This is a genomic window from Pseudarthrobacter linnaei (genome assembly GCF_055412825.1).
The window spans coordinates 167413-223515 of sequence record NZ_JBVAYX010000005.1 but is presented as its reverse complement, the minus strand read 5'-3'; the positions used below and the strand labels follow the sequence as shown (position 1 = coordinate 223515).

The window sequence follows — 56103 nt, the reverse complement described above, 5'->3', positions numbered from 1 at the left end:
GGTGGGGGAGGGGCCCACGCTGGCCGCGCACCGGCTGCGGGACCCCGAGTCCTTCGCCCGGGTGCTGGCCATCGTCTTTGAACTGCGGCGGGCCTGGCTGTTCGGGGAGGACGCCGTCGGCCTGGAGCGGCATTCGCTGATCGGTAACGGCACCTCCACCGCGCTCATCACCCCGGACGCCAGAATCTGCTGGATGAGCCACCCGCTGCCGCACTCGGGATCCCTTTTTGCGCACCTCCTCGGCGGCGACGCGGCCGGCCACTTTTCGGTGGAACCAGTGAAGGCCTCGCAGGTCCTGGGCCAGCGCTATGTGGACAGCACCATGATCGTGGAAACCCGCTGGGCCGACGTCACCGTCACTGACTATCTGGAACCGGCGCCGGAAGGGGTGACCAGCCTGGTCCGGGTGCTTTCCGGCACGGGAACGGCGCGGATTGTCTTTGCGCCCCGCCCGGACTACGCGAATGCGCCCTTCATCATGGAGGCCCGCGGTGCGGAGCTGCACGTTGTGGGGACCGCGGACCCGATCATGCTGCTCGCCCCCGGCGTCAGATTCACCCTCACCTCGGACGGCCGCCACGGTACCGCGACGGCCGACGTCGAGCTGCGGCACGGTCCCGTGGTGCTGAACCTGCGCTGCGGCGACACGGAACTCCAGCGCGCGGAACAGCCGGAGGAGAACTCGCGCCGCGCCGCCGTCGCGCACCATTCCCGGCGCTGGGTGCAGGCGCTGCAGCTGCCCGCCGTGAAACCCTCGCTGGTCCGCCGGTCCGCCCTGGTGCTCCGCGCCCTGGTCCACGAGCCCACCGGCGCCGTGCTGGCGGCGCCGACCACCTCGCTGCCTGAGGGGATTGGCGGCACCCGGAACTGGGATTACCGGTACTGCTGGCTGCGGGACGGCTCCATGACGGTCAACGCGCTGGTGGACCTCGGCTCGACGTCGGAGGCGGAGGGGTTCCTGGCCTGGCTGGGGCGGATCCTGGCCCACGCGCCCGGACCGGAGTGGCTGCACCCGCTGTATTCCGTCACCGGGGCGCCGCTGTCCACCGAAGCCATTATCGAGAGCCTCCCCGGAAACGCGGGCTCCCGCCCCGTCCGGATCGGCAACGCCGCGGACCACCAGGTGCAGCTGGACGTGTTCGGGCCGGTCGCCGAGCTGATCGATGCCCTGAGCGCACGGCAGGGGGCGCTGGACGACGCGCACTGGGAGCTGATGGTCCAGATGGCCTCGGCTGTCCTGGCCCGCTGGCACGAGGCGGACCACGGGATTTGGGAAGCCCGGCGGGCACCCCGGCACCATGTGTACACCAAGGTGATGTGCTGGGTGGCGCTGGACCGGGCGCTGCGCACCGCCGCCCGGCACGGCCGGACGCCGCTTCCGGCGTGGGAGCCGACGGCGGCGGCCATCCGGGCGGAGGTCCTGCGCGAGGGCTGGGATGAGAGTGCAGCTTCCTACACCGTCGCTTACGACAGTCCGGATCTGGATGCCGCGGTGCTGCACGTCGGGCTCTCCGGACTCCTGGACGTCTCCGACCAGCGCTTCCTGGACACCGTCACGGCGGTGGAACGGGAACTGCGAGTGGGGCCCACCGTGTTCCGCTACCGGTACGACGACGGCCTGCCGGGCCTGGAGGGCGGCTTCCACATCTGCACCACGTGGCTGATCGAGGCCTACGTGGCGGTGGGGCGGCTCGAGGAGGCATGGGACCTGTTCGACCAGCTGGTCAACCTGTTCGGGCCCACCGGGCTGCTGCCGGAGGAGTACGACCCGGGCACCGAAACGCACCTGGGGAACCACCCGCAGGCGTACTCGCACCTGGGCTTCATCCGCTGCGCGCGGCTGCTGGACGCGCTGCCGATGACTTAGGCGCGCCCCGGGTTGAACCGGCGCCCCCCGTTATTCGCGGGCGCCCCCGTTATTCGCGGGCGACGCCGCTATTCGCAGGCGACGCCGTCGCGGTCGCCGTCCATCTGCTCGCGGTAGCCCGGCTGACCCGCCCGCAGCGGCGCGGCCCCGGCGGCACGGGCGGCGGCGCAGTTCGCGTAGTACACAGCCGTCGAGACGGGTGGGGCGGCCGGCGCGGGTGCGGCGCTGGCCGCTGGAGCAGGCGAGGCGGCGGCCGGCGGCGCCGGTTGGGGTTCGGCCGGTGCCGGTGCTTCCTGGCCGGCGGGGATGGGGGAGTCCCGGCAGTCAGTCAGCACCCGTGCCATCGCGTCGTGTTCCGCCCGGGTGACCCACAGCCCGTAGCTGGACTTGACCGAGATCTGGCGGGCTACGTAGTCGCAGCGGTAGGACTTGTTCGGCGGCAGCCAGGTGGCGGCGTCGCCGTCGCTCTTTTGCTGGTTGGTGGCGCCGTCCACCGCGAGCAGGTTCAGCGGATCGTTGGCGAAGGAGAGCCGCTGGGCCTCGGTGAGCTGCTGGGCGCCCTTCTGCCAGGCATCGCTGAGCGCCACCACATGGTCAATCTGCACGGCGGGGCTGGTGCTGGTGCCGCGGAGGAAGTTGATCAGGGTTGCCGTGTAGGGGTCGTTCAGGATACCGGAGAGGACAACGCAGTCCCGGGTGCCGGGTTTGAGGGCGAGGTCGGTCAGATCCCGGCGGAGCATGTCGTTGCGGGTGTCGCAGCCGTTGCGGTCGACGTCGGCCCAGGCCTGGCCGAAGTGGTCGCGCGAATAACCGGTCTTCGGGGCCCGTCCTTTGACCGGGATCGTGGCCAGCACGTCCAGGGCCCTGCCGGCGGCGGCCGGCTGCACGGTCGGGGCGTCCTCACTTGTGACGGGGTCCGGGGTGCCGCCCGCTGCGGTGGGCGCGGGGCTCCCGGCGGAGGCGGTGGAGCTCGCGGCGGGGGCCGGCGCTGCAGCCGGGGCCGTCCCGGGGCCGGCGCACGCCGTGGCGGAGACCAACAGCAGTCCTGCCAGCCCGGCGGCGACCCAGTCGACGGCGCCGGATCGGGCGGTTCTGGATCCCGCGGTGCCGTGTGGTTTTACCCTCTGCAATTTTCCCCCTTCGTGCTGCTGCCCACGTCTCGGCGGAGCAGCTCGAGACCGGTCCCAGCCTACCGGCGCGCACAGCAACGCGGGGTCACATCGCGCCCATGCCGGGGCCCAAAATGGGCGCGATCTGACCCCGCGTTGGTGTGACGGCTGCGGGCGCACCCGGTCGGGCGTCAGGCAAGCAGCAGCGCGACGCCGATCATGGCCGGCACGGCGACGATGGTCGTGATAAGCACGGTGTCCCTGGCCACAGTGAGGCCGGTCTGGTACCGGCTGGCGGCGACGAAGACGTTCTGCGCCGTGGGCAGGGCCGAGGTGACGACGACCGCGAAGAGCGCCTGGCCCTCCATGCCGAGCGCGAAACGGGCGAAAACATAGGCCAGCGCCGGGTGGACGATGAGCTTGAAACCGCTGGCCAGCAGGGTGTCCAGCCGCCGGCCGGCCGAGGCCTGCAGCGGCCGGGAGCCGTTGAGGCTCATGCCGAAGGCCAGCAGCATGGCCGGAATCGCGGCGCCGCCGATCAGGTGGATGGGCTGCATAAGGAGCTCCGGGACCTGCCAGCCCGTCCCCGCGACAACGAGGCCGAGGCCGGAGCCCACGATCATCGGATTCCGCAGGATCATGAGCCCGAACCCCAGCGCCGTGGTCCGGTGGCTGCTGGTGGTGGCATCGAGGGCCATCAGGAACAGCGGCGTGAAGAACGCCAGCTGGAAGATCAGCAGCGGGGCGACGTAACTGGCGTCCCCGAGGACAAACACGGCGATGGGGATGCCCAGATTGGCGGAGTTGGCCAGCGAGGCGCCCATCGAGGACGTCAGGGATTCCGGCACCGAACGTTTGAGCAGGAAACGGACAATGGTGAAAAACAGGGCCGCCGTCGCGATGGCGCCGAACGCTGTGACCAGGAGCGGCGCGGCGAAGACGTCCTGCAGTCTGGCCTTGCTGAGCGTTTCGAACAGCAGGGCGGGGCTGGCGACGAAGAACGTCAGGGCGCTCAGCACGGAGCGGGCGTTTTCGCCCAGGATGCCGCGCCGCCCGACAAACATGCCCACCAGGATGATGCACCAGACGACAAAGAAGCCGGCCAGGACCCCTAGCACGCGGCGGTCCGCACCGTGGAAGGCGGGAAAGGGGTGGCAGTCACCCTCCCAGACTAATCAGCTTTATTAGTGCCGGGCACCTGTTTACGGCGGAAGTACGTCCGCGGTTTACAGGCGTCAGTTGAGCGCGGCGTTGTTCAGCGCGTACGGCGGGCGCATGATCCCGGGGGTGTGGCCCTCCGCAGGGTCGTTGCCGATCTTGACGATCCTGTTGTCCGTGTCCACATGGACCACCCTGGGGCTGTAGGCCTTGGCCTCATCCGTGGTCATCTGGGCGTAGGTGATCAGAATAATGATGTCGTTCTCGTGCATGAGGTGCGCGGCAGCACCGTTGATCCCAATGACGCCGGAGCCCCGCTCGCCGGCGATCGTGTAGGTCTCCAGCCGGGCGCCGTTGGTGACGTCAACTATGGACACCAGTTCGCCGGGAAGGATGTCGGCCGCTTCCAGCAGATCCAGGTCCACGGTGACCGAACCGACGTAGTGGAGGTCCGCGTGCGTGACCGTGGCGCGGTGGATTTTGGACTTGAATATTGTGCGATTCATAACGGCACCAGTGTAGCGCCGGCCCGCCGCAATCGCTGTGAGCCAACCGACACCGTCGGCCACGTTACGGGCCGGCGGGCGGGATGGACGCGGCAGTCTCGGCGAGGATCTCCCGGGCGGCGAGGATGGCCGGGCGCGAGGCGCTGGAGCGCCGCACCGAGGTGAAGATGGTCCGGTGCGGATCACCGGGCAGGGTGATCAGTTGCGACGTCGTCCCCCGCCCGGTCCAGACCAGGTCCGGCATGAGGGCCACGGCGTTGCCGGATTCGATCAGCCGGATCTGGGCCTGCAGGTCGGCCGTCTCGTAGCGGACGTCGGGTTCGAACCCGGCGCTGCGGCAGGCCTGCTCGGCCCAGTGCCGTGACGCCGCCCCGCGCGGCTCCATTACCCAGGCCATCCCGGCGGTCTCCGGAAGCGCCGTTACCGCCGGGTGGCCGGGGGAACGCGGCGGAACGGCGAGGCGGATCGCGTCGCTGGTAAGCCGGAGCCGGTCGAGTTCGGCATACCGGGGCGCCGCGTGTCCGGGGTACTGCTCGGCAATGACCAGATCGAAGTCCCGGGCCCACGTCTCGTGAAGTGCCGTTTCGGGTTCACGCTGGGTCATTTCAATCCGCACTTCCGGATACCGGGACGACATCCGGGTGAGGGCGTCCGGCATCAGGGCGAGCGCCGCGGACTGGAAGACAGCGATACGGACCGTGCCCGTCACGGTGGTCAGCGACGCGGCCAGGTCAGCCTCGGCCTGTTCCAGTGTTTCCAGCAGCTGCGCCGTGTGTGCCACCAGGACCTCGGCCTGCGGGGTGAGCTGGACCCGGCGTCCGGTCTTGCGAAGCAGCTCGACGCCGGCTTCCTTTTCCAGGAGGGCCAGCTGCTGTGAGACCGAGGAGGGGCTGTACTGGAGCGCCTCCGCGACTTCGGCCAGGGTGCCCCGGATCTTCAGTTCGCGCAGCAGGCGCAACCGCCGGACATCCAGCATCGCTATTCCTTTGTGAATTCTAATGGTTATTGATTAGGAGAATTCACTTTATCTAATGCAATCCGGCTTGCATACTGTTGTCGTTGAGTAATTCCCATCACAGGGTGGATTGATGGGCACCACACCTAAGCAGGAGACCCTGATGAGTACAAAAGACATGAGCAAGTCGATCATGCGGCGCAAGCCCATCGACGACATCGAGGAAGAAAGCCTACACAGCGGATTGATGAAGAGCCTCGGGCTCTGGCAACTGACCGCCATCGGCGTCGGCGGCATCATCGGCGTCGGCATCTTCTCCCTGGCAGGCCTCGTGGCCCACGGCAGCGAGACGGAGCCCGGCGTTGGCCCGGCGGTGCTGTTCTCCTTCCTGATCGCGGGCCTCGCCTCCGCGGCGGCGGCATTGTCCTACGCGGAGTTCGCGGGCATGATCCCGCGGGCCGGTTCGGCCTACACCTATGGCTACGTCGCGCTCGGCGAAATCATCGGCTGGTTCATTGGCTGGGACCTGCTGCTGGAATACATCGCGATCGTGGCCGTGGTGGCCATCGGCATTTCCGGCTACTTCGATGCCTTCCTGACCGGCATCGGTATCAACATGCCCGTCTGGATGACTGCGACGCCGGATGAAGGCACCGGTGGCATCGTCAACATCCCGGCGATCGTCGTCTGCCTGATCGTGACCTGGATCCTCTCCCGCGGCACCAAGACCTTCGGACGCTTCGAACTCTTTGCCGTCGCCATCAAGGTCATTCTGATCCTCTTCATCATCGGCCTCGGCATCTTCTACATCGACACCGGCAACTACAACCCGTTTATGCCCAGCGGCTTCGGCCCGGTCGTGGCGGGTGCGGCCACGGTGTTCTTCGCCGTGTTCGGGTACGACGCGATGAGCACCGCCGCGGAAGAGGCGAAGGACGGCAAGAAGCACATGCCCAAGGCGATCATCATGTCCCTGATCATCGCAATGCTCCTCTACGTCGCCGCCACCCTGGTGCTCACCGGCATGCAGAACTACCAGGAAATTGACCCCAAGGCCGGCTTCGCCTCCGCGTTCAACAGCGTGGGCTTGCCGGTCATTGCCACGATCATCTCGGTCTTTGCCGTGCTCTCCATTCTGACCGTCATGCTCACCTTCCTGCTCGGTGTCACCCGCGTCTGGTTCTCGATGAGCCGCGACGGGCTGCTCCCCGGCTGGTTCGCCAAGACGGACCGCCACGGCACGCCGCAGCGCGTCACCTGGATCGCGGGGATCGGCTCGGCCCTGCTGGCCGGCGTCTTCCCGATCAAGGCCGTCGCCGACCTCACCAACATCGGCATCCTGGCCGCGTTCGTCGTCGTCTGCTTCTCGGTCATCGTGTTCCGCTACACGAAGCCCGATGCCCCTCGCACCTTCCGGCTGCCGTGGATGCCGGTGGTTCCGGCCTTCGGCGTGCTGGCATCGGCGTTCCTGATGTTCCAGCTGCACTGGGAGACCTGGGCCCGCTTCGGCGTCTGGCTGATCATTGGCCTGGTCATCTACTTCGGCTATGGCCGCAAGCACTCGCTGATGAATCCGGACAGCCCGCGGCACGAAGAACTCGTGGAGATGCACCGCCCCCTCGCCTGACCGATCAACCCGAGTTGCGCTATCACTTTTGGCTCCCATTCACGCCTTTTGGGAGCCAAAAGTGATAGCGCATTCGTGTGTTCGGGGGCGGTCGACCCCGCCTCGGGAACCTTCGACTTTTCTGACCAGTATTGCTCGGAAAACATCGCTTTATCTTATGAAAATCCGGTCGCATACTGAATCTAGAACGGTCCCTTCATTGAGAAAGAACGAGCGCCAGCCATGACCAACATTTCAACGGAGTCCGGTGTGAACGCCAGCAGCGCTGCCGGGCACGCACCCGTCTCGGAAGGCTCCCCGGTCCTTGAGGCCGCGGCCCTCGCGGAGGCGACCATCGGGCTGGTACGCCACTGGCTCACCGAGGCGGCGAAGGTCCCGGTGGACGCCTCCGCCGAGCAGCTCGCGGGCGTCCTGAAGGATCCCAACGGCCTGGACTTCACCGTCGGGTTCGTCGACGGCGTCGTCCGCCCCGAGGACCTGGCAGTCGCCGCCCGCAACCTCGCCGTGCTGGCCCCCAAGGTTCCCGCCTTCCTGCCCTGGTACATGCGCGGCGCCGTGCGCGTCGGCGGCACCCTGGCTCCGGTGCTGCCGCAGGTGGTCATCCCGATCGCCCGCCGGGTGCTCCGCGAAATGGTCGGCCACCTCATCGTCGATGCCACGGACGCCAAGCTGGGCCCGGCCATCGCCAGGATCCGCAAGGACGGCATCAAGCTCAACGTCAACCTCCTGGGCGAGGCCGTGCTCGGCGAGCACGAGGCCGGGCGCCGCCTCGAGGGAACGCACAAGCTGCTTTCCCGCCCCGACGTCGACTACGTCTCCATCAAGGTCTCCTCCACGGTGGCCCCGCACTCGGCCTGGGCCTTCGACGAGGCCGTCGAGCACGTCGTCGCGAAGCTCACCCCGCTCTTCGCCCGCGCCGCCGCCTTTGCCGTCGGCGGAGGGAAAGCCAAATTCATCAACCTGGACATGGAGGAGTACAAAGACCTGGACATGACCATCGCGGTCTTCACCCGGATCCTGGACAAGCCCGAGTTCAAGGACCTCGAGGCCGGCATTGTGCTGCAGGCCTACCTCCCGGACGCGCTCGCCGCCATGATCCGCCTGCAGGACTGGGCCTCGGCCCGCCGCGCGGCCGGCGGCGCCGCGATCAAGGTCCGCGTGGTGAAGGGCGCCAACCTGCCGATGGAGCAGGTCGAGGCGTCCCTGCACGACTGGCCGCTCGCCACCTGGGGCACCAAGCAGGACTCAGACACCAACTACAAGCGCGTCATCCACTACGCGCTGCATCCGGACCGGGTCGGCAACATCCGGATCGGCGTCGCCGGCCACAACCTCTTCGACATCGCGTTCGCCTGGCTGCTGGCCAAGCAGCGCGGCGTGGAATCGGGAATCGAGTTCGAGATGCTGCTCGGCATGGCCCAGGGCCAGGCTGAAGCCGTCAAGCAAGACGTCGGCTCGCTGCTGCTCTACACCCCGGTGGTCCACCCGGCCGAATTCGACGTCGCGATTGCCTACCTGATCCGCCGGCTCGAGGAAGGCGCCAGCCAGGACAACTTCATGTCCGCGGTCTTTGAACTCAGCGAGAACGAATCCCTCTTCGAACGCGAGAAGCAGCGCTTCCTGGCCTCCCTCGCCAGGCTCGACGACGAGGTCCCGCCGCCCAACCGCCGGCAGAACCGCAGCCTTCCGGCCGGGCCGCTGCCGCACGACTCCTTCGAGAACACCGCGGACACCGACCCCTCGCTGCCCGCCAACCGCGACTGGGGCCGTGCCATCCTGGAGCGGGTCCCGTCCTCGACTCTCGGCAACGCCGCCGTCACTGCGGCCACCATCGACGACGGGCAGACCCTCAACACCGTGATCGACACCGCAGTGGAAAAGGGCAAGACCTGGGGCGCCCTCTCCGGGAACGAGCGTGCGGCGATCCTGCACCGCGCCGGCGATGTCCTGGAAGCCCGCCGCGCCGACCTGCTGGAGGTCATGGCCAGCGAAACCGGCAAGACCATCGACCAGGGCGACCCGGAAGTCAGCGAGGCCGTCGACTTCGCGCACTACTACGCCGAAGCGGCCCGCAAGCTCGACGACGTCGACGGCGCCACCTTCGTCCCGGCAAAGCTCACCGTGGTGACCCCGCCATGGAACTTCCCGGTCGCCATCCCGGCCGGCTCCACCCTGGCCGCCCTCGCCGCCGGCTCCGCCGTCGTGATCAAGCCCGCCAAGCAGGCCCGCCGCAGCGGTGCGGTGATGATCGAGGCGCTCTGGGAGGCCGGCGTCCCGCGGGACGTCCTGACCATGGTCCAGCTGGGCGAGCGCGAGCTTGGCCGGCAGCTGATCTCCCACCCCGCAGTGGACCGGGTGATCCTCACCGGCGGCTACGAGACCGCCGAACTGTTCCGGTCCTTCCGCCAGGACCTTCCGCTGCTGGCCGAGACCAGCGGCAAGAACGCCATCATCGTCACCCCGAGCGCCGACCTGGACCTCGCCGCCAAGGACGTCGCGTACTCCGCCTTCGGCCACGCCGGGCAGAAGTGCTCCGCCGCCTCGCTGGTGATCCTGGTGGGATCAGTGGCCAAATCCAAGCGGTTCCACAACCAGCTGATCGACGCCGTCACGTCCCTGAAGGTCGGCTACCCGGAGGATCCGTCCAGCCAGATGGGCCCGATCATCGAACCCGCCGGCGGCAAGCTCCTCACCGCCCTCACCACGCTCGGCGAAGGCGAAAGCTGGGCCGTCGAGCCCAAGCAGCTGGACGGGACGGGCAGGCTGTGGAGCCCGGGCGTACGCTCCGGGGTGCGCCGCGGCTCCTACTTCCACCTCACAGAATTCTTCGGCCCCGTCCTGGGGGTGATGACCGCCGCAACCCTGGAGGACGCCATCGCCATCCAGAACCAGATCGAGTACGGCCTCACCTCCGGCCTACATTCGCTGGACCCGGCCGAACTGGACCTCTGGCTCGAGAAGGTCCAGGCAGGCAACCTCTACGTCAACCGCGGCATCACCGGCGCCATCGTGCAGCGCCAGCCCTTCGGCGGCTGGAAGAAATCCGCCGTCGGCGCCGGCACCAAGGCCGGCGGGCCCAACTACCTCGTCGGGCTCGGCGAATGGGTCAGCAGGCCCAGCGCCGCGGCCGGCAAGGCGGCCGAGCATGCCGGCGTCCGCCGGCTCGAGCAGGCAGCCCGGGGCTTCCTGGCCGGCGGCGAGCTGGAGCCGCTGCAGCGTTCCCTGGCCTCTGACGCCCTCGCCTGGGCCGAGGAATTCGGCACGGCCAAGGACGTCTCCGGGCTCAGCGCCGAGCGGAACATCTTCCGCTACCGTGCCCTGCCGGTCACGGTGCGGCTCTCCGAAGGCGAACCGCTTGCCGACATGGTCCGGACCGTCGCGGCCGGCGTCCTGGCCGGCTCCGCGCTGGCGGTGTCCACCGCCGTCGAACCCCCCGCCCAACTGCGCACCGTGCTCTCCGGCCTCGGCATCGACGTGACCGTGGAGAACGACGCCGGCTGGCTGGCCTCCGCGGGCAGGCTCGCCGGCGCGGCCCGGCTCTCCACCTCGCGGATCCGGCTCCTCGGCGGGGACCCCAAGGCCCTGGCCGGGGCGACCGGCGGACGTCCCGACCTGGCGGTCTACTTCCACCCGGTCACCGAAGCCGGACGCGTTGAACTGCTGCCCTTCCTGCACGAGCAGGCCGTGAGCATCACCGCGCACCGCTTCGGCACCCCGAACCACATCTCGGATGCACTGATCTAGGGTCCGCCTCCCGGGAGATGACACAAACGAGCCGGGCGGCCACCCTCCAATAGTGGCCACCCGGCTCGTGGTTTATGTGGCTCCGCTAGGAGCCTGCCGGCTGACTCAGCCGAAGTACCAACCGGGTGGAACCCACGAGGCCGGCACGGCGTGGGCGGAGAAGTCGTCGCAGCCGGAGCAGAAGTACGTGACTTCGCCCAGTTTGTTGATGGAACCGTCCCGGCGGTGAGTGGCCGGAACAAAGGTCTCCAGGTAGATGAACTCGTCGGTGCCACAGCGTTCGCAGTACGGACTGCCGACGTACTCGGCTTCCACCAGGGTCGTAGGGTGCGGGTCCAGACGTCCGCGGCTGGGGTGGTGCGCGGCGGAACCGCGGTGCACCACCTGGGAAAGCGGGCCCACACGCTGGAGGTTGCGGGCTGATCCGGGAGTGTGGGGGCGGTTTACGGCTGGCGTCATTGTCGGCCTATCCCGAACGCTTCCGGGGGTCGCCGTACGGCAGACCAGGGGACAGCGTTCGTGTGTCGAATCGTTGTCATTGGCCTCTGCTTGACCTTCAACACACTCAGGATAAGCCACGAACTCGAGTGGATCAATGGTATGCGTAAGTACTCAATCCGAGTAGGTACATCAGCGAGTACGCAGGTGCCCTCGCAGGGCGCTCAGGCGGGGCGCTTCAGGGTCCGGCCCGCGATGGTCTGGGTCAGGGCCTCGATCACCTCAGTGTTGGCCAATGGATTGCGGATCAGGGTGAAATCGACGTCGCCCACCGGCGGCAGGTCGAAGCGCCGGGTGATGATCTTCAGGTCGTCCGGCACCAGTGAGGACGGCATGACCGCCACCCCGATCCCGGCGCGGACCGCGGCCAGCACTCCGCTGATCTGCCGTGTGGTGCACGTGATCCGCCAGGTCCGGCCGGCGCCTTCGAGCGCGTCGATGGCCAGCTTCCGGCTCAGGCTGGGAGCAGGGTAGGCAATCAGCGGCACGGACTCCGCCGGGTCCAGCGAGGTCTGCTCCAGGCCCACCCAGGCGAAGGAGTCCTGCTGCACCACCGTGCCGTCCTTTGCCCCGGCCACCCATTTGACGAAGACAAGATCCAGCTGGCCGGCGTTGAGCCGTTTGTAGAGCTGGTCGCTTTGGCCCACCGTCAGCTCCAGGTTGATCTGCGGGTAGACCTGCCGGAACTCCCGCAGGATCCGCGGCAGTCCGGTGATCGCGAGGTCGTCCGCGGTGCCGAAACGCAGCCGGCCGCGCATGGCCGAGCCGGAGAAGTAGCGGGCGGCGGCGTCGTGCGCGGACAGGATATTGCGGGCAAACCCGGCCATGGCGTCCCCGTTGTCGGTCAGGCGCACGTCCCGGGTGTCCCGTGCCACCAGGACCCGCTTCGCGGCGGCCTCGAGCTTGCGCACGTGCTGGCTGACCGTCGGCTGCGCCAGGCCCAGGCGTTCCGCGGCCTTGGTGAAACTCAGAGTTTCCGCGACGGCCAGGAAGGACCGCAGCTGGGCGGGTTCGAACATCCGGTCTCCTGAACTGCGGCGTTCTCGCGCCGCATTGCGTTTCGTAATGCGAGTTATGCGGTGAATAAGCTTCCACAATCTGTTGCGGCCAGCTTAGCGTTAAGGCATTCCCGCTCACCCGCTCCTTTGAGGACTTTCTGTGGCACCCCCTCCGCCGTTAGAGGCCAACGTGACTGCACTGCCGGACACCAACACCGCGCCCATCGCCGTCGTCAGCCAGCGGCTTCCCTGGCGCCACACCTTCATCTCATTGAAAGTCCGCAATTTCCGCATCTTCGCGATCGGCCACTTCATCGCCGTGATCGCCATCTGGATGCAGCGGATTGCGCAGGACTGGCTGGTGCTCCAGCTCTCCGGTTCCGTCACCGCCGTCGGGATCACCGTGGCGCTGCAGTTCCTGCCCTCGCTCTTTCTGGGCCCGTGGGCGGGCATGATGGCGGACCGTTTCGCGAAGCGAAAGATCCTGATGCTGTGCCAGTCGGTGGCAGCGGTGCTGGCGGCCATCCTCGCGGTGCTGGCGCTGAGCCAGCGGATCGAGGTCTGGCACGTGTACGTGATCGCGCTTGCCCTGGGCCTGGTCACAGTGCTGGACCAGCCTGCGCGGCAGGTCTTCGTCAATGAACTCGTCGGCCCGGCCTACCTGCGGAACGCCATCAGCGTCAATTCCACGACGTTCCAGCTCGGCGGCCTGATCGGGCCGGCGCTCGCCGGGCTGCTGCTGACCGCGGTGGGGGCCGGCTGGGCGTTCGCCGCGAACGCCGTCGCCTGCTGCTTCACCGTCGCGATGCTGCTCACGCTGCGGAAGGACCAGCTGCACATCAGCGCGCCGGTGCCCAAGCGCAAGGGCATGCTGCGGGAGGGGCTGGACTATGCGCTGAGCAAACCCACCATCTACTGGCCGTGGCTGATGGCAGGCTTTATCGCCGTGTTCGCGATGAGCCTTCCGGTGCTGCTGGCGGCCTTCGCGGACCACGTCTACGACGTCGGCGCCGGCGGCTACGGCCTGCTGAACGCGCTGGTGGCCCTCGGGGCGCTGGCCGGGGCCATCACGTCCGCCCGCAGGAGGGAACTCCGGCTGCGCTCGGTGATCCTGGGGGCAGGAATGTACGGGCTGATGCTGTGCCTCGCCTCGCTGGCGCCCTCGATGGTGTGGTTCGGGGCGGCGATGGTGCTGGCCGGGTTCTGGTGCCTGATGTTCCTGACCGCCGCCAACCAGCTGGTCCAGATCAGCTCCAATATGGCCATCCGCGGGCGCGTCATGAGCCTGTACATCATGGTGCTGATCGGCGGGCAGGCCATTGGCGGGCCGATGCTCGGCTGGCTGGCCGAGCATGTGGATCCGCACACGGCCATCCTGGTCTCCGGCGGGGTGCCGGCACTGGCCGCGGCGACGGTCGCCGTCGTTCTGGCGCGCCGCGACCAGCTGATGCTCAAGGTGGACCTGAAGGACCGGCGGCGGCTCGTGAGGATTGTCCGCGCAGCCGCCACACGCTAGCTTTCCACACAGTTTTCGGACAGCCGCTGCGTGGATCCAGGCAGCGGCTGTCCTCTTCTGTAGCGGAAACCGGGAGAGCGGTGCTAGTCCGCCAGCGGCAGGTGCGGGTACTCCGGATTCCGCTGCTGGAACTGCAGGACGTCCGGATTGAGGATCACGCCGTCGCGGATTTCGATCGCACGGCGGATGGTCTCGTTCCCGGCCCAGGCCCCGGGGCCGGCGATCACGGTCTCCAGGAACGGCAGCAGCGCCTCGCTGATTTCCCAGCTGGAGGAATTCCAGAGATAGGACGGGCTGTGGTCCACCGCGTAGTAGTCGATATGGTCCCCGACCTTGAACCTCGGCTCGGCGAACGTGGTGGTTTTCGCCCAGCTGAAGCCCATGCCCTCGTCGCAGGACACGTCCACGATCAGGCTTCCTGGCCGGAACGCGTCCAGGTCCTCCGTCCGCAGGTACGTCAGCGGCGCGTTCGGGTCCTGCAGGGTGCAGTTGACCACGATGTCGCTCTCGGCCAGGAACGGCGCAAGCGGCACGCGGCCCCTCCCGGTGATGACCTGGCTGAGGAACGGCGCCTGGTGGTCGTGATCGAACTGGGCGATCCGCACCGAATGGATGGGGGAGCCCACCGCGGCAACCCCGCGGTTGGTCAGCACCTGGACGTCGTGGACGCCGTGGGCATTGAGGGCCGTGACCGCGCCGCGGGCCGTGGCCCCGAAGCCGATGACGACGGCGCTCAGCCGCCGGCCGTAATCCCCGGTGGTACCGGTCAGGGACAGGGCGTGCAGCACGGAGCAGTAGCCGGCCAGCTCGTTGTTCTTGTGGAACACGTGCAGGCCGAAGCCGCCGTCGCTGGCCCAGTGGTTCATCGCCTCGAAGGCGATCAGGGTGAGCTTCTTGTCGATCGCCAGCTGCGTGATGGCCCGGTCCTGGACACAGTGCGGCCAGCCCCAGAGGACCTGCCCGTCCCGCAGTTCGGCGAGGTCCTCGGGCTGCGGCTTGGGCAGGAGGACGACGTCGGCCTCGGCCAGCAGCTGCGCGCGCGGTACGATGCGCCCCACGAGCGGTGCCAGGTGCTCGTCCGAAACGCCGAAGCGCTCGCCGTAGCCCTCTTCCAGAATCAGCTGCTCCCGGAGCTGCGGGGCGATGCGGTCCAAGTGGAGGGGGTGGATCGGAAGGCGCCGCTCGTCGGGTTTCCGCGTGGTGGCAAGGACTCCGAGGGTGAGGTGGCTCATGGCGCCGCTCACTTCTTTTTGGGGCTCGCCGGCTTGGAGCTGGTGGCCTTGTCCAGCGAGCTGGGCGGCGCTGCAGCGGCCCTCTTGTCAGCCCGCTTTTCCTTGATGGATTTGCCGGACTTCTTGGATGCTTCTTGACGGGGGGATTTGTCAGCCATGATCGCTCCTGTAGCGGAACCGGAAAGGTTCCTGACTTCGAACGATACAGGTTGCGACCTAACAGTCCGGGAGGTCCGCCGGGCTGGGTTCCGGCCATGGCCGTGCGGGGAATTGGAGCGGCTGACGGGAATCGAACCCGCGTATCAAGCTTGGGAAGCTAGCGCTCTACCATTGAGCTACAGCCGCAGTGGGACCGTCCGAAAGGCCGGACCTGGTCCCGGGGAACAACGAGATTCACCTTACCCCAGCCGGAAGCCTTCGCAGAACACCCGCGCCAGTTTCTGATCCTCGCGTGCCATGTGGCGCGCGCCGCCGAGACCGAACACGACGGCGGGCCCGATGGTGGAGCACGGCGGATACGGTACGCCGACTGTCCGCGGAGCGTCCTGGCCGTGGCGGCACGCAGACCTCTATAGCCTAGATCCATGACTGTTTTGCTGAGGGAAGACCGACGGTGGTAGAACACCCCGCGCCGCCGCCGGGCGACGGGCCTGACTCCGATCCCGCTGCCGGAAGCGCCGTCCCCAAGCCGACCCCACGGCACCAGCAGCTGATCGTAACGATTTACGGCCTGTACGGTCGCACCAGCGGGGGCGCCCTGCCGGTCTCGGTGCTGATCTCCATGCTCGATGACCTTGGCGTCGAGTCCTCCGGGGTGCGCTCTTCCGTGTCCAGGCTCAAGCGCCGCGGAGTGCTGGACAGCGTCAAACAGGGCGGAGTTGCCGCCTACCGCCTGGCCCCCAATCTCGAGGATGTCTTCCAGGAAGGTGACCGCCGCATCTTCTCACCCCGGCGGGCGACGGCGGCCGACCGCTGGTTACTCATCGCCTTTTCCGTCCCGGAATCGCAGCGCCACCTTCGCCACCAGCTGCGCAGCATGCTGACCAGGATGGGCTTCGGGTCTGTTACCCCGGGCCTCTGGATTGCCCCGGGCAATACCTATGAGGACATCAGCCATCAGCTTGAGCGGACGGGGCTGACCGAGTACGTGGAGTTCTTTAGGGCCGAGCACCTGACTGCCGGCGATGTCAAGGACAAGGTTTCCCGGTGGTGGGACCTTCCGGCCCTTGAATCGCTCTACGCGGAATTCATCGACCGCTTCGCGCCGGTGCTGGCGCGCTGGGACTCCGCGGGCGAGGCTGCGGCCGGGCCCGATGCCGACCGCGTGGCCTTCGCGGATTACGTCCAGCTTCTCACCCAGTGGCGCCGGCTGCCGTATCTGGATCCGGGCCTGCCGGCGGAGTTCCTGCCGTCCGGCTGGCACGGGCTCACCGCGGAGCGGATCTTCGCGGAACTGCACCGCCTCCTGAACGGCCCGGCCCGCCGGCACGCCGAGCGGCTCCTGGCGGCGGCGGGCCGTTCAGGTACGTAGGCTGCGCCGCACCGGGCGGTGGCCCTGGTCCTATCCCTGGCCTGATACGACGGCGATGGCCTGGATCTCGATCAGCGCCTCTGCCTGCCACAGCCGCGTGACGCCGACGCCGGCCATCGCGGGGTAGTCGGTGCCCGCCATCTCGCGCCAGATCCGCCCGATTTCGCGGCCGTTCCGCTGGTAGTCCTCGACGTCGGTGAGGTAAATGTTGACGTTGACCAGGTCAGAGGGCATGCCCCCCGCTTCAGCGAGGGTGGTGAGGACGTTGGAGAAGCACTGGCGGAACTGCTCCACGATGCCGCCGGGAACGATGTTGCCGTTGATGTCCATGGCCGTCTGGCCGCCAAGGTATACGGTGCTGCCGGCCAGGACGCCGTGGGCGAAGCCCGAAGGTTTGGCCAGCGCTGCGGGGTTAATGACCTTGTGGTTCATGGTGGCTCCTCAGTGAGTCGGCGGTGGTGGGTAATTGCGAAGGTACATGCGGGCGGGCCGGCGCTGGCCGGCGGGCGGATCCGGAACAGCTGCCGGTCTACCCAAACCGGTGAATTCGTGTTAACTTGAGCATATGTGACGACCGTAAAAATGTCGACATACCCACCTGGGAGTGCCGCAGCGGACACGTCGCCGGAGCCGGCAAAGGGGCCGGCTCCGCCGTCGAACCGGAAGTGAAGAATCATGCGCCTTGCGACCGTCCGTACAGCAGCCAGCGACGCCGCGGGTGGCCCCGCCACCCGCGCCGCCGTGCAGTCGGGAGACCGTTTTGTGCTCCTGGCTGCGCGGGATCTCAGTGAACTGCTGGCAAGCGCCGGCTGGCAGGAACAGGCGGTGGCCGCCGTTGCCGCCGCGGGAGCGGCGGGCAGCACCCCGGGAGGCTCCATCGCGGTTGGCGACGCCCGATTCGCCACCGCGCTGCCGCGCCCGTCCAAGGTCATTTGCTGCGGACTGAACTACACGGACCACATTGCGGAAATGGGCCGGGAGCTGCCGGAATACCCCACCCTGTTCGCCAAGTTCGCGGACACCCTGATCGGCGATGGCGAGGTCATCGACGCCGCCGGGCACGGCGCCAAGCTGGACTGGGAAGCGGAACTGGCGGTCGTCGTCGGGGCCCCGCTCAAAAATGCCTCGCCGGAGGAGGCCTCCGCCGCGATCGCAGGCTACACCGTGGCGAACGACATCTCCATGCGTGACTGGCAGAGCCGCACCCTGCAATGGTTCCAGGGGAAGGCCTTCGACCGCACGACCCCGCTCGGCCCGGTGCTCGTGACTCCGGATGAGTGCGACCCCGAGGCCGGTGTCCGGGTCCGCTGCCTGGTCAACGGCGAAGAGGTCCAGAACGGCAACACCAAAACGCTCGTTTTCACGGCGGCCGCCCTGCTGTCCTATATTTCCACCTTCACCCGGCTGAACCCGGGCGATGTCGTCCTCACCGGTACCCCCGGCGGGGTCGGCATGGGCGCCACCCCGCCGCGATACCTGCACGACGGCGATGTGGTCACCACCGAGATCGAGGGCATCGGCACGCTCACGAACACTGTCCGTCTCTAAGCCACAACCCCGCCATATTCGCCCGCCATACAGAGAGGCATCACCATGACAAAACAGATCAGCCAGCAGGTGACCGAACAGATCGTCCCCGTCGTCACCCGCAAAGGTGCAGAGCACCGCGATACCGGCCAGTCCGGCGGAGCCGTCCGGATCTCCGGCGTCAGCACGCAGCACACCCCTGCTACAAAAATCTGGTACGGCCAGGTCAGCAACGAACCCGGCTACCGCTCCTTCCCGCACCACCACGGCGAGGCCGAGACCGGAGGCTACGTGCTGCGCGGCCACGGCCGGATCTACTTCGGTGAGGACTACAAGGAATTCATTGACATGACCGAGGGGGACTGGGTCTTCGTTCCGCCATACATGCCGCACGTTGAGGCGAACATGAGCATCACCGGGGAACTCGTCTGGCTGACGGCGCGCACTCCGGAGAACATCGTGGTGAACCTCGACGACGTCGACGACTCCACGCTCGAAGGGTACCGCCGGGCATGAGCCCTACCTCCGAGATCCTCCTCTCAGCCTTGGAGCTGACGCCCGCCGAGCCGGAATTCCTCGACGAGGCCTACACCGCCACGACGCAGTACGTGCCCTGGCCCAAAGCCTATGGGGGCGACATGGTGGCCCAGGCTGCGGCCGCCGCAATGCGCTCGGTGGGGGATGACCGCTCGCTGCACTCGATGCACAGCTACTTCATGCGGCCGGCGGACATCGGCGCCGAGGTCCGTTACGAGGTGGAGCGGCTTCGCGACGGGCGGGGTTACTCCACCCGCCAGGTCCGCGCCTACCAAGGCGGCAAGACCGTCTACGTGGCCATGGCTTCCTTCCATGCGGAGGAAAGCGGCCAGGAATTCGCCCGTGCCATGCCAGCCGGAATCCCGGAGCCGGAGACGCTGCCGTCCTCCGCCGACGTGCTCGACGGCGTCGAGGGCGACGCTGCGGCCTACTGGTCCGGCGGCCGGAGCTTCGACATGCGGCACGTTCCGGGCTCCGTGTACCTCAGCGTGGAGGGGGAGCCGGTGCCCCACCAGGCCGTCTGGGTGAAGGCTTTCGACCGGCTGCCGGACGACGCAGACCTGCAACGGGCAGCGCTGGCCTACGTCTGCGACTACACCATCCTCGAACCAGTGCTCCGCGTGCACGGCTACGCCTGGGGTGACCCGGGCCTGGTCACAGCCAGCCTGGACCACGCCATGTGGTTCCACCGCGAGGGGCGGGTGGACGACTGGCTGCTCTACGTGCAGGAAGCAGTCTCGGCGCAGGCCAGCCGCGGCCTCGCCCAGGGGCACTTTTACGACCGGCAGGGCAGGCTCCTCGCCACGGTGGTCCAGGAAGGCATGATCCGGAAGTCGACTGCTCCGTAACTGCCCTTTTGGGCTGCCAAAACGGCCGTTTCGGAGCAATCCATGGCCCAACACCTCCTATCAATGACGATACGAAAGGCTTGCAATGGAACTGACGCCCTCGGCGCACCAGGACACCTTTGCGCGTGACAACCTGCCCCCGGCATCGCAGTGGCCGGAACTGGAGTTCACGCTCCCGGAACTGCAGTACCCGCAGCGGCTCAACGCGGCCACCGCATTGATTGATGACGCCGTTCGCAGCTTTGGTGCCGACCGCCCGGCCCTGCTCACCCCGGACGGCATTCTCTGGAGCTACGGGGAGCTGCAGCGCCGCGCCAACCAGGTGGCCCAAGTCCTCGTGGAGGACTGCGGGATAGTCCCCGGGAACCGCGTGATGCTGCGGTCGCCGAACAACCCGTGGCTGGTCGCGGCCTGGCTCGGGGTGCTCAAAGCCGGCGCCGTGGTCGTCACGATCATGCCGGCTTTGCGTGCCAATGAGATCCGGACACTGCTGGAGCTGACCCGGCCGGCCGCCGCCCTGTGCGACCGCCGCTTCCTGGACGATCTGGCCGAAGCAGCCGGAGACGACATCCCGGTGCTGGCCATGGGCGGCAGCACCGGCACGGACCTCGCCGCCCGCTGCGCTGCCAAGAGCGGCGAGTTCACCGGTGTCCCGACGGCGGCGGACGATGTCGCGCTGCTCGGCCCGACCTCGGGCACCACCGGGACACCGAAGATCACCATGCACTTCCACCGCGACATCCTCGCCAACGCGGACACCTTCGCCAGGCACATCCTGGCGCCGACGCCGGAGGATATCTTCGCGGGGTCCCCGCCGCTGGCCTTCACCTTCGGCCTGGGCGGCCTGGTGGTCTTCCCGCTGCGCTTCGGCGCCGCAGCGCTGCTGACTGAACGCACCACCCCGCTAGAGCTGGCGCAGGCCGTGCATGCGGCGAAAGCCACCATTCTGTTCACTGCTCCGACGGCGTACAAGGCCATCCTCAAGGAGGGCGCCGAGGGGCTGCTCGCCAGCCTCCGGACCGCCGTTTCGGCCGGGGAGCACCTACCGGCCGAAACCTGGCGCACCGTCCATGAACGCACCGGCCTGAAGCTGGTCAACGGCATCGGCGCCACCGAAATGCTGCACGTCTTCATCTCCGCGGCAGGGGACGACATCCGCGCCGGCGCCACCGGCACCGCCATCCCCGGATACCGGGCCACGATCCTTGATGAAGTGGGCCGGGAACTCGGACCGAACGCCGTCGGGCGCCTCGCCGTGATCGGCCCCACAGGGTGCCGCTACCTGAACGATTCCCGCCAGCTGGACTACGTCGTCGACGGCTGGAACGTCACCGGGGACACCTTCAGCCGGGACGAGGACGGCTATTTCTATTACCAGGCACGCTCCGACAACATGATCGTGTCCTCCGGCTACAACATCGGCGCACCCGAGGTTGAAGCCGCCATTGACCAGCACCCGGACGTGGTGGAAAACGCCGTCGTCGGCAGGCCGGACCCCGACCGTGGCGCCGTGGTCTGCGCCTTCATCGTGCTGCGTGGGGGCGTCGAGGCCGATGACGCGAAACGCAAGGAGATCCAGGACTTCGTGAAGCGCACCATCGCCCCGTACAAGTACCCGCGACAGGTCACCTTCGTCGACGGCCTGCCCCGCAACCCGAGCGGCAAGCTCCAGCATTTCCGGCTGCGCGAGCAGCTGGCCGCTGACACCGCTACCCCCGAACACCAGAACGCTTGAGAGGCAGTACATGAAAATCGCAATCATAGGCGGCGGTCCGGGCGGACTCTACTTCGCCGCCCTCATGAAGCAGCTGGATCCGAACCACGAGGTCACCGTCTGGGAAAGGAACGCCGCGACCGACACCTTCGGTTTCGGCGTCGTCTTCAGCGACGAAACCCTCGGCGGCATCGGCAACGCTGACACAGTGATCGCCGAGTACATGTCCGAGCGCTTCGCCCGCTGGACCGACATTGACATCCACTTCAAGGATCAGCGGCACACCGTCGGCGGCCAGGGCTTTGCGGCCATGAGCCGCAAGGAGCTGCTCGAGCTGCTGCAGCGCCGCTGCGCCGAACTCGGCGTAGACCTCCACTTCAGCACCCTGGCGCCGGACGTCGAGGAACTCAGCCGCGACTACGACCTCGTCCTCGCCGCGGACGGCCTGAACTCCGCCGTCCGCTCGCGATTCGCCGAGGTTTTCCAGCCCAGCCTCGACGTCCGCAAGTCCAAATACATGTGGCTCGGCACCGACCTCGTCTTCGAGGCGTTCAAGTTCTTTGTCAAGGACACCGAGCACGGCGTCATGCAGATCCACGGCTACCCCTATTCGGACGAGGGAAGCACCTTCATCGTGGAAATGCACGAGGACGTCTGGCGCAGCGCCGGTTTCGACGCCACCGAACACCAGTCCTTCCGGCCCGGCGAAAGCGACGAGGCGGCCGTGGACACAATCCGCGACCTCTTCGCCGCGGAGCTTGAGGGGCACGAGGTCCTGGTCAATAACTCCAGGTGGATCAACTTCACCACGGTCCGCAACGAGTCCTGGCGGCACGGCAACATCGTGCTCCTCGGCGACGCCGCCCACACCGCGCACTTCTCCATCGGCTCCGGTACCAAGCTGGCCATGGAGGACTCCCTCGCCCTGGCTGCCTGCCTGCACGAACACGACGAGCTCGGGGCCGCGCTGGGAGCCTACGAAACCGAGCGCCGCCCGGTCGTTGAATCCACCCAGCGCGCCGCCCAGGCTTCGCTGGAATGGTTCGAGAACATCGGCATGTACAGGGACCAGAACCCGGTCCAGTTCTGCTTCAACCTGCTCACCCGCAGCCGCCGCATCACCTACGACAACCTCAAGCTGCGGGATCCCGAGTTTGCCGCCCGCGTGGACGGGGAATTTGCGCGCACACAGGGTATCCAGGGCAGTGCCCCTGCCATGTTCCAGCCCTACCGGATCGGCGGACTGGAACTGAAGAACCGGATTGTCGTCTCACCAATGGACATGTACTCGGCCACCGACGGTGTGCCGGGCAACTTCCACTTGGTCCACCTTGGCAGCAAGGCCCTTGGCGGCGCCGGCCTGGTCATGACGGAGATGGTCTGCGTCTCCGAGACCGGCCGCATCACCCCTGGCTGCAGCGGCCTCTACAACGAGGCCCAGCAGGAGAGCTGGCGCGAGATTGTCGACTTCGTGCACCACCGTTCGACGGCGGCTATCGGTGTCCAGCTGGGCCATTCGGGCCGCAAGGGCTCCACCAAGCTCATGTGGGATGGCATCGACGAACCGCTGCCCGAGGGTGGCTGGGAGCCGGTTGGGCCCTCGGCGATTCCCTACGGGCCCGACAGTCCGGCGCCGCGCGAACTCAGCCGCGCTGAAATGGGCCAGGTCCGGGACGAGTTCGCCGCCGCCACTGTCCGGGCAGCCGCTTCGGGCTTCGACCTGCTGGAGCTGCACTGCGCACATGGCTACCTGCTCTCCTCGTTCCTGTCGCCGCTGGCCAACCGGCGCGGCGACGACTACGGCGGGTCGCTGGAAAACCGGCTGCGTTACCCTCTGGAGGTGTTCGACGCGGTCCGCGCCGCCTGGCCAGCCAACAAGCCGCTGACCGTGCGGCTCTCCGCGACGGACTGGGCCCCCGGCGGCAACGACGAGCACGACGCCGTCGCGATCGCCCGGGCCTTCGCGGAGCACGGCGCCGACGGGGTGGACGTCTCCTCCGGCCAGGTGGTCAAGGAGGAGAAGCCGGCCTACGGCCGCAGCTACCAGACCCCGTTCGCGGACCGCATCCGGCAGGAAGTAGCGCACAAGGCAGGCGTGGCGGTGATCGCGGTGGGCGCGGTGTCCTCCTACGACGACGTCAACTCGATCCTGCTTGCAGGCCGCGCGGACCTGTGTGCCCTCGGCCGCACGCACCTGTTTGATCCGCAGTGGACCCTGCATGCGGCGATCGAGCAGGACTACCGCGGTCCCGGCGCCGACTGGCCGCAGCAGTTCCAGGCCGGCAGCCGGAAGCCGCCGGCGGCCCGCACCGACGCGGTCCGGCCCCGGCTGGCGCTCGTGCGGGAGCCGGAGATCGCCGGACTGCCGACGCACCTGCGCTGGACGCCGGCGAAGGTTCCGGCGTCGGTCTAGCGCCGGTTGGAGGGCCGCTGCCCGGTGCCTCGATGGCGCGGTTCCGGGCAGCGGCAGGGGCGGTACGGTCAGTCCAGGCCGGAGACGCCGCGGGCGGTGACTTTGGCCGTCAGCTCCGCCGGCCACGGGGTGGCGGCCGTGGCGCCCTGGGCGACGTGGGCCGTCACGAAGGACCCGTGGGCGGCGATGGCTCGGGCCTCGCCGCGGAATTCCTCGCCCCACACTTCAAAGCTGAACGTCATGGACGTGCGGCCGATTTTCTCGACCACTACGGTGGTGGTGACCTGCTGGCCGAAGTACAACTTCGCACGGTAGTTAAGTTCGTGGCGCACCCGTGGAGCAGAAGGGAAATACTCCGGCAGGTCAAGGTCCCGGAACAACTTGGCCTCGCAGGCCTCGACGCAGCGGAGCACCGCAGAATTGTGCTGATGCCCCGCGGCATCCGTATCCACCCATTCGATGGTCCGTTCCAGAGTTGCCGTCGTGGCGGTGTTGGGGAGGGAATGAAGGTGGTTCATGGAGGCCGCCTGGAAGTTCGAAGAGCAGTCAGCAACAGCGCAGTACCCAGCCGCTGCAGTACTCAATGGAAGGTAAGTCCATGGTAGTAGCTTCACACGTTTCCCCCGGCGCCCCGGAAGTGGCCCGCAGGCCGGTCGACGCGGCCCGGGAGGCCCCCGGCGACCCGGTGCAGCAACCGTCCGCGACCGTCGCGCAGCTCGTGGGCCGGACCCTGGCGGAGCTCGGCGTCGGGCACGTCTTCGGCGTCGTTGGCAGCGGCAACTTCGAGGTGACCAATGCCCTGCGCCGGGCCGGGGTGCCCTACACCGCTGCCCGGCACGAGGGCGGCGCGGCCACCATGGCCGACGCCTTTTCCCGGATGTCCGGCCTGGTGGGCGTTGTGAGCACCCACCAGGGTTGCGGGCTCAGCAACGCCGTCACCGGGATCGGGGAAGCCGCCAAGAGCCGCACCCCGCTGATCGTGCTGACGGCCGACACCCAGGGCTCCGCGGTCCGGTCCAACTTCAAGATCGACCAGGATGCCCTCGCCCGCAGCGTCGGAGCAGTGAGCGAACGGATCCATTCCCCGGCCACCGCTGTGGCCGACACCATCCGGGCCTTCCGCACCGCCCGGAACGAACGCCGCACCGTCGTGCTCAACCTGCCTCTCGATGTCCAGTCGGCCCCGGCCCCGGCTGCCACACAGACAGCGGCGGCCCGCCGCGCCGCTGTCGCGGACCCCCAGCCGGTTCGTCCGGCCGCCGCCAGCGTCCGTCGCCTGGCGCACCTGATCAATGCCGCGGAGCGCCCGGTCTTCGTGGCGGGCCGCGGGGCCAGGAACGCTCGCGGGGAACTGCTTAGCCTTGCCGCGCATGCCGGGGCGCTCGTGGCGACGTCCGCGGTGGCGAATGGTCTGTTCCATGACGAGGAATTCGCCCTCGGGATCTCCGGCGGATTCTCCTCACCGCTCAGTGCCGAGCTGATCCAGGGCGCTGACCTGATCATCGGCTGGGGCTGCGCCCTCAATATGTGGACCATGCGGCACGGGCACTTGATCTCGGCCGGCACCGCAGTGGTCCAGGTCGATGCCGAGGACGCCGCACTCGGCGCCAACCGGCCCATTGACCTCGGAGTGGTGGGGGATTCGGCTCTGACCGCGGCGGATGCCCTCGCGGAATTGCGGACGCTCCAGCCGGCCCCGGCGCAGAGGTACCGCACCGCGCAGACGGCGGCGGCCATCGCCGGAAGCTCGCGCTGGAACACCGTCGAAACGCCGGACCTCTCCGGCGGCGGGCGGATCGATCCGCGGGTACTGAGCCGGGAACTGGACACCATCCTGCCCTCAGACCGGATTGTCTCGATCGACTCGGGCAACTTCATGGGCTATCCCAGTGCCTATCTGAAGGTCCCGGATGAGTTCGGCTTCTGCTTCACCCAGGCCTTCCAGTCGATCGGTCTGGGTCTCTACACCGCGATCGGGGCCGCACTTGCCCGGCCGGACCGGCTGCCGGTCCTCGGAGCCGGGGACGGCGGCTTCCTGATGGGCATCAGCGAACTAGAGACCGCCGTCCGGCTGGAGCTGCCGCTGGTCTGCATCATCTATAACGACGCTGGCTACGGGGCGGAGGTGCACCACTTCGGCGCGGGCGACGAGTCCGGGGGTGGTCCACCCGTTGATCTCGGGACCGTCACCTTCCCGGACACCGACATCGCCGCGATCGCCCGGGGCTTCGGTGCGGACGCAGTTACGGTCCGGAGCGTGGCGGATCTTGAGGCCGTCCGCGCGTGGCTGCAAGAGCGTCCTGCCCGGCCGTTGGTCATTGATGCAAAGATAGCGTCCGACGGCGGTGCCTGGTGGCTCGCCGAAGCTTTCAAAGGCCACTGACACATCTACTCACTGCTGACTATCGTTACAGAAACGTCATATATTGTTTTGTTTACTGTCGGAATCTAGGCGTGACACAGTGAGCACAGCATGTGAGCTATTACATAAATCACAACGAAATCCCAACGAGAGGTACACCCATGACGCAGTCAATGTCGACTGAGTTGCACAACGAGGCCACGCCTCGCTGGAAGGGCCACGCGGTCCTGATCCTGTGCTTCGTGGCCATCGTCTTTGATGGCTATGACCTGGTGGTCTACGGGTCCACTGTTCCCACGATCCTGAAGTTCCAGGAGTGGGGCGTCACCCCCGCCCAGGCCGGGCTGATCGGCAGCCTCGCCCTGGTCGGCATGCTTGTCGGCACCCTCTCGGTCGGCATCCTGACCGACAAGCTGGGCCGCCGACGCATCATGCTGGGCTGCATTGCGTGGTTCTCCACCTTCATGCTGCTCACGGCATTCTCGCCGTCCGCAGAGGTCTTCGGCTTCCTGCGCTTCCTCACCGGCCTCGGCTTGGGCGGCATCGTGCCCACCTGCATTGCGCTGACGGTCGAATATGCCCGCAAGGAGCGGCGCCAGATCGCCAATGCCGTGATGTTCAGCGGCTACTCCGTGGGCGGGGTCGGTGCATCCCTCCTGGCCATTAACCTGCTCCAGCACATCGACTTCCGCTGGATGTACGCGTTTGGCGCACTGCCCCTCGTCACCCTTCTCCCGATTGCCTGGAAGCTCCTGCCTGAATCGGTGGCCTACCTGGCCCGCAAGCAGCGCATCGAAGAGGCCAAAGCCACCGCAGCCCGCTACGGCCTCATTTACTCGGACATCGTCACGGCGGAGGATGTCAAAACCGGCGCCGACGCGCCCAAGTCGGCCATGAAAACCTTGTTCACCCGCAAGTGGGTCCGCTCCACGGTCTTGTTCGCAATGGCGAACTTCTGCGGGCTGCTGTTGGTATACGGACTGAACACGTGGCTGCCGCAGATCATGCGGCAGGCCGGGTTCCAGCTTGGCGACGCCCTGACGTTCCTGCTGGTGCTCAACGCCGGTGCGATCGTTGGCTCCATCAGCGCCTCTGTCCTGGCGGACAAGATCGGCATCCGCAAGGTGGTGACGGCGTCGTTCCTTCTGGCGTTTGTGGCCATTCTTATGCTGAGCCTGCAGCTCCCGCTCGCTATGCTGCTCGTCATCGTCGCCTTCGCCGGGCTCGGCTCGGTGGGAACGCAGATCCTGGTTGGCGGCTACTGCGCCACCCATTACCCGCAGTCCCTGAGCGCCACCGCCCTGAGCTGGTCGCTCGGCATTGGACGCATCGGTGCCATCTGCGGTCCGCTGATCGGCGGGCTGATCGCCGGAATGGCCTTCGGCTGGCAGCTCAACTTCTACATGTTCGCGGCCTTCGCCGTAGTCGGCGCCATTGTGGTGTTCTCGGTGCCGAAGGTGACGGAGAAATAGGATCCGGGAGGTCGTCACAGAGCAGGACACGAGTTCCATAACTCTTCACTCAAGGCCCGTCCCCGCAGCCGCGCGGGGCGGGCCTTGCTGTTTATCCATAGGAAGACAGCTGCAGTCATCAAAACGGGATGCCATGAGCGTGTGTGACTTCCTGCCGGACGCCCGCAATCTGCCGGCCTGGCGGATGCGCCGTCCGCGCAGTTTTCGAGATCACAAAGGCGCGGCCCGGGCCCGGAATCCGGTACAGGGCCGGCTGTAACACTCGCCCCGCGCACTTTTGTCCCCGGCGAGTGCGGTAATTTTGAGACTGTGCTGATCTCCGACCGCGACATTCGTGCCGAAATTGACTCCCAACGGATCGTTCTGGAGCCGTTTGACCCTGCCATGGTGCAGCCGTCGTCGGTTGACGTCCGGATCGACAGGTTCTTCCGGCTGTTCGACAACCACAAGTACGCCCACATCGACCCGGCGGAGGACCAGCCCGAGCTGACCCGCCTGGTGGAGGTTGAGGCCGGCGAGCCCTTCATCCTGCACCCCGGGGAATTCGTCCTGGGCTCCACCTACGAAACGGTGACGCTCCCCGACGACATCGCCGCCCGGCTTGAGGGCAAATCCTCGCTGGGCCGGCTGGGCCTGCTGACGCACTCCACCGCAGGATTCATCGATCCGGGCTTCTCCGGACACGTGACGCTCGAACTGTCGAATATGGCGACGCTGCCCATCAAGCTGTGGCCGGGCATGAAAATCGGCCAGTTGTGCTTCTTCCAGCTCACTTCCGCCGCCGAGCACCCCTACGGCTCCGGCGAGTACGGCAACCGCTACCAGGGCCAGCGCGGCCCGACGGCGAGCCGCAGCCACTTGAACTTCCACCGCACGGACATCTGACCCGCGGGTTACCCGGCTATTCCTGCGCGGCGAATCGCTAGACGCCGTCGGCAGTCCGCACCGCGGGCGGTTTCGCCGGCCGGCGCAGCATCGCCACCACCGGCTCCACGAACCTGGCGGCCAGCGGGCCCGTCACGGCCATGATCAGCACGTACGCGGTGGCCAGTGCCGCGAGCTCCTGGGGCACCACGCCGGAGGCGACGGCCAGGCCGGCAATGACAATCGAGAACTCCCCACGGGCGATCAGCGCGGCGCCGGCACGGAAACGCCCCGCACGCCCGATCCCGGCCCTCTTGGCGGCCCAGATGCCCGTGATCATCTTGGTGAGGGCAGTGACGAAGGCCAGCAGCAGCGCCCAGCCGAGCACGGGAGGGATCGTGGAGGGGTCTGTATTGAGGCCGAAAACCACGAAGAAGATGGCCGCGAAAAGGTCCCGCAACGGCTCCAGGATCCTGGTGGCGCTGTGCGCGGTGGCACCCGAAATGGCGATTCCGAGCATAAAGGCCCCCACCGCCGCGGACACCTGCAAGGCCGAGGCCAGTCCGGCCACCAGCAGCGCGGCCCCAAGCAGGTTGAGCAGGAACACCTCGGAGTTTTCGCTGTGCACGGCCTTGGACACATGGTGACCGTGCCGCAGGGCCACCAGCAGCACGACCGTGACAACGGCGAGCGAAATCCCGACGGTCTGCAGCCCCACAACGAAGCTGACGCCGGCCAGGGTCGCGGTCAGGACCGGCAGGTAGACCGCCATGGCCAGGTCCTCGAACACGAGGATCGAGAGCACCACCGGAGTCTCGCGGTTGCCGATCCGGCCCAGGTCCGTGATCACCTTGGCCGCGATCCCCGAGGACGAGATGTAGGTGACCCCGCCCATCACCATCGCTCCCACGACTCCCCAGCCCAGCAGGACCGCGAGCAGGGCGCCCGGCAGGAAGTTCAGGACGAGGTCCAGGACGCCGGCCTGCCAGGAGCGGCGCAGCCCGGTCACCAACTCGGCCGCCGTATATTCCAATCCGAGCATAAGCAGGAGGAGGATGACCCCGATCTCGCTCGAGAGATGCGCGAACTCCTGCATTCCTTCGAGTTTGACAATGCCGCCGGCACCGAAGAACAGCCCTCCGAGCAGGTACAGCGGGATAGGGGACATGCCGATCCGCCCCGCCAGCCTCCCCAGCAGGCCGAGGCAGAACACGACGGCCCCGAGCTCGATCAGGGTCAGTGCCAGCGGATCCATACCGTCAGCCGTTGCGCAGGATGCCGGCCGCCGTGTCGAGGCCTTCTTGCGTTCCTACTGCAACGAGGAGATCGCCAGCGTGCAGGACGACGTCGGGTCCCGGCGAGGGGAGCACCTCGCCTTCGCGCATGATGGCCACAATCGAGGCGCCGCTCCTGGTGCGGATACGGGCCTTGCCCATCGGCTGGTTGTGGAAGGGAGAACCGGGGCCGATGGAGAACTGCCGGGTGACGATCCCCGGGATCTCGCGGTGGGCTTCGGAAAGCTGCATGGCCAGCCGCTGGCCGCCCAGCAGGTTACCCAGGGCGGCGGCTTCATCGGCGGTCAGCGGGATGGACGCCTGGCAGGTGTCCGGATCGTCCCACGTGGAGACGATCAGTTCGGTTTGGCCTTCGCGGTATTCCACGACGCCGATCCGCCGCCCGGAGGCGGTCATGAAATCCTTGCGCCGGCCCAGTCCCGGCAGGTCCGTTTCATCCACGTTCATTCCTCCAGCCTAGTGGGCCGGACGGCTTTCCGGGCAGCATCAGGCCGCGGGGACCACCGCGATGTCGGTCTCGTCCGGCGCCTTGACCGGCAGCAGGAGCATCAGCCCGGCCAGGAGCACCACCATGATGCCGAGGATGCCCCAGCGCTGCGCCTCGCCGGGCTCCACCAGCGGGGCAGCGACAGCGATGCAGAGCGTGAAGAGTGCGGGGGCCAGGAAGCTGACCGCCCGGCCGGTGGTGGCGTACAGGCCAAACAGCTCGCCGGATTCGCCGTGCGGGGCAAGCCGGGCCAGGTAGGCCCGCGAGGAGGACTGCGCCGGCCCCACGAAGAGGCACAGGAACAGGCCGAGTTCCAGAATGTGGTGGTGCCGGCCCAGTCCATGCCCAAGAAGGAATGGTTCCCGTTGCCGAGGACCAGGATCATCGAGCCGGCGATCAGCAGACCCACCAGCGACCCGACGATGACCGCCTTCGGCCCGATCCGGTCGTCGAGGAAGCCGCCCAGGATGGCACCCGCGGCGGCCACGACGTTCCCGAAGATCGCGAAGAAGATGACGTCCTTGAGCTCGAAGCCGAAGGTGCCGGCCGCGATGATGCCCCCGAAGGTGAAAACCGCGGCCAGCCCGTCCCGGAACACGGCACTGGCGAGCAGGAAGTAGATGGTGTGCGGGCTGGTCCGGTAGATCGCTTTGATCCGCCGCACCAGCAGGCCATAGGAGGCCAGGAACCCGGGGCCCGCGCCCCGTCGGGTCCTGGGCAGCTCCGGCACCGCAAACAGCACGGGCAGTGCGAAGATGAAGAACCACAAGGCCGAGAACACCGCGACCAGGCGGATGTTCAGACCGTCCTCCGTCGAGGCGCCAAACCACTCGAAGCTGGGCTGGACGAAGAGCTGGAGCACTATCAGCAGCGCCGCGATCCCGCCGAGGTACCCCATGCCCCAGCCGAAGCCGCTGACTTTGCCGATGTTCTTCGGCGTGGAGATTTGGGCGAGCATGGCGTTGTAGTTCACGCCGGCAAATTCGAAGAACACATTCGCCAGCGCAATCAGCGCCACTCCGGGCAGCAGGAACTCCGGACGCGGGAAGACGAAGAAGCACAGGGCGGTAAGGAGCGCGACGGCGGCCGTGTTGACCCCCAGCCACAGCTTCCGGCGCCCGCCGGTGTCCGAGCGCTGCCCGGTGACAGGTGCCAGCAGCGCGATGGCGGCACCGGCGATGGCCAGTGCGCCGCCCAGGACCGCGGAGGCCTGATCCTCCCCGCCGAAGGCATTCGAGGTCAGGTACACGGTGAAGACGAACGTGGTCATGACCGCGTTGAAGGCGGCCGAGCCCCAGTCCCAGGCTGCCCACGCGAGGATGCGGCCTTTGTCGGAGACCTGGCTTCCGGATTCCAGTTCCGAGGCGGGACGCATGGCCTCGGGGGCAGCGGTGGAGTTCATAGCGTGAATGTTATCCGCAGTGCGCCCGAGCCCGGCGAACCGTGTGAAAAGAATTTGTGCACGCTTGGTAAACTGTCCGGACTGAACCTAACGAGTGCCCGCCTGCCCCAACTTTGACCATCGACTTCCTGACGTTGCGGAGATACCAGTGATCACAGTCCTTGCCGTGCACTTTGCGGTGGCTGCTGTGGCGCCATTTCTCTTCCGGAAGTTCGGCCGGAATTCGTTCTACGCCCTCGCAGCGGTGCCCGCGGGCTCGTTCGCCTGGCTGGTCCTGCAGCACGGCGCCGTCTATCCCGGCGCCGCGGGAGACCAGAGCCGCGCCGCGGGCGGCAGCGCCGGCACCGGCCTGTCCGAGGTCCTGCCCTGGATCCCCGAACTGAAACTTGAGCTTGCCTTCCGGATGGACGCCCTGGCCTGGGTCATGTCCCTGCTTGTCCTCGGTGTGGGGGCGCTGGTGCTGGTTTACTGCGCCCGGTACTTCAAGGACAAGGACGACTACCTCGGCGGATTCGGCGCCCAGCTGCTGGCCTTCGCCGGGGTGATGTTCGGCCTTGTGACGGCAGATGACCTGCTCTTGATGTTCATCTTCTGGGAACTCACCACGGTCCTGTCCTACCTGCTGATCGGCTACGCCCGGACCAGGCTCTCAGCGCGGCGCTCGGCCCTGCAGGCCCTCATCGTGACCACCGCCGGCGGCCTGGCCATGCTGGTGGGCCTGATCATCCTCGGCTTCAACGCCGGGACCTACCGGATCTCGACCATCCTTGCGATGGCTCCCGCCCTCATCACCGGGCCCGCCGCGGGAGCCGTGGGCGCCGCCGTCGTGCTCATCCTGGTCGGTGCGATCACCAAATCGGCGCTCGTCCCGTTCCACTTCTGGCTCCCCGGCGCCATGGCGGCACCCACCCCGGTGAGCGCCTACCTGCACGCCGCGGCCATGGTGAAGGCCGGCATCTATCTCGTCGCACGGCTGGCGCCGGGATTCGCGGAGACCGCGTTCTGGCTGCCGGGGGTGCTCGGCCTCGGCCTCGCCACGATGCTGGTTGGCGGCTACCGGGCGCTGCGGCAGACGGATATCAAGCTCATCCTGGCCTACGGCACGGTCAGCCAGCTCGGCTTCCTGACCATGGTGGTGGGGCTCGGCAAACCCGACGCGGCGCTGGCGGGTCTTGCCCTGCTCCTCGCCCACGGGCTGTTCAAGGCGACCCTCTTCCTTGTCGTGGGCATCATCGACCACCAGGCCGGAACGCGTGATATCCGCAAGCTCTCGGGCGTCTACCGTTCCTCCCGCGCCCTCGCCGTCGTGGCCGCCATTGGCGCCGCATCGATGGCGGGCATCCCGCCGCTGGCCGGCTTCGTCGCGAAGGAATCGGTCTTCGAAGCCTTCGTCCACTACAGCACCGACCCCGCCGCCGGCCCGTGGGGACAGGGGACCCTGATCGGCCTCGTCCTGGGCTCCATCCTGACCTTCGCCTACAGTGCGCGGTTCATGTGGGGCGCCTTCGCTCTCAAGTCCGGCGTCGAGACCACCCCGTTCAAACCGATCAAGCCGGCTTTCCTGGCCGCCCCCGCCATCCTGAGCGTCCTGACCATCGGCTACGGACTCTGGCCGGCCCCGGTGGACGGCTGGATCCAACCCTACGCGGCACTTTTTGTGCCCGACGGCGAGGACCCGGCGGCCGCCGCCGGGCACCTTGCGCTGTGGCACGGGCTGACCCCGGCCCTGGGCCTGACCGCCATCACCTTCGCCCTCGGCCTGGCCATGTTCTATGGCCGCAACGCGGTCTCCCGGCTCCAGGGGCTGGTCCCCGGCTGGATCGACGGCGACCGTACGTACCAGCTGACCATCGGTGCGCTCGACGACGCCGCGGTCTGGATCACCGGGCGGACCCAGCGCGGCTCGCTGTACTTCTATCTGTCCGTCATCCTCACCGTGGCGTTCGTCCTGCCGCTGGCCGCGCTGGTGCTGGCCAACAAGCCGCTGCCGCAGGACCTCTACTTCATCGACCCCAACTCCCCGCTGCAGATCGTTGTGGGTGCCGGAATTGTGATCGGGGCGCTGGCCGCGGTGCGCGCCAACAAGCGCTTCCTGGCCGTGCTGATGGTGTCCGTGACCGGCTACGGCATTGCCCTGATGTTCGCGCTGCAGGGCGCCCCGGACCTCGCGCTGACCCAGATGCTGGTGGAATCCATCATCCTGGTGGCCTTCGTCCTGGCCATGCGCAGCCTTCCGGCCGAACTGCGCGACCGGACCGGCGGGAAGTATCGGGTGGTGCGGGTGATCATCGGCGCCGCCTTCGGCATCACCATGGTGTTCGTCGCCATCTTCGCCCTGGGCGCCCGGGTGGCCGCGCCCGTGTCGCTCGAGTTTCCGAAGCTGGCGTACGAGGGCGGCGGCGGACTGAACATTGTGAACGTGACCCTGGTGGACATCCGGGCCTGGGATACCTTCGGGGAGATCTCGGTGCTGGCGCTGGCGGCCACCGGCGTGGCCAGCCTGATCTTCGTCCGGGGCCGCGGCGAGGGGATCCGGGCATCCTCCACCGTGGCCGAGGGCACCGTCGGGCGCCGAAGCCCCGGCGCCGGCCGAGGAAGCACCCGCGACGATGCCACGCTGGCCATGAGCCGCCGGTTCGCGGCCTCCAGCCGGGACGCCTGGCTCGTCGCCGGCCGGACGATGGCGCCGGAACGCCGGTCGATCATCTTCGAAGTCGTCACGCGTCTGGTCTTCCACTCCATCATCGTCTTCTCCATCTACCTGCTCTTCGCAGGCCACAACTCGCCGGGCGGCGGCTTCGCCGGCGGCCTCACCGCCGGGCTGGCGCTCACCGTCAGGTACCTCGCCGGCGGCCGCTTCGAGCTGCGCGAGGCCACCCCGATCAGCGCCGGCACCCTGCTGGGCATCGGGCTCGCCACCGCGGCGGCATCGGGTCTGGCGCCGCTGCTGCTCGGCGGCCAAGTGTTCCAGAGCGCCATCATCGAGTTCTGGCTGCCGGTCTTCGGTGACGTCAAGTTCGTCACCTCCACGATCTTCGACATCGGCGTGTACATAGTCGTGGTCGGCCTGGCCCTGGATGTGCTGCGCAGCCTCGGCGCCGAAATCGACGAGCACTTCGAGGAACCCCCGCCCGCACCGTCCGACGAGGACCAGGAGACCGGCGGGATACCGGCCGACACCACAGCCATGGGGAACGCATGAGCGTCAACCTGACCCTGCTGACGGTCATGGGAGCCCTCTACGCGTGCGGCATCTACCTGATCCTGGAACGCAGCCTGACCCGGGTCCTGCTGGGCCTGATGCTGCTCGCGAACGCCACCAACCTGCTGATCCTCGCCACCGGCGGCTACGCCGGCCTGGCGCCGATGTACAGCAAGGACACCGCCGCCGGGGAGTACAACGATCCGCTGCCGCAGGCCCTGATCCTCACCTCGATTGTGATTTCCTTCGCCGTCACGGCGTTCATGCTCGGCATCATCTACCGGACCTGGGTGCTGGCCCGCGAGGATGAGATCCAGGACGACGCCGAGGACCGCCGGGTCGCGAAGACCCCCAGCTTCGACCTCGAGGACGACTCCGTGATCCCGGTGGAGACCTCCGAGTTCCCCCTGACCATGCTCGGCTCCGACGGCCAGTCGGTGTCCGACGTTCGCGACGGGGCCGGGGCCACGGTCAAAGTCGCCGGCCGCAAGCTGGACGCCGGCGAAGCCGCTTCGGAGGAACAGCCCGGATCCCTGAATGCCACCCCACCCAAGGAAGGAGGCGGACAGTGAACATCGCCAGTTTCGCCCCGCTTGCCGTCCTCCTTCCCATCCTCGGCGCCGCACTGACCTTCCTGCTGATCAGGCACTCGCGCGCTCAGCGGACCGTGAGCATCGCGCTGCTGTCCCTGACGCTGCTGCTTGAGTGCTGGCTGCTGGCCTCCGTCTGGAACGGCGGAACGGCGGCGGTCAACATCGGCGGCTGGCTCCCGCCGTGGGGCATCGTGATGGTGGTGGACCAGTTCTCCTCGCTGATGCTGGTGGTCTCCTCCTCCGTGAGCCTCGCCGTGCTGATTTACGCCACCGGGCAGGGCATGGCCGACGGCGACCGGGACGCGCCGGTGTCGATCTTCCATCCCACCTACCTGATCCTGGTGGCCGGGGTGTCCAACGCCTTCCTCTCCGGGGACCTGTTCAACCTGTACGTGGGGTTCGAGATCCTGCTGACCGCCAGCTACGTGCTGATGACCCTGGGCGGGACGGGGCCGCGGATCAGGGCCGGCGTGACCTACGTGGTGGTCTCCGTGGTGTCCTCGGTACTCTTCCTGATCGCGATCGCGATGATCTACGGCGCCACCGGCACCATCAACATGGCCGACCTCGCCGTCAAGCTCGCGGACCTGGACCAGGGCACGCAGAACCTGCTGCACGTGATGCTACTGGTGGCGTTCGGCATCAAGGCGGCCATTTTCCCGCTGTCCTTCTGGCTCCCGGACTCCTACCCGACGGCGCCGGCCCCGGTCACGGCGGTGTTCGCCGGGCTGCTCACCAAGGTGGGCGTCTACGCCATCGTCCGCACCGAAACACTGCTGTTCCCGGGCGACACCTTTAATGCCCCGCTGATGGTCGCCGCCCTGCTGACCATGATCGTGGGGATCCTGGGCGCCCTGGCCCAAAGCGATATCAAACGACTCCTGTCCTTCACCTTGGTCAGCCACATCGGCTACATGGTGTTTGGACTCGCGATGTCCTCGGTGGCCGGGCTGGGCGCCGCCGTCTTCTACGTTGCGCACCACATCACCATCCAGACCAGCCTGTTCCTGGTCACCGGCCTGATTGAACGCCGGGGCGGCAGTTCCTCGATGGACCGCGTCGCCGGGCTCGCGAAGCTGTCCCCGATGCTGGCGGTGCTGTTCTTCGTCCCGGCCATGAACCTGGCCGGCATCCCGCCGTTCTCCGGTTTTCTGGGCAAGCTCGGCCTGCTGCAGGCCGGGGTGCAGCTGGGAACCCCGCTGGCCTACGCACTGGTGATCGGCGGGGTGCTGACCAGCCTGCTGACCCTGCTAGCCATCGCCCGTGTCTGGAACCGCGCCTTCTGGCGCAAGCCCGAGGACGCCGAACACCCCGATCCGGTGCTGCTGGCGGCCCCCGAGGATGCGGCCACGGGGGACCGGGCCGGCAAAACCAACGTCACCCTGCTGCCGCGGACCATGGTGGGTTCCACCCTGGGCCTGGTCATCTTCGGCGTCGGGCTGACCATTTTCGCGGGTCCGCTGTTCAAAGTGGCGGACCAGTCCGCCGTAGACATGCTGGACCGGACCCCGTACATCCAGGCGGTCCTCGGCGAGGACGCGCCGGTCCCCGCGATCGCCCGGCCCGAGCCGCGGGTGGTGTCCAAATGAGCCGCAAACGGATCTCGTTGCGGCAGGAACTCCCACTGCTGGTGTGGCTCGTGATTGTCTGGGGTGCCCTCTGGCGGGACTTCAGCCCCGGGAACCTGCTCTTCGGTGCCCTTATCGCCGTCCTGGTGGCCCGGCTGTTTTACCTGCCGCCGGTGGAACTCGGCGGACGCTTCAACGTGCTCCGGGCGGTTCCGTTCGCCCTGATGTTCCTGGCCAAAGTGGTGGCAGCGAGCTTCCAGGTCCTGTACCTGGCCGTGGCGAAGGGACCCAGGGTGATCAGTGCCGTCGTCGCGGTCCCGCTCCGGAGCCATTCCGACCTGCTGGTCACCGCGACCGGCCACGTCACCGCGCTGATCCCCGGCTCGCTGGTCGTGGAGGTGGACCGCTCCACGTCCACGCTCTACATCCACGGGATCAACGTCCGCAGCGCCGCCGACGCCGCGCAGCTGCGCCAGGACGTTCGAGACACGGAAGCGGGACTCATCAGGATCATGGGCACCAAAGCCGAACTCTCCGCCCTCAACCAGGAGGTGGCGGCATGATGCAGCTGGTCCTGACCGTCACCGCCGTGGTGCTCTCCCTGGCTGCCGGAGGCGCGATTATCCGCATCGCCCGGGGCCCCTCGCTGCTGGACCGGGTGCTGGCCGCGGACGTGCTGCTCGCCATCGTGGGCGCCGCCTTGTGCGTCGACATGGCCGCGAACCGGCACCTCAACAACCTCATGCTGTTAGTGGCGGTGTCCCTGATCGGGTTCGTCGGCTCCGTCACGGTGGCCCGCTTCGTTGCCGACCGTCGGGAGAAGATCCGTGCATCCTGAGACATTTTCCGGCGATACCGTGATCGACGCCGTCTCGGCGGTCTTAATGGTGGTCGGCGCCCTGATGTCCCTCGCCGCGGCGGTGGGCCTGCTCCGGTTCCCGGACCTCATGACCCGGATGCATGCAGCCACCAAGCCGCAGGTGCTGGGGCTGTTCCTGCTGCTCTTCGCGCTGGGCCTGCAAATGCGCACCTGGTGGGTCTGGCCGGTGCTGGTGGTGGCGTGGATCTTCCAGCTGCTCACCGTGCCGGTGTCCGCGCACATGGTCGGCCGGGCCGGTTACCGGACGAAGCACCTGCACCCGGAGCTGCTCAGCTCGGACGACCTGGAGGCCGTGGTGCAGCAGGCGGCCGGAAAACGTGGTTTCGACGACGACGGCGGCGACGCTACCGCCGCCGGGCCGTAAGGTCGAGCGATGCGCACTAAACCAGGTCTTGTTAAACCAGGTCCCGGGACTTGGCGAAGCGGGTGATCGCACGCTGGGTGCCGCGGTTGGCGAGGACCTGGATGGTGGCGCTGACCGAGGCTGAGATCAGCGCGAAAGTCAGGGCCGAGCGCAGCGTGGTGGGCACATCGTGGTCGTGGTCCTTGGGCGGCTTGTTGCCCGTGGATTTCTCCCAGACGGTGTCAACGAGCTTGGTGCCGACGTAGCCGGCGAGCAGGCTGATGCCGGTGCCGAGCAGTTTGATGAAGATGTTCATTCTTCGGACTCCTTGTGGGGGAGGGAACAGGGCTTCCCCTAGCCTAGCGTTCCCGGCCAGGGGGTTCAGCCAAGGGACGCGGGACCGCCGCCGCGGGCCGGGACACAGCCCCTGCCTGCTGGGCGGCCCGGGACCAACGGCCCTGTCCGGCGGGCCCCGCCCGGTCCTACCTTCGAGCATGGACCAGCCGAAAACCCGGCCATGGAGCCATCCCCCGCCGCAGCCCGCCACATCGGCTGACGGCCAGACCTGGCGGCGGCTCTATTTCTGGACCGGCATCTCCTCGGTTCTCTTCGTGGCGCTGCTGATTCTGGCCCTGGTTCTGGACTTCGCCGCCCCGCCGCCGGTCCACGGAGGCGCCGAGACGCTCGAGTTCATCGCGCGGAACAAGGGGATCTACCTCGCCGAACAGCTGCTGTGGATCGTGCCGAACATCCTGCCGGTGCTGGTGTTCGTCGCCCTCTTCGTGGCGCTCGCCCCGCTCGACAAGAGCCTGGCCCTGCTGGCTACCGTGGCCGGCGGCCTGGCATGGGCATTGCTCCTCGCCGTCCCGGTCACCAGCAGGGGCTCGTTGGTGCTCATATACCTCAGCGACCGGTACACCGCGGCCGGCGATGACGCAGCCCGGCTCCGCTACGCGACCGCCGCCGAGGCCATCGTCGCAGAGAACAACACCCCCGCCATCGTCGGGGTCCTGTCCGCGTTCGGTATCCTGCTGATCTCCTGCGTCATGCTGCAGGGGGTGCTGCCGAGGACCCTCGCGTGGCTCGGGATAGCCACGGGCGGCCTGGGCGTCGTCTCGGAGGCGCTGCGGCACGCCGTCCCGGAATTCTACTGGGGCTATGGGGTGCTGCTGTGGATCTGGTTCGTGGCCGTGGGACTTGCGCTGATCCGGCTGGCGGCGCGGACGCCCCGGAGCAGCGGCAACCGCGACAGGCTAGGCTGACGCCCCGGAGTGGCCGAGGATTTCCGACAGGGCCTCAACCACCAGCTCATGGTCGGCCTTCTGCGGCAGCCCCGAGACCGTGACCGTGGCGACCATCCCGGTTCCGCGCAGGTAGATGGGGAAAGCGCCGCCGTGCGCGGCGAACTCCTGCTGGTCGAACCAGGCGTGATCCTCGATTCGTCCGCCGGCCGCCCGGGCCCGGAGCCCGACCAGCAGTGACGGGACTTCGTACCGCACGGCCGTTCGCTGTTTGGCCCTGATCCATCGTTCGTTGTCCGGGGTGGCACCCTCCAGCGCCGCGTGGAAAAGCACCTGCTCACCTTTGGTGATGTCGATGGCGATCGGGTGGGAGCGTTGCCGGCCCAGTTCCACCAGGAGGAGCCCAAGGTCCAGGGCATCGTCCTTGCTGAACGACCGGAACTGCAGCTCGTCCATTTCGGCCAGGATGCGGCCGATGAGTGTCCCCAGGGACCCGTGCGGCTGCGGTTCCGGGGAGTCCGGATCGTAGTCGGGGGAAGATACTGGTGAGGTGGTCAAAGAATTCAGCTTCCGTTGGTCCGCCGTGGGTGGCCGGCCCGCTGGCAGGTAGGCTGCGGCGTCCGGTTTTCCCGTGCCTTGCCGACTCTACCAAGCCGGCCGTTCCGGGTCACCGGTGCGAGCACCGGCGGATTGTGACGGCCGGCTCCGAAAAACGGCGCGCCACAGGTGTAAACTGGGCCACGCCCACAAGGGCGAAATTTAGATACGACAGGGGAGCGCCGCCGTCGGGCATCACCGGAGAAATCCGGGGACACCACAGGTGGGCGCTGAGAGTGCGGACAGCCGCAGACCCTCGAACCTGATCCGGTTAGTACCGGCGCAAGGGAGTCGAGTTCTCAGAGTGCGCGGGGCGGTGGCGGAGGCTGCTTCCCCGGGTCACTCTCCCCTCCTGTTCCTCAGGAGGAAAATATGACTGACACATCAGCCAAGCATGAATCTGCCGGGCACGAACCCGCCGGGCACGCAACTGCCACCACTCCCGCCAGACGGAGCCACAACTGGCGTGTGGTGGACATTGTGGTGGCCGCGTTGGTCGCGGTGGCCGGCGGCGTGATTTTCTGGGCCTGGTCCCAGGGCGCCAACCTTGTTTCCGCCCCGGTCAACGCGTTCTACCCGCCGCTTACCGGACTCTACGCCGGCGGCTGGATGATCCCCGCGGTACTGGGCATGCTCATCATCCGCAAGCCGGGCGCCGCGCTGTTCTGCGAAGGCGTGGCCGCCACCGGCGAGCTGATCATGGGTTCGCAGTACGGCACCACAGTGCTCTTCTCCGGCCTGTTGCAGGGCCTGGGCGCCGAATTGGTCTTCGCCGCCTTCATGTACAAGAAGTTCAACCTGCCGGTGTCCCTGTTGGCCGGTGCCGGGGCGGGCCTGTTCTGCGGCCTGAATGATTCGTTCATGCCCTGGGGCTGGAACATCGCCTACTCCGGCGGCGACAAGCTCGCGTACATCATTTTCACCGCCATCTCCGGCGCTCTGATCGCCGGCGCACTGTCCTGGCTCGCGACCCGCGGCCTGGCCAGGACCGGTGTGCTGAGTTCCTTTGCCTCCCGCAGGGCCGCCACGGAGCCGGTCTTCTCCTGACGTCCGCACTCTGACCATGAGATCCTCCGATACGGTCCGCCCGGCCACGGTCGCCGCCCGCGGCTGGGGCTGGCGGCACGCCGGCCGGTCCCGGCCGGCGGTCAGCAGCCTGGACCTGGACATCCGGCCCGGGGAGCGCGTGCTGCTGCTGGGACCCTCGGGTGCCGGCAAGTCCACGCTGCTCCACGCCCTGGCCGGGGTACTTGGCGACAGCTCCACCGGCGGTGCCGACCCAGCATCCGGCGCCGCGGCGGACGCCGAGGACGCGGACGAGTCCGGCAGCCTGCTGATCGACGGCGCCCCGCCGCGGTCCCGGCGCGGCCGGGCCGGGCTGATGCAGCAGGACCCGGAGACCCAGGTGGTGCTCTCGCGCCTCGGCGACGACGTCGCCTTCGGCGCGGAGAACCTCTCCGTGCCACCGGATGACATCTGGTCCCGGGTGGCGGAAGCGCTCGACGACGTCGGGCTGGGCCGGCTGCCGCTGGACCACCCGACGTCGTCGCTCTCCGGCGGGCAGAAACAGCGCCTGGCGCTCGCCGGCATCCTGGCGATGCGCCCCGGGCTGATCCTGCTCGATGAACCCACCGCCAACCTCGATCCCGCCGGCGTCCTGGAAGTCCGCGACGCCGTCGGCCGGTGCCTGGATAAAACCGGAGCCACCCTGGTGGTGGTGGAGCACCGGGTCTCGGTCTGGAAGGACCTTGTGGACCGGATCGTGGTGCTGCAGCCCGGCTCGGCCACGGACTCCGCTGTGCTGATCGACGGGCCGCCGGACCAGATCCTGGCGCAGGCACGGGACATGCTCACCGCGGCGGGAGTCTGGGTGCCGGGCTACGTGCCCCCGACCCGTGCGCGCGGCGGCACACGGGACACCGGCGCCTCCGGGGCATCCGCGGGGACGGCCCCCGGTGCCAGCACCGCGGGCCGGTTGCTGCTGGCCGCGGAGGACCTGGCCGTTTCGCGCGAACGCCCGCGGCGCGCCGGTCTCCGCGGCGGCTTCCGGTCCGTCCCGCCGCAACCCGTGCAGTCCGGCATCACGGCCCAGGTCCGGGCCGGGGAGGCCCTGACCATCACCGGGCCCAACGGCTCAGGGAAGTCCACCTTCGCCCTCACGCTCGCCGGGTTGCTCGCGCCGGTGTCCGGCAGGGTCTCCGCCACCGTGGAACTCAGCGCCGGCGCCGGGATCGACCCGTACCGGTGGAAGGCCCAGCAGCTGATCGCCCGGATCGGCACCGTGTTCCAGGAACCCGAGCACCAGTTCGTCACAGGCCGGGTGCTCGACGAGCTGATGGTCGGGCCCCGGCACCTGGGCCGCGGCGGGGAGCGTGTGGACGAACTGCTGGAGCGGCTGCGGCTCACGGAGCTGGTGGACGCCAATCCCTACACACTCTCCGGTGGTGAAAAGCGGCGCCTGTCGGTGGCCACCGTCCTTGCCGCCCATCCCCAGGTACTCGTTCTGGACGAGCCCACCTTCGGCCAGGACGCCAACACCTGGGCCGAGCTGGCCTCCTTCCTCTCCGAACTGCTCGACGATGGCACCGCCGTCGTGTCCGTGACGCACGATGCCGAATTCAGCGCGGTCCTGGGCGGCACCGGGCTGAGCCTCCGGGCCCCGGAACACCGGGCCCCGGGCCCCCGGAAACCGGGCCCCCGGAAACCGGGAGACCCAGAACCGGGCCCCCGGCAAACGCGGAAGGTCGCCGCGCCATGAGGCAGGAACTGACGTTGCGCGGGAACCATGCCCTGCTGACCCGCGCGAACCCGCTGGCGAAGTTCGCAGCCGTAATGCTCATCACGATGGTGCTGGCGCTGTCGATCGACTGGGTGTCCGCTTCGGTTGCCCTTGCGTTCGAGCTGGCGCTCCTGCCGCTGGCCGGCCTGACCCTCGGCCTGCTCTGGCAGCGGGGCTGGCCGCTGATCCTGGCCGCCGCACTGGGCGGCTGGAGCACCACGATCCTGGCCCCCGACAGCGGGAGCATCCTGCTCGACGCCAGGATCTGGTCCATCAGCGAAGGGTCCCTCGAACTCGGGGTGGGGTTCATGATCCGCGGTCTGGCCATCGCGCTGCCGGCGGTGCTGCTGATGAGCTGCACGGACCCCACGGACCTGGCGGACGCCCTCGCGCAGAAGGCGAAGCTGCCGCACCGTTTCGTCCTCGGGACCCTGGCCGCGATGCGGCTCGTTGGGCTCATGGCCGAAGAATGGCAGACCATCGGGATGGCACGCCGCGCCCGCGGCGTAGGCTCCCACGGGAATCCGCGGCAGCGGCTCCGCGCCGCCCTGGGGCAGGGCTTCGGGCTGCTGGTGCAGGCCGTCCGGCGCGCCTCCCGGCTCGCGGTCACCATGGAAGCCCGGGGCTTCGGCGGCGCACACCGGACCTGGGCCCGGAAATCGACCTACAGCGGCGTGGACGCCTGGGTGCTGCTGGGCGGGGTCCTGATCGCCGGCGCCGCCGTCGCTGCCTCGCTGGCGGCGGGAACCTGGAACATGGTCTTCCTCGCCCGGCAGTAGCAGCGGATATCGCACGGCGCGGGTATGCCTGTGAGATTAGCGGCATTCCGGCCGGAATTACGTTGACTAATAACTCATCCGTGATATTTTCTGGGGATGACTCAAGAGACTGCTGAAGAAGTTGGTGCCCTGCTCCGCGACGCCCGCGGCCAGAAAGGCTGGACCCAGGGGCAGCTCGCCGCCGAGCTGGGGACCAGCCAGAGCGCGATTGCCCGCATGGAACAGGGCAAGCAGAACCTGAGCCTGAAAATGATCCAGCGGCTCGAGTCCATCTTCGGCCGGAGCATCGTCAAGGTGGGCAGGCCGGCCATGACGCACCTCCGGGTCGAGGGTGGCCGCACCTTGTCCGGCTCCGTCGACGTCAACAGCAGCAAGAACGCCGGCGTCGCCCTGCTCTGCGCCAGCCTGATCAACCGCGGCACCACGACCCTGCGGCGGCTCGCCCGGATCGAAGAGGTCAACCGGATCGTCGAGGTGCTGACCAGCATCGGCGTCGAATGCACCTGGCTCAACGCCAACGACCTGCAGATCCGCCGCCCCGCCGTGCTGGATCTCGCTTCGATGGACGTCGAGGCGGCCCGCCGGACCCGCAGCGTCATCATGCTGCTGGGGCCGCTCCTGGACGAATCCAGTGAGTACCGGCTGCCCTACGCCGGCGGCTGCGACCTCGGTACCCGCACCGTGCAGCCGCACATGCAGGCGCTGCGCCAGTTCGGCCTCAGCGTCGACGCCAAGGCCGGCTTCTACGCCGTGCAGGCGCCGCCGTCGGACGGGCTTGACCGCTCCTTTGTACTCAGCGAACGCGGCGACACCGTCACCGAAAACGCCATCATGGCCGCCGCGCACCGCAGCGGCACCACTGTCATCCGCAACGCCAGCCCCAATTACATGGTGCAGGATCTTTGCTTCTACCTGCAGATGCTCGGCGTCGGGATCGAGGGCGTGGGGACCACGACGCTGAAGATCACCGGCCGCCCCGCCGTTCACGCCGACATCGAATACTTCCCCTCCGAGGACCCGATCGAGGCGATGAGCCTGATCACCGCCGGTATCGTCACGAACTCGGAAGTGACCATCCGGCGCGTCCCGATCGAGTTCATGGAAATCGAACTCGCGACGCTGGAACAGATGGGCCAGCGGCTGGAGGTCTCCGGCGAGTACCTGGCCCGGAACGGGCGCACCCGGCTGGTGGACGTCACCACCCGGACCTCGGAACTGCGCGCCCCCGAGGACAAGATCCACCCCATGCCCTTCCCCGGGCTGAACATCGACAACCTGCCCTTCTTCGCGGTCATCGCCGCGAATGCCCAGGGCCAGACGATGATCCACGACTGGGTCTATGACAACCGGGCGATCTACCTGACCGAGCTGAACAAACTCGGCGCCCAGGTGCAGCTGCTGGATCCGCACCGGATCTATGTCAAGGGACCCACCAAATGGCGTGCGGCCGAGGTGGGCTGCCCGCCGGCACTCCGCCCCGCTGCCTGCCTGCTGCTGGCGATGCTCGCGGCCCGCGGCGTTTCGGAACTGCGCAACATCTACGTGATCGAGCGCGGCTACGAGGACCTGGCCGAGCGGCTCAACACCATCGGCGCGAAGATCGAGTACTTCCAGGAGTGAATCCTCCGGACAAATCCAGGCAACGCGGGGTCACTCCGCGCCCATCCTGAGGCCCTGCATGGGCGCGGTGTGACCCCGCGTTGGGTAGAGCGTTTCGGCGGATCCTGTCGCACAATAGAACCATGCGCACCTTCGGCGTGGAGGAAGAACTGCTGATAGTGGACCCCGAAACGGGTTTGCTGCTCGCCCTCGCCGAGGTCATGCTGCCCAGCCTGGTCCCGCCGAAGCAGGACGCGGGCGCGGTTGACCCGGCACGGCTGCATGACGCCGGCGTGGGCACCGATTTCAGCCACGAACTCAAACTGGAACAGATCGAAACCCAGACGCGGCCGTGCCTGGACCACACCGAACTGCTCCGGCAGCTCAATCAGGGCCGGGCACTCGCGGACCGCGCCGCCCGGGTGCACGGCGGCCGCGTCGCCGCGCTCGCCACCTCCCCGCACCGCGCCGCCACCCACCTGACGCCGAATCAGCGCTATCTGACCATGCAGGAACGCTTCGGACTCACGGTCCGGAACCAGCTGACCTGCGGCCTGCACGTCCATACCTTCGTGGAGTCTCCGGAGGAAGGCGTGGCGGTGATGGACCGGATCCGCGACAAGCTCGCCGTGCTGATCGCGCTCAGCGCGAACTCGCCCTACTGGAACGGCGCGGAGACCGGGTTCGAAAGCTACCGCACGCAGGCCTGGAACCGGTGGCCGGGCTCCGGCCCCACGATGATCTTCGGCAGCCTGCCGGTCTACCGGCGGGTGGTGACGCGGCTGATCGAAAGCGGCGTCCTGATGGACGAAGGGATGATCTACTTCGACGCGCGGCTGTGCCGGCAGCATCCCACCGTGGAGATCCGGGTCGCCGATGTCTGCCTGCGCGCCGAGGACGCGGCGCTGATCGCCGTGCTTGTGCGCGCGCTCGTCGAGTCGGCGTCCCGGGAATGGAACGACGGCGTCGATCCCGCCCCGGTGCCGACGCTGCTGCTGCGGATGGCTGCGTGGCAGGCCAGCAACTGCGGACTCGGCGGGCAGTTGCTGGACTTCGGAACCTTCACCCCGGCCCCCGCCGCGGAGGTGGTCCACGCGCTGGTGGACTTTGTGGCCCCCGTGCTGGAGGAGCAGGGTGAGCTGGACCTGGTGCGGGCGGGCGTCGGCCGAATCCTGGCGGAGGGCACAGGGTCGCAGCTGCAGCGGGAGCCGTTTCCCGCAGGCGGGCTGGCCGCCGTCGTCGAACGGGCCGTCGACGTGACCATGCAGGGAACCATAACCGGGGACCCGGCGGCCCAGGGCTCATCCCTGGGCAGGGTCCGCCGCGGCCGACCCTGACCGCGGACCGTAACAGCCCTAAACCTGCTTGAGCCCCTGGCCGAGGTCGCGGGTCAGGTCCTCGAGGTCCTCGAGGCCCACGGAGAGGCGCACCACCCCGTCACTAAGCCCGATCGCCGCCCGGCCTCCGGGCCCCATGGCGCGGTGCGTTGTGGTGGCGGGGTGGGTGATGAGCGACTTCGAATCGCCCAGGTTGTTCGAGATATCGATGATCCGCAGCGCGTCGAGCAGCGCGAACGCAGCCTCTCTCGCTGAACGCCCGGCGGACGGGGAGAGCTCGAAGGTCAGCACGGTGCCGCCGGCCTTCATTTGCCGGGCGGCCAGTTCGTACTGCGGGTGGGACGGCAGCAGCGGGTACCTGACCCAGCTGACCGCGGGCTGCTCCTCCAGCCATTCGGCAAGCTGCAGCGCGGAGGCGGAGGAATGGTTCACGCGCAGGGCCATGGTCTCCAGCCCCTTGGTCAGCACCCAGGCGTTGAACGCGGAGAGCGCCGGGCCGGTGTGGCGCATGAGCTGCTTGACGGGACCCTCGATGAACTCCTTGGTGCCCAGGATCGCGCCGCCGAGCACCCGGCCCTGGCCGTCGATGTGTTTGGTCCCCGAATACACGACCACGTCCGCGCCGAGCTCCCCGCAGCGCTGCAGCAGGGGGGTGGCAAAGACATTGTCGACGACGACCGTCGCCCCGGCGGCGTGCGCCAGGTCGCTCACGGCGGCGATATCCACAATTTCCTGCATTGGGTTCGACGGCGACTCGAAGAAGACGGCCGTGGTCGGTTCGGACAGCGCGGACCGCCACTGCTCCAGGTCCGGGCCGTCCACAAAGACCGTCTCGACGCCCCAGCGGGGAAGAATTTCGTTGAGGATCACGAAGCAGGATCCGAACAGCGAACGGGCCGCGACCACCCGGTCGCCGGCGGCCAGCAGGGCGCCGAGGGCGGTGAAGACCGCGGACATGCCCGAGGCGGTGGCGAAGCATGCCTCGGTGCCCTCGAGCAGCCGGAGCCGTTCCTGGAAGGTGGCCACCGAGGGGTTGCCGTAGCGGGAGTAGACGAAGCGCTCGTCCTCGCCGGTGAAGGCGCGCTCCGCGGCGGCCGCGGATTCGTACACGAAGCCGGAGTTCAGGAAGACCGGTTCGGACGTTTCCTGGAAGGCGGTGCGGTCGAGTCCGCCGCGGACGGCCTGGGTGTCGGCGCTCCAGCCGGCGGCGTCAGGGTTGAAGGTCACTTAGTGCTTTCCGAGGTGGTGGGCAGGCCGCGGTTCTTCCAGCCGTTGACGGTGCGTTCGCCGTGGCGGTCCGGCTCGCCCTCGAAGCCCTCAAGGACGTTGTAGGACATGAACCCGGCCTCCGTCGCCGCCGTCGCCGCGGCCACGGACCGGGCGCCCGAACGGCACAGGAAGACCAGTTCGGTGCTGCCGCCGGGCGCCTGTTGTTTCAGCTGCAGCGTTAGCTGTTCTATGAAGCGCGCATTGGGGATGCCGCCGGCCAGGTTCCACTGGATGAAGAGCGGGTCATTGCGCTTGATGCCCGCGGCCGCGGTGTCCGGGATGCCGATGTGAGCCCATTCGCCCTCGGTACGGACGTCCACCAGAATGGCGCCGTCCTCCAGCTTGGCCCAGGCCTCCTGCGGGCTGAGGTCCCCGGCGTAGCTCACGCGTGGCCCCCGCCGTCGAACTCGAGATCATCCACGGCATTGGCGACGGCGGCGTCGGCGCTGGCGACCGCGGCCGGCAGCACCACGGCCTGCGCCACGATGACGCGGCCGCCGTTGGACGTGGCGGCCGGGCCGCCGTGCAGCACATAGCCCTCGGCGAGGGCGGCCGAGACGCGCTCGCAGAAGGCGCGGTCATCGGGGCCCGTGAACAGGCGGTATGCCAGTTTCTCCCCGGCGGCACCGTGGACTGCGGGGGCGGGTGCTGTTGCGGGGACAGCGGGGGCGGAAGCGTCAGGCACGACGGATCTCCTTCTTTCACGCTTGCAGCTCGAATGGGTCGATTGCCGAGTATTCACCTGAGGCACCCCGCCGCGAAAGGGAGGGTTGCCGACCGGCCAGTCAGGGCTTGGCGCCGGTTCTCATTACTCACCAAAAACGTAACACCTGCAACGCCGGCAGCACCGCCGCGGCCGTCATGTTAAGTAACGGTCCTTCAAGCAACGCGGGGTCAGCTACGGCCCATCCCGGCGCCCCGGATGGGCGCTAGCTGACCCCGCGTTGTTTCGGTAACGGGCTACTCGATCGTGGCGTACAGCGCGTTGAGCTCCGCCGTGAGCTGCCGGCGCAGCTCCGGCGTGCCGATTTCCTTGCCGTCGATGTGGTTGACGGGCGCCAGCAGCCGGATGCTGGAGATTAGCCACACGGCATCGGCGTCGTACAGGTCGCGGGGCTCCAGCGGGCCGTAGCCCAGCTCCCAGCCCGCGGCCTTGGCCGCGGTGAACAAGGCGCCCTGCGAGGTGCCGGGCAGGATCCCGCTGTCGAGCTGGGGCGTGATGAGCCGCCGGACGGTGCGGACCCCGCCGGCGCCGTCGTCGGTGGTCTCCAGGTGGGCGAGCAGCACGGTCGACGTCGGACCCTCCAGGACCTGGCCGTCCGCGGAGGTGAAGATGACGTCGTCCGCGCCCTGGGCGCGGGCGTAGCGAAGCGCGGCCATGTTGACGGCGTAGGACAGGGTCTTGGCGCCCAGGAGCAGCCACGGGGCCCGTTCCCCGATGTCGCTGTCGTAGCCGCGGTCCAGCAGAATGACGTCGATCCCGGTGTCGCGCTGGCGCCTCCCGGCGGGCCCGGGGGCGGAGGCCTGGACCCAGCAGGTGGGCCCGGGCGCACCTTCGACGCCGCGGGTTACGAGGAGCTTGACCACGAGTTCGTCGTCCCCGACACTTGCGGCGGCCGGCACGTGCCGGCGCCGGTATTCGCTGGTCGCCGTCGTGATGGCCCGGCGCCAGGCGTCCTCGGCCGGGATGTCCAGCTCCAGCAGCCGGGCGGACCCGGCCAGCCGGTCCAGGTGCGCCTGGAGCTTGCGGGGCTGCCCGCCCACGGCCAGCAGCGACTCGAAAACACCGTCGCCGCGGGTGGCGCCCTGGTCCGTCGCCATCAGCTGCGGCCTCGTGGCGTCGGCCAGCCGACCGCCGTCGAACGCGGGATCCAGGAACACCAGCACCGGGACGGGGGCGGGGACGGCAGCAGGAGAAGTCATGGCTTCAGCTTAGTGCGGCGGGCTGCGGGATAGGATTTGACGGTTGCCCGTTCCGGAACTGTTCCGCGGGTCTGGAGCTTGAGGGGTTCGTCTGTGTTGTGGCCATTTTCCCTGGCGGAATCCCTGCCCTCCTGGGTGATCCTGATCCTCACCGTCGTTGACCTCGCCATCCGGGTGCTGGCACTCGGCATCATCCCCGGAAACCGGCGCCCCACCACGGCCATGGCCTGGCTGCTGATCATCTTCTTCGTCCCGGCCGTGGGCCTGGTCCTCTTCCTGCTCTTCGGCAATTTCCGGCTCTCCCGCAAGCGCCGGGCACAGCAGGACGCCGTGAGCACCCGGGTACGCGCCGGCGCCTCCGACCTGGCGATGCTGGAAAGCCGCTACGAGGGCCCGGAATGGGTCTCCTCCGCGGCGGAACTGAACAAGACTCTGGGCTCGCTGCCGATGGTGGACGGCAACCGGGTGGAGCTCCTGCCCGGCTACCCGACCTCGATCAAGGCGATGGCGGCCGCCGTCCGGGAGGCCAAGGAATTCGTCAACGCGGAGTTCTACATTTTGAGCTCGGACCATGTCACGGACGAGCTGTTGACCGCAATGGAGGAGGCCGCCGACCGCGGCGTAAAAGTCCGCCTCCTGTTCGACCACCTGGGGACCCTGCGCATCAAGGGCTACAGCCGTTTGATCGCCCGGCTCAAGGCCAGCAAGATCCGCTGGCGGCCCATGCTGCCGCTGAACCCGCTGCAGGGGCAATGGCGCCGGCCGGACCTGCGCAACCACCGCAAGATCATGGTGGTCGACGGTGAGATCGCGTTCACCGGGTCGCAGAACCTGATCGAGCCCTCCTACAACAACCCGCGGCACCGCAAGATGGGCCGCGAATGGGTCGAGCTGATGGCGTCCCTGCGCGGGCCGATCGTCACCACCCTCAACGTCGTCTTCGCCACCGACTGGCTCAGTGAAACCGACGAATCCCTCGAGGACCAGCTCGCGCACCGGCCCGAACTGCACGCCGGGCACGTCACGGCCCAGGTGGTGCCCAGCGGCCCCGGCTTCATCACCGAAAACAACCTGCGGCTCTTCAACACGCTGATCTACTCCGCGCAGCGCAAGATCTCGATCTGCAGCCCCTACTTCGTCCCCGATGATTCGCTGCTGTATGCGGTGACGACGGCGGCGCAGCGCGGCGTCGACGTCGAGCTCTTCGTCTCGGAAAAGGGCGACCAGTTCCTGGTCCACCATGCCCAGCAGTCCTACTACGAGGCGCTGCTGGAGGCCGGGGTGCGGATCTACCTCTATAAGGCCCCGTTCGTGCTCCATGCCAAGCACTTCACGATCGACAACGAGGTGGCCGTGCTGGGTTCCAGCAACATGGACATGCGTTCCTTCTCGCTGAACCTCGAGGTCTCGGTGATGCTCCTGGGGGAGGACATCGTGCAGCGGATCAGCGTCGTGGAGGACACATACCGGGACATTTCGCGCGAACTGACGCTCGAGGACTGGATGAAGCGGCCGATGGGGGTCAAATACGTGGACAACGTCGCCCGGCTAACGGCGACGCTGCAGTAGCCGGCACCCGCCGCAGCCCAGGCGCCCGCCGCAGCCCGGGTGCGCGCCGCAGCGGCGCGGTTGTCAGCCGGGCGGGAACTCCGCGCCGAGCGCCGAAAGGACCCCGAAGGCCTTGGTCCGGATCTCCTCGTACTCCTCCTGAGGCGAGGAATCCGCCGTAATCGCGCCGCCGACGCCCAGGCTGAGTCCGGTGCCGCCTCCGGGCAGCTTCCTCAGGAGGAGGGTGCGGATCGCGACCGCCAGGTCGGTCGCGCCGTTGAGCGAGAAATAGCCGATAGCTCCGGAGTACACGCCCCGGGGGGCGCCCTCGAGCCGGTCCAGGATGGCCATGGTGCTGACCTTGGGGGCGCCGGTCATGGAGCCGGCCGGGAAGCAGGCCGCGACGGCTTCGGCCCGCGGCATCCCGGGCCGAAGCCGGGCATTGATGGTGCTCACCATCTGGTGGACCGTGGCGTAGCTTTCGATCGCGCAGAGCCGGCTGACCGACACCGAGCCGGGCACGGCGAAGTGGCTGAGATCGTTGCGCAGCAGGTCCACAATCATGATGTTCTCGGCGCGGTCCTTCGGGGAGGACTCCAGCTCATGCCGCAACAGTGCGTCCCGGGCGGGGTCAGGGTCCCGGGGCCGGGTACCCTTGATCGGCTCGGCGCGCATGCCGCCCTCGGCCGTGATGCGCAGGAAACGCTCCGGTGAGGTGCTCGCCACGGTGAGGTCCCCGAACCGCAGGTAGCTCGCGAACGGCGCGGGATTCCTCCGGCGCAGCGCCAGATAGGCCCGCCACGGGTCCAGCGCGGAGGCGGGGAGCTCCACGGCCAGCGCGGTGGTCAGGCAGACCTCGTAGGTGTTGCCCTCGGCGATCTCGTGCTGGGCCTCGCTGATTTTGGATTTGTAGGAGACTTCCGAGTCCCGCGCGGCGAAGTCCGGGGCGGGGGCGGACGGTTCGACGGCGGCGCTGCCGCCGGCTCCGGTGCTGACGGCTCCCGCCGCCGGCCCTGAGCATGTCCCGGTGGCGGTGCGGGCCGTCTGCAGCCAGCCGCCGGCGTCCGCGGTGTCCAGGGCCAGCAGCCAGACCGTGCCGTCCACATGGTCCAGCACCACCGCGCGGCCGGCGAACAGCAGGCAGGCGTCGGGGGTCTCGGCCGTGACGTTGCTTCCGCCGGTCTCGCGTTTAAGCTCGTAGCCGAGGTAGCCCAGCCAGCCCAGCGTGAATTCGCAGGGGTAGTCCGCCGGGGCGCGGAGGTCAGGGCGGCCCCAGGCCCCGTCGAGCCAGCGGAAGAACGGCCCCTCGGTCCAGACGCTGGCGTTGCCGACCCTGACGCGGGTGGTGCCAGAACTGTGCCGGACCGACTGGCCGAACGGGCCGCCGTCGTCGGCCAGGATACTGAAGCGGCTCCGTTCCTCCCCGGCGCTGCTGTCCGGCGCGAGGGAGGAATCGAGCCAGACGGCATTGGCTGAGTGGCCGAACAGGGATTCGAACAGCCGGGCCGGGTCCGGGGCGGCGTCGATCCGTTCGGCGCGGAGCTGGAGGCCGCGGCGGGCGCCAAGCTCGGGGAGAAGCGCCGGGGCGACCGCCGGCAGGTATTGGAGCGCCTGCAGCACTTCCTCGGGAGCGGCACCGTCGGCGAGGTTGAGCACCCGGACATGCGCGCGGCCGGGAACGTCGTCCTCGGCCAGCCACGCCAGCTCCTGTGCGGCCCATTCATCCCAGTAGGGTTCGTAGCTTTCGCCGTCGCGGGCAAGGGCCCTGCTGCGCCGGTCGTGTTCGGGCGAATCGGCCCAGACCACCGCGGCGAGGAAGGGGCGGGCGGCCTCCGCGGCGGCGCCTACCCCTTCCACCAGGACGATGTCGGCCGGCTGGGTCGTGCGCGTGGCGCCGTCGTAGTGCGCATTCCAGTCCCAGCTGACCCATTCGGCCGGCTCGCCGCGGTGCAGCGGGGTCAGGACGGTCGAGACGTAGCGTTCAATGCCGGCTGCGAGGCCGTTCCAGCCGGGGTAGATGTCCTCAAGATGGAAGAGGGAAACCTTGTGGTGTTCGCGGAGCCGTGCCGCCAGTTCGATCGCCAGGGTGGTCTTGCCTGCGCCGGAGCGTCCGTCGATGGCGATGATGACGGGTGCAGGACTCATGAAATAGAGCGTACCGGCTGCCCTGCGGTGCCGGGGTGCTGCCCGTCGGGTCGCTGCCGCCGGCCGAGCTCGGCCCGGATGTGCTCCACAATCCCGGGAAGCGCCGCGTGGATGAGGGTCCAGGTCAGGTCGAAGTCTGCGTGGCCGCCGTACCAGGGGTCCTCGATGCCCTGGTCCAGGGGGTCCTTGCCCGCGACGGACGGGTCAAAGCTGCGCAGCATCCGGATCTTGGACAGCGATTCGCGGTCCGGTGCCGCCTGCTGCAGCCAGCCGAAATGGTCCACATCCAGGGCCAGGATGAGGTCGCGGGTCCGGAACCATTCCGCCCGCCATTCGCGCGCCACATGGCGGTCCGAGGGGATGCTGTGGGCGGTGAGCTTGCGGGCGGCCCGCGGGTCGATCGGGCGGCCCGCCTCATAGGCCGTGGTTCCTGCCGAATCCACGGCGGCGCCGGCCAGGCCCCCGGCGGCGATGGCCTCCGCCAGCATCAGCTCGGCCATCGGCGACCGGCAGATGTTTCCGGTGCAGACCGCGATGATCCGGTACTGGCTCGACGTTGAGGTCATAGTGCAAGCATGAATCATGCGGGTCCTCTTGGCCAGTTTCCGGGCCGCGGACATTACAAGTCTTGTCACACTTGTATTTCGGACTGTCACGATGGGTGCGGGCGGGGTTTTTTGCGGTTGGCACCCTTGCGCCTAACGAGCGGACTGCTGGCCGTGGACGGTCAGTGGATGAGGGCCAGCAGGACGCCGACGGCCATGAACAGCACGCCGAACGTCCGGTTGAGGATCCGCTGCCCGCGGGCATCTAGCGTGAAGCGCTGGAAGGACTTGGCGGCGGCGGCGAAGAAGAACCACATGACGAGGATGTCGATGACGATCACGGTGGCGGACAGGACCAGGTACTGCGGCAGCAGCGGCTCCTCCGGGCGGATGAACTGCGGCATGAAGGCCAGGAAGAACACGATCGCCTTGGGGTTCAGCAGGTTGACCCACAGGCCACGGCGGAACATGGAGAAGGCCGGCTCGTTGCGCAGCGAGGCAGCCTTCTCCTGGTCCAGATCGGGTGTGTGCCGAAACTGCTGGATGCCCAGGTAGACAAGGTAGGCGGCGCCGGCATAGCGGATCACATTGAACGCGACCGGCGAGCTGGCCACCAGCACGCCGACACCGAGGGCCACGATCACGATGTGCACCACCAGCGCGGCCTGCTGTCCAAGAATGCCCCAAAGGGAACGCCGGAAGCCGGAGTTCAGGGAATTGCTCATGGTGTTGATGGCGCCAGCACCGGGCGTGAAGCTGATCAGGATGCCGGCGCCCGCCAGGGCCAGCCACAGGGAGGGTTGCACTGATTCAGTGTACGGCCGCGGCTGCGGCTCTTTGGGCCGTCGCTATTCAACGCTGTCAGGCGCTGGCCGGTCGAGCGAGGGGTCGCACCGGGCGCAGCAGCACCGGTCCACGTTCGAATGGGACCAATGCAACATGGTTCTTGGAAGGTCGTCGTGGCTCGGATACTGGTCAAAGTACGAGCGCGCGCGGGTGAACCAATAACCCGTGACCCCAGCCCGCCCGGACCGCTTCACGCCCGGGCGATCACCTCGCCGTTGGGGATAAGGAACCAGCCGTCATCTGTGGAACCCCAGCGGTGCCAGCCGGCGGAAATCCGGGCCAGGCCTGCGGCGTTGGCGAAGCCGTACTCGAGCGCCTGGTCCGCGAAGGCCGAATGCAGCACGCGTTCACCCCACACCCGTGCCTGCCAGCGGCGCTCCTGGCCGGTGGCGTAGAGCCAGTTGCTGCTGGAGGGGGCAACGTCGATGAAGCCGGCGGACTGGGCCCACGAGACCAGTCGCCGGCCGGCGTCGGGCTCGGCCCCGTTGCGGCGGGCGATCCGCTGGTAGAGCTCCATCCATTCATCCAGTTCGGGGACGGCAGGGAACCAGCTCATGCCGTGGAAATCGGCGTCGCGCACCGCCACGATGCCGCCCGGCTTGGCGACGCGCCGCATTTCCCGGAGCGCGGCGACGGGGTCCGTGAGGTGCTGCAGCACCTGGTGGGCGTGCACGACGTCGAACGTTTCGTCCTCGAAGTCGAGATCATAGATGTTGCCGGCGACAAACTCGGCGTTCTGCACGCCGCGCTCGGCCGCGAGGGCAGCCGCCTGGCCGATCACCTCGGGCGAGCGGTCCAGTCCGGTGACCTTCCCCGGGGAGACGAGCCCGGCGAAATCGCACGTGATGCTGCCTGGCCCGCAGCCGACGTCGAGCACCGACACCCCGGGGGTGAGGTGCGGGATCACAAACGCCGCGGAGTTCTTCGCCGTCCGCGAGGCGTGGGCGCGGACCACCGATTCGTGGTGGCCGTGGGTGTACACATCCTCAGGCTGCTGCGCACTCATAAGGAAACGCTACCGCTTCGCGCTGGCAAATCCGCGAAAGCGGGCAGCGGGCAGCGGGGAAGGCGGCAGGACTTCGCGTGTGTCCGTCAGCTTCGCCGCTTCTGGCCGGCGCGGACGTCCGGAAACGCCAACTACTGCGGGGCAATTGGCGACGGCGCCTGGGGCGGCGGCGCCGGCTCCTGCGCCGCCTCCTGCCCGGCCCTGACCGTGGCATCGATCATCGCGACCATGAACCGGGTGG

Annotated in this window: 49 protein-coding genes, 1 tRNA gene, 1 pseudogene and 2 riboswitches (2 of these 53 cut by a window edge); of the genes and pseudogenes, 26 read left to right on the top strand and 25 right to left on the bottom strand. The window is 68.1% G+C overall.

The genetic code is table 11. The annotated features are described in order from the left end of the window. A protein-coding gene (locus ACZYZ3_RS07510; protein ID WP_463963198.1) for a trehalase-like domain-containing protein crosses the window boundary here: on the top strand, nt 1-1867 show its 3' portion. The gene continues 761 nt to the left of window position 1, outside the view; the window shows 1867 of its 2628 coding nt (coding positions 762-2628); its start codon lies beyond the left edge, outside the window; the stop codon is at nt 1865-1867. 68 nt (nt 1868-1935) lie between these two features. Here the strand turns inward: ACZYZ3_RS07510 and ACZYZ3_RS07505 are convergent, their stop codons facing one another. The 4 genes from ACZYZ3_RS07505 to ACZYZ3_RS07490 form a co-directional block, all read right to left on the bottom strand. After that, a complete protein-coding gene (locus ACZYZ3_RS07505) occupies nt 1936-2997 on the bottom strand; it encodes a GmrSD restriction endonuclease domain-containing protein (protein WP_463963197.1) in 1062 nt (353 codons plus the stop codon). Nucleotides 2998-3167: 170 nt separating this feature from the next. Continuing rightward, the gene (locus ACZYZ3_RS07500; RefSeq protein WP_463963196.1) at nt 3168-4094 is read right to left on the bottom strand and encodes an AEC family transporter; all 927 of its coding nucleotides are present in this window, start codon (nt 4092-4094) and stop codon (nt 3168-3170) included. A gap of 117 nt (nt 4095-4211) precedes the next feature. Further along, a complete protein-coding gene (gene panD, locus ACZYZ3_RS07495; protein ID WP_463963195.1) occupies nt 4212-4640 on the bottom strand; it encodes an aspartate 1-decarboxylase in 429 nt (142 codons plus the stop codon). Between the two features lie 64 nt (nt 4641-4704). Continuing rightward, entirely contained in the window at nt 4705-5616 is a 912-nt protein-coding gene (locus tag ACZYZ3_RS07490) for a LysR substrate-binding domain-containing protein (protein WP_463963194.1), read from the bottom strand. 142 nt (nt 5617-5758) lie between these two features. Here ACZYZ3_RS07490 and ACZYZ3_RS07485 point away from each other — a divergent pair, with 142 nt between their 5' ends. Both ACZYZ3_RS07485 and ACZYZ3_RS07480 read left to right on the top strand, forming a co-directional pair. Further along, the gene (locus tag ACZYZ3_RS07485) at nt 5759-7222 is read left to right on the top strand and encodes an amino acid permease (RefSeq protein ID WP_463963193.1); all 1464 of its coding nucleotides are present in this window, start codon (nt 5759-5761) and stop codon (nt 7220-7222) included. Between the two features lie 222 nt (nt 7223-7444). Further along, entirely contained in the window at nt 7445-10966 is a 3522-nt protein-coding gene (locus ACZYZ3_RS07480) for a bifunctional proline dehydrogenase/L-glutamate gamma-semialdehyde dehydrogenase (RefSeq protein WP_463963192.1), read from the top strand. Between the two features lie 105 nt (nt 10967-11071). Here the strand turns inward: ACZYZ3_RS07480 and ACZYZ3_RS07475 are convergent, their stop codons facing one another. Together ACZYZ3_RS07475 and ACZYZ3_RS07470 are read right to left on the bottom strand one after the other, a co-directional pair. After that, nucleotides 11072-11425: a hypothetical protein gene (locus ACZYZ3_RS07475; RefSeq protein WP_463963191.1), complete on the bottom strand. Its 354-nt coding sequence runs from the start codon at nt 11423-11425 to the stop codon at nt 11072-11074. A 203-nt stretch (nt 11426-11628) separates the two neighbouring features. Next, nucleotides 11629-12483, bottom strand: a complete 855-nt coding sequence (locus tag ACZYZ3_RS07470) for a LysR substrate-binding domain-containing protein (protein ID WP_463963190.1) — start codon at nt 12481-12483, stop codon at nt 11629-11631. 139 nt (nt 12484-12622) lie between these two features. Here ACZYZ3_RS07470 and ACZYZ3_RS07465 point away from each other — a divergent pair, with 139 nt between their 5' ends. Beyond that, a complete protein-coding gene (locus tag ACZYZ3_RS07465) occupies nt 12623-13978 on the top strand; it encodes an MFS transporter (RefSeq protein ID WP_463963189.1) in 1356 nt (451 codons plus the stop codon). A gap of 83 nt (nt 13979-14061) precedes the next feature. Here ACZYZ3_RS07465 and ACZYZ3_RS07460 read toward each other — a convergent pair whose 3' ends face one another. From ACZYZ3_RS07460 to ACZYZ3_RS07450, 3 genes are all read right to left on the bottom strand, one after another. Then, a complete protein-coding gene (locus ACZYZ3_RS07460) occupies nt 14062-15210 on the bottom strand; it encodes a N(5)-(carboxyethyl)ornithine synthase (protein ID WP_463963188.1) in 1149 nt (382 codons plus the stop codon). 8 nt (nt 15211-15218) lie between these two features. Then, on the bottom strand, nt 15219-15368 hold the full coding sequence (locus tag ACZYZ3_RS07455; RefSeq protein ID WP_463963187.1) for a hypothetical protein: 150 nt from the start codon (nt 15366-15368) through the stop codon (nt 15219-15221). A 113-nt stretch (nt 15369-15481) separates the two neighbouring features. Next, nucleotides 15482-15555, bottom strand: a tRNA-Gly gene (locus ACZYZ3_RS07450). Between the two features lie 268 nt (nt 15556-15823). On the opposite strand from ACZYZ3_RS07450, the gene ACZYZ3_RS07445 reads away from it, so the two are divergent. Then, on the top strand, nt 15824-16741 hold the full coding sequence (locus ACZYZ3_RS07445) for a PaaX family transcriptional regulator (RefSeq protein ID WP_463963186.1): 918 nt from the start codon (nt 15824-15826) through the stop codon (nt 16739-16741). A 30-nt stretch (nt 16742-16771) separates the two neighbouring features. Here the strand turns inward: ACZYZ3_RS07445 and ACZYZ3_RS07440 are convergent, their stop codons facing one another. After that, complete coding sequence (locus tag ACZYZ3_RS07440) at nt 16772-17173, bottom strand: RidA family protein (RefSeq protein ID WP_463963185.1); 402 nt, start codon at nt 17171-17173, stop codon at nt 16772-16774. 243 nt (nt 17174-17416) lie between these two features. On the opposite strand from ACZYZ3_RS07440, the gene ACZYZ3_RS07435 reads away from it, so the two are divergent. From ACZYZ3_RS07435 to ACZYZ3_RS07415, 5 genes are all read left to right on the top strand, one after another. Then, the gene (locus tag ACZYZ3_RS07435; protein WP_463963184.1) at nt 17417-18289 is read left to right on the top strand and encodes a fumarylacetoacetate hydrolase family protein; all 873 of its coding nucleotides are present in this window, start codon (nt 17417-17419) and stop codon (nt 18287-18289) included. A gap of 45 nt (nt 18290-18334) precedes the next feature. Beyond that, a complete protein-coding gene (locus ACZYZ3_RS07430) occupies nt 18335-18784 on the top strand; it encodes a cupin domain-containing protein (protein ID WP_463963183.1) in 450 nt (149 codons plus the stop codon). Further along, nucleotides 18781-19653, top strand: coding sequence for an acyl-CoA thioesterase (locus ACZYZ3_RS07425; protein WP_463963182.1), 873 nt, complete (start codon nt 18781-18783; stop codon nt 19651-19653). The genes ACZYZ3_RS07430 and ACZYZ3_RS07425 overlap by 4 nt, the downstream gene beginning before the upstream one ends. A gap of 85 nt (nt 19654-19738) precedes the next feature. Beyond that, a complete protein-coding gene (locus ACZYZ3_RS07420) occupies nt 19739-21388 on the top strand; it encodes an AMP-binding protein (protein ID WP_463963181.1) in 1650 nt (549 codons plus the stop codon). A 10-nt stretch (nt 21389-21398) separates the two neighbouring features. After that, the gene (locus ACZYZ3_RS07415) at nt 21399-23780 is read left to right on the top strand and encodes a bifunctional salicylyl-CoA 5-hydroxylase/oxidoreductase (protein WP_463963180.1); all 2382 of its coding nucleotides are present in this window, start codon (nt 21399-21401) and stop codon (nt 23778-23780) included. A 68-nt stretch (nt 23781-23848) separates the two neighbouring features. On the opposite strand, the gene ACZYZ3_RS07410 is transcribed toward ACZYZ3_RS07415, so the two are convergent. Then, on the bottom strand, nt 23849-24298 hold the full coding sequence (locus ACZYZ3_RS07410) for an acyl-CoA thioesterase (protein ID WP_463963179.1): 450 nt from the start codon (nt 24296-24298) through the stop codon (nt 23849-23851). 80 nt (nt 24299-24378) lie between these two features. On the opposite strand from ACZYZ3_RS07410, the gene ACZYZ3_RS07405 reads away from it, so the two are divergent. The 3 genes from ACZYZ3_RS07405 to dcd all read left to right on the top strand — a co-directional run bounded on the left by ACZYZ3_RS07405 (nt 24379) and on the right by dcd (nt 28499). Next, on the top strand, nt 24379-26163 hold the full coding sequence (locus ACZYZ3_RS07405) for a thiamine pyrophosphate-binding protein (RefSeq protein ID WP_463963178.1): 1785 nt from the start codon (nt 24379-24381) through the stop codon (nt 26161-26163). Nucleotides 26164-26303: 140 nt separating this feature from the next. Continuing rightward, nucleotides 26304-27614 carry an MFS transporter gene (locus ACZYZ3_RS07400; RefSeq protein WP_463963177.1) on the top strand — a complete coding sequence of 437 codons (1311 nt, stop codon included), beginning with the start codon at nt 26304-26306 and terminating at the stop codon, nt 27612-27614. 309 nt (nt 27615-27923) lie between these two features. Further along, the gene (gene dcd, locus ACZYZ3_RS07395; protein WP_463963176.1) at nt 27924-28499 is read left to right on the top strand and encodes a dCTP deaminase; all 576 of its coding nucleotides are present in this window, start codon (nt 27924-27926) and stop codon (nt 28497-28499) included. 37 nt (nt 28500-28536) lie between these two features. Here the strand turns inward: dcd and ACZYZ3_RS07390 are convergent, their stop codons facing one another. The 3 genes and pseudogenes from ACZYZ3_RS07390 to ACZYZ3_RS07380 all read right to left on the bottom strand — a co-directional run bounded on the left by ACZYZ3_RS07390 (nt 28537) and on the right by ACZYZ3_RS07380 (nt 31662). Then, the gene (locus tag ACZYZ3_RS07390) at nt 28537-29733 is read right to left on the bottom strand and encodes a cation:proton antiporter (protein ID WP_463963175.1); all 1197 of its coding nucleotides are present in this window, start codon (nt 29731-29733) and stop codon (nt 28537-28539) included. 4 nt (nt 29734-29737) lie between these two features. Then, the gene (locus ACZYZ3_RS07385; RefSeq protein WP_463963174.1) at nt 29738-30220 is read right to left on the bottom strand and encodes a cation:proton antiporter regulatory subunit; all 483 of its coding nucleotides are present in this window, start codon (nt 30218-30220) and stop codon (nt 29738-29740) included. A gap of 39 nt (nt 30221-30259) precedes the next feature. After that, nucleotides 30260-31662: pseudogene (locus ACZYZ3_RS07380) on the bottom strand (MFS transporter). 148 nt (nt 31663-31810) lie between these two features. On the opposite strand from ACZYZ3_RS07380, the gene ACZYZ3_RS07375 reads away from it, so the two are divergent. From ACZYZ3_RS07375 to mnhG, 6 genes are read left to right on the top strand one after another with little or no spacing between them, the layout of a single operon-like run. After that, nucleotides 31811-34864: a Na+/H+ antiporter subunit A gene (locus ACZYZ3_RS07375; protein WP_463963173.1), complete on the top strand. Its 3054-nt coding sequence runs from the start codon at nt 31811-31813 to the stop codon at nt 34862-34864. Beyond that, the gene (locus tag ACZYZ3_RS07370) at nt 34861-35436 is read left to right on the top strand and encodes a Na(+)/H(+) antiporter subunit C (protein WP_463963172.1); all 576 of its coding nucleotides are present in this window, start codon (nt 34861-34863) and stop codon (nt 35434-35436) included. The genes ACZYZ3_RS07375 and ACZYZ3_RS07370 overlap by 4 nt, the downstream gene beginning before the upstream one ends. Then, nucleotides 35433-37046 (top strand): Na+/H+ antiporter subunit D, encoded by a 1614-nt coding sequence (locus tag ACZYZ3_RS07365; protein ID WP_463963171.1) that lies wholly within the window; start codon nt 35433-35435, stop codon nt 37044-37046. Before ACZYZ3_RS07370 ends, ACZYZ3_RS07365 begins: the two co-directional genes overlap by 4 nt. Next, nucleotides 37043-37588 carry a Na+/H+ antiporter subunit E gene (locus ACZYZ3_RS07360; protein WP_463963170.1) on the top strand — a complete coding sequence of 182 codons (546 nt, stop codon included), beginning with the start codon at nt 37043-37045 and terminating at the stop codon, nt 37586-37588. The genes ACZYZ3_RS07365 and ACZYZ3_RS07360 overlap by 4 nt, the downstream gene beginning before the upstream one ends. Further along, a complete protein-coding gene (locus tag ACZYZ3_RS07355) occupies nt 37585-37863 on the top strand; it encodes an MrpF/PhaF family protein (protein ID WP_463963169.1) in 279 nt (92 codons plus the stop codon). The genes ACZYZ3_RS07360 and ACZYZ3_RS07355 overlap by 4 nt, the downstream gene beginning before the upstream one ends. Beyond that, entirely contained in the window at nt 37853-38269 is a 417-nt protein-coding gene (gene mnhG / locus ACZYZ3_RS07350; RefSeq protein ID WP_463963168.1) for a monovalent cation/H(+) antiporter subunit G, read from the top strand. The genes ACZYZ3_RS07355 and mnhG overlap by 11 nt, the downstream gene beginning before the upstream one ends. Nucleotides 38270-38300: 31 nt before the next feature. Here the strand turns inward: mnhG and ACZYZ3_RS07345 are convergent, their stop codons facing one another. Beyond that, nucleotides 38301-38564 (bottom strand): DUF4235 domain-containing protein, encoded by a 264-nt coding sequence (locus ACZYZ3_RS07345; RefSeq protein WP_463963167.1) that lies wholly within the window; start codon nt 38562-38564, stop codon nt 38301-38303. A gap of 178 nt (nt 38565-38742) precedes the next feature. Here ACZYZ3_RS07345 and ACZYZ3_RS07340 point away from each other — a divergent pair, with 178 nt between their 5' ends. Next, nucleotides 38743-39510, top strand: coding sequence for a DUF4386 family protein (locus ACZYZ3_RS07340; RefSeq protein ID WP_463963166.1), 768 nt, complete (start codon nt 38743-38745; stop codon nt 39508-39510). Here ACZYZ3_RS07340 and ACZYZ3_RS07335 read toward each other — a convergent pair. Then, nucleotides 39502-40047, bottom strand: coding sequence for a heme-degrading domain-containing protein (locus tag ACZYZ3_RS07335; protein ID WP_463963165.1), 546 nt, complete (start codon nt 40045-40047; stop codon nt 39502-39504). The two genes, ACZYZ3_RS07340 and ACZYZ3_RS07335, sit on opposite strands and share 9 nt — an antisense overlap. 202 nt (nt 40048-40249) lie before the next feature. Next, nucleotides 40250-40393: riboswitch (TPP riboswitch) on the top strand. Between the two features lie 65 nt (nt 40394-40458). Here ACZYZ3_RS07335 and ACZYZ3_RS07330 point away from each other — a divergent pair. From ACZYZ3_RS07330 to ACZYZ3_RS07310, 5 genes are all read left to right on the top strand, one after another. Continuing rightward, nucleotides 40459-41133 (top strand): ECF transporter S component, encoded by a 675-nt coding sequence (locus tag ACZYZ3_RS07330; RefSeq protein ID WP_463963164.1) that lies wholly within the window; start codon nt 40459-40461, stop codon nt 41131-41133. A 16-nt stretch (nt 41134-41149) separates the two neighbouring features. After that, nucleotides 41150-42844 (top strand): ABC transporter ATP-binding protein, encoded by a 1695-nt coding sequence (locus ACZYZ3_RS07325; protein WP_463963163.1) that lies wholly within the window; start codon nt 41150-41152, stop codon nt 42842-42844. After that, nucleotides 42841-43644, top strand: a complete 804-nt coding sequence (locus ACZYZ3_RS07320) for an energy-coupling factor transporter transmembrane component T family protein (RefSeq protein WP_463963162.1) — start codon at nt 42841-42843, stop codon at nt 43642-43644. Before ACZYZ3_RS07325 ends, ACZYZ3_RS07320 begins: the two co-directional genes overlap by 4 nt. A gap of 96 nt (nt 43645-43740) precedes the next feature. Beyond that, nucleotides 43741-45264, top strand: coding sequence for a UDP-N-acetylglucosamine 1-carboxyvinyltransferase (locus tag ACZYZ3_RS07315; protein WP_463963161.1), 1524 nt, complete (start codon nt 43741-43743; stop codon nt 45262-45264). 122 nt (nt 45265-45386) lie between these two features. After that, the gene (locus tag ACZYZ3_RS07310; protein ID WP_463963160.1) at nt 45387-46580 is read left to right on the top strand and encodes a glutamate--cysteine ligase 2; all 1194 of its coding nucleotides are present in this window, start codon (nt 45387-45389) and stop codon (nt 46578-46580) included. Between the two features lie 18 nt (nt 46581-46598). Here ACZYZ3_RS07310 and ACZYZ3_RS07305 read toward each other — a convergent pair whose 3' ends face one another. The 4 genes from ACZYZ3_RS07305 to ACZYZ3_RS07290 all read right to left on the bottom strand — a co-directional run bounded on the left by ACZYZ3_RS07305 (nt 46599) and on the right by ACZYZ3_RS07290 (nt 49772). Beyond that, nucleotides 46599-47807 carry an O-succinylhomoserine sulfhydrylase gene (locus ACZYZ3_RS07305; RefSeq protein WP_463963159.1) on the bottom strand — a complete coding sequence of 403 codons (1209 nt, stop codon included), beginning with the start codon at nt 47805-47807 and terminating at the stop codon, nt 46599-46601. After that, entirely contained in the window at nt 47804-48235 is a 432-nt protein-coding gene (locus ACZYZ3_RS07300; RefSeq protein ID WP_463963158.1) for a rhodanese-like domain-containing protein, read from the bottom strand. Before ACZYZ3_RS07300 ends, ACZYZ3_RS07305 begins: the two co-directional genes overlap by 4 nt. Beyond that, nucleotides 48232-48534: a DUF1737 domain-containing protein gene (locus ACZYZ3_RS07295; RefSeq protein WP_463963157.1), complete on the bottom strand. Its 303-nt coding sequence runs from the start codon at nt 48532-48534 to the stop codon at nt 48232-48234. The genes ACZYZ3_RS07300 and ACZYZ3_RS07295 overlap by 4 nt, the downstream gene beginning before the upstream one ends. Before the next feature lie 13 nt (nt 48535-48547). Next, a riboswitch (SAM riboswitch) is annotated at nt 48548-48662 on the bottom strand. Between the two features lie 147 nt (nt 48663-48809). Further along, complete coding sequence (locus tag ACZYZ3_RS07290) at nt 48810-49772, bottom strand: aminodeoxychorismate lyase (RefSeq protein WP_463963156.1); 963 nt, start codon at nt 49770-49772, stop codon at nt 48810-48812. Nucleotides 49773-49865: 93 nt separating this feature from the next. Here ACZYZ3_RS07290 and cls point away from each other — a divergent pair, with 93 nt between their 5' ends. Continuing rightward, nucleotides 49866-51341 (top strand): cardiolipin synthase, encoded by a 1476-nt coding sequence (gene cls / locus ACZYZ3_RS07285; RefSeq protein WP_463963155.1) that lies wholly within the window; start codon nt 49866-49868, stop codon nt 51339-51341. A 63-nt stretch (nt 51342-51404) separates the two neighbouring features. On the opposite strand, the gene pabB is transcribed toward cls, so the two are convergent. The 5 genes from pabB to ACZYZ3_RS07260 form a co-directional block, all read right to left on the bottom strand. Beyond that, nucleotides 51405-53465 carry an aminodeoxychorismate synthase component I gene (pabB, locus tag ACZYZ3_RS07280; protein WP_463963154.1) on the bottom strand — a complete coding sequence of 687 codons (2061 nt, stop codon included), beginning with the start codon at nt 53463-53465 and terminating at the stop codon, nt 51405-51407. Continuing rightward, nucleotides 53462-54031, bottom strand: a complete 570-nt coding sequence (locus ACZYZ3_RS07275; protein ID WP_463963153.1) for a low molecular weight protein-tyrosine-phosphatase — start codon at nt 54029-54031, stop codon at nt 53462-53464. The genes pabB and ACZYZ3_RS07275 overlap by 4 nt, the downstream gene beginning before the upstream one ends. Before the next feature lie 161 nt (nt 54032-54192). Continuing rightward, nucleotides 54193-54816, bottom strand: coding sequence for a LysE family transporter (locus ACZYZ3_RS07270; protein WP_463963152.1), 624 nt, complete (start codon nt 54814-54816; stop codon nt 54193-54195). Nucleotides 54817-55046: 230 nt separating this feature from the next. After that, nucleotides 55047-55862 carry a methyltransferase domain-containing protein gene (locus ACZYZ3_RS07265; protein WP_463963151.1) on the bottom strand — a complete coding sequence of 272 codons (816 nt, stop codon included), beginning with the start codon at nt 55860-55862 and terminating at the stop codon, nt 55047-55049. 131 nt (nt 55863-55993) lie between these two features. Further along, nucleotides 55994-56103, bottom strand: partial view of a MarR family winged helix-turn-helix transcriptional regulator gene (locus ACZYZ3_RS07260; protein WP_463963150.1) — the 3' portion only. 430 nt of this gene lie beyond the right edge of the window; 110 of the gene's 540 nt are visible here — the last part of the coding sequence; the start codon falls outside the window, past its right edge — the gene reads right to left on this strand; the stop codon is at nt 55994-55996.

What these genes read in the sequence shown, in the direction of transcription:
- panD (WP_463963195.1), bottom strand. Translation starts at nt 4,640, where the DNA reads ATGAATCGCACAATATTCAAGTCCAAAATCCACCGCGCCACGGTCACG.
- ACZYZ3_RS07490 (WP_463963194.1), bottom strand. Translation starts at nt 5,616, where the DNA reads ATGCTGGATGTCCGGCGGTTGCGCCTGCTGCGCGAACTGAAGATCCGG.
- ACZYZ3_RS07485 (WP_463963193.1), top strand. Translation starts at nt 5,759, where the DNA reads ATGAGTACAAAAGACATGAGCAAGTCGATCATGCGGCGCAAGCCCATC.
- ACZYZ3_RS07480 (WP_463963192.1), top strand. Translation starts at nt 7,445, where the DNA reads ATGACCAACATTTCAACGGAGTCCGGTGTGAACGCCAGCAGCGCTGCC.
- ACZYZ3_RS07475 (WP_463963191.1), bottom strand. Translation starts at nt 11,425, where the DNA reads ATGACGCCAGCCGTAAACCGCCCCCACACTCCCGGATCAGCCCGCAAC.
- ACZYZ3_RS07470 (WP_463963190.1), bottom strand. Translation starts at nt 12,483, where the DNA reads ATGTTCGAACCCGCCCAGCTGCGGTCCTTCCTGGCCGTCGCGGAAACT.
- ACZYZ3_RS07460 (WP_463963188.1), bottom strand. Translation starts at nt 15,210, where the DNA reads ATGAGCCACCTCACCCTCGGAGTCCTTGCCACCACGCGGAAACCCGAC.
- ACZYZ3_RS07455 (WP_463963187.1), bottom strand. Translation starts at nt 15,368, where the DNA reads ATGGCTGACAAATCCCCCCGTCAAGAAGCATCCAAGAAGTCCGGCAAA.
- ACZYZ3_RS07440 (WP_463963185.1), bottom strand. Translation starts at nt 17,173, where the DNA reads ATGAACCACAAGGTCATTAACCCCGCAGCGCTGGCCAAACCTTCGGGC.
- ACZYZ3_RS07435 (WP_463963184.1), top strand. Translation starts at nt 17,417, where the DNA reads ATGCGCCTTGCGACCGTCCGTACAGCAGCCAGCGACGCCGCGGGTGGC.
- ACZYZ3_RS07430 (WP_463963183.1), top strand. Translation starts at nt 18,335, where the DNA reads ATGACAAAACAGATCAGCCAGCAGGTGACCGAACAGATCGTCCCCGTC.
- ACZYZ3_RS07425 (WP_463963182.1), top strand. Translation starts at nt 18,781, where the DNA reads ATGAGCCCTACCTCCGAGATCCTCCTCTCAGCCTTGGAGCTGACGCCC.
- ACZYZ3_RS07420 (WP_463963181.1), top strand. Translation starts at nt 19,739, where the DNA reads ATGGAACTGACGCCCTCGGCGCACCAGGACACCTTTGCGCGTGACAAC.
- ACZYZ3_RS07415 (WP_463963180.1), top strand. Translation starts at nt 21,399, where the DNA reads ATGAAAATCGCAATCATAGGCGGCGGTCCGGGCGGACTCTACTTCGCC.
- ACZYZ3_RS07410 (WP_463963179.1), bottom strand. Translation starts at nt 24,298, where the DNA reads ATGAACCACCTTCATTCCCTCCCCAACACCGCCACGACGGCAACTCTG.
- ACZYZ3_RS07405 (WP_463963178.1), top strand. Translation starts at nt 24,379, where the DNA reads ATGGTAGTAGCTTCACACGTTTCCCCCGGCGCCCCGGAAGTGGCCCGC.
- ACZYZ3_RS07400 (WP_463963177.1), top strand. Translation starts at nt 26,304, where the DNA reads ATGACGCAGTCAATGTCGACTGAGTTGCACAACGAGGCCACGCCTCGC.
- ACZYZ3_RS07390 (WP_463963175.1), bottom strand. Translation starts at nt 29,733, where the DNA reads ATGGATCCGCTGGCACTGACCCTGATCGAGCTCGGGGCCGTCGTGTTC.
- ACZYZ3_RS07385 (WP_463963174.1), bottom strand. Translation starts at nt 30,220, where the DNA reads ATGAACGTGGATGAAACGGACCTGCCGGGACTGGGCCGGCGCAAGGAT.
- ACZYZ3_RS07370 (WP_463963172.1), top strand. Translation starts at nt 34,861, where the DNA reads ATGAGCGTCAACCTGACCCTGCTGACGGTCATGGGAGCCCTCTACGCG.
- ACZYZ3_RS07360 (WP_463963170.1), top strand. Translation starts at nt 37,043, where the DNA reads ATGAGCCGCAAACGGATCTCGTTGCGGCAGGAACTCCCACTGCTGGTG.
- ACZYZ3_RS07355 (WP_463963169.1), top strand. Translation starts at nt 37,585, where the DNA reads ATGATGCAGCTGGTCCTGACCGTCACCGCCGTGGTGCTCTCCCTGGCT.
- ACZYZ3_RS07345 (WP_463963167.1), bottom strand. Translation starts at nt 38,564, where the DNA reads ATGAACATCTTCATCAAACTGCTCGGCACCGGCATCAGCCTGCTCGCC.
- ACZYZ3_RS07340 (WP_463963166.1), top strand. Translation starts at nt 38,743, where the DNA reads ATGGACCAGCCGAAAACCCGGCCATGGAGCCATCCCCCGCCGCAGCCC.
- ACZYZ3_RS07330 (WP_463963164.1), top strand. Translation starts at nt 40,459, where the DNA reads ATGACTGACACATCAGCCAAGCATGAATCTGCCGGGCACGAACCCGCC.
- ACZYZ3_RS07325 (WP_463963163.1), top strand. Translation starts at nt 41,150, where the DNA reads ATGAGATCCTCCGATACGGTCCGCCCGGCCACGGTCGCCGCCCGCGGC.
- ACZYZ3_RS07320 (WP_463963162.1), top strand. Translation starts at nt 42,841, where the DNA reads ATGAGGCAGGAACTGACGTTGCGCGGGAACCATGCCCTGCTGACCCGC.
- ACZYZ3_RS07315 (WP_463963161.1), top strand. Translation starts at nt 43,741, where the DNA reads ATGACTCAAGAGACTGCTGAAGAAGTTGGTGCCCTGCTCCGCGACGCC.
- ACZYZ3_RS07310 (WP_463963160.1), top strand. Translation starts at nt 45,387, where the DNA reads ATGCGCACCTTCGGCGTGGAGGAAGAACTGCTGATAGTGGACCCCGAA.
- ACZYZ3_RS07290 (WP_463963156.1), bottom strand. Translation starts at nt 49,772, where the DNA reads ATGACTTCTCCTGCTGCCGTCCCCGCCCCCGTCCCGGTGCTGGTGTTC.
- pabB (WP_463963154.1), bottom strand. Translation starts at nt 53,465, where the DNA reads ATGAGTCCTGCACCCGTCATCATCGCCATCGACGGACGCTCCGGCGCA.
- ACZYZ3_RS07275 (WP_463963153.1), bottom strand. Translation starts at nt 54,031, where the DNA reads ATGACCTCAACGTCGAGCCAGTACCGGATCATCGCGGTCTGCACCGGA.
- ACZYZ3_RS07265 (WP_463963151.1), bottom strand. Translation starts at nt 55,862, where the DNA reads ATGAGTGCGCAGCAGCCTGAGGATGTGTACACCCACGGCCACCACGAA.